The organism is Leucobacter sp. GX24907, assembly GCF_053567335.1.
Genome location: NZ_JBSGPD010000001.1, coordinates 569,098 through 626,768, shown reverse-complemented (window position 1 = coordinate 626,768; position 57,671 = coordinate 569,098). Strand labels below are relative to the sequence as shown.

Below are 57,671 nucleotides of genomic sequence, written 5' to 3'. Positions count from 1 at the left end.
AATTGTCACGCTGAGGTAACAATCGCCGGAAATCGTTTAGATGACGCCCTGCGCGAGCATTGCCTGAGCCACCTTTACGAAGGCCGCGGAGTTCGCGCCGAGCACGTAATCTCCGGGCCGACCGTACCGTTCTGCTGCCTCGAACGCGGAGTCGTGCACGTCGCGCATGATCGACTGGAGCGCCTGTTCGCTGCGGTCACGATCCCAGCGGGAGCGAGCCGCGTTCTGGCTCATCTCAAGCGCAGACGTCGCCACACCGCCCGCGTTGGCTGCCTTGCCGGGACCGAAAAGCACTCCCGCCTCAGTGAAGACGGCGACCGCGTCAGGTGTGGTGGGCATGTTCGCACCCTCAGCAATCGCGCGCACCCCGTTCTTCACGAGTTCGCGAGCCGCTTCCGCCGAAAGCTCGTTCTGAGTGGCGCAAGGCATGGCGATATCGCAGGGAACGTCCCACACCGAGCCGCCGCTGATGAAGCGGGCTCCGGGCTTGCTCTCGGCGTAAACCGAGATGCGGGCGCGCTCAACTTCCTTGACCTGCTTGAGCAGAGCAACATCCACGCCCTCCTCATCGACGATGTAGCCGCTCGAATCCGAGGCCGTGATCGCCTTCGCGCCGAGCTGCGCGAGCTTCTCGATCGCGTACGTGGCGACGTTGCCCGATCCCGACACCACTGCGACGCGCCCTTCCAGGTTCTCGCCGACCCGCTGCAGCATCTCCTGTGCAAAGAACACAGCCCCGTAGCCGGTGGCTTCGGTGCGCACCTCGGCGCCGCCCCAGCCGGTGCCCTTACCGGTGAGCACGCCGGCCTCATACTTGCCGGTGAGTCGGCGATACTGGCCAAAGAGGTAGCCGATCTCGCGACCGCCGACACCGATATCGCCCGCGGGCACGTCGACGTCGCCGCCGATGTGCCCGGCGAGTTCGGTCATGAAGCTCTGGCAGAAACGCATGACCTCCGCGTCGCTGCGTCCGCGCGGATCGAAGTCTGATCCGCCTTTGCCGCCACCGATCCGCTGGTTCGTGAGGGCGTTCTTGAAGATCTGCTCGAAGCCGAGGAACTTCACGACCGAAAGCGTCACGCTCGGATGGAAGCGGAGGCCACCCTTGTAGGGTCCGAGCGCCGAGTTGAACTGCACACGGAACCCGCGGTTGACCTGCACGTCGCCCTGATCGTCGACCCACGGCACGCGGAAGATGATCTGACGCTCGGGCTCGATCATGCGCTCAAGGATGCTGGCCTCGATGAACTCGGGGTGCTCGGCGAGCACGGGCTCGAGCGTCTCGATCACCTCGTGGGCAGCCTGCATGAACTCCGGCTCGTCGCGGTTGCGGTGCTCCATGGTCTCGACTACGGCACGGATATGCGCATTCGGGCTCGGCAGCGTCATCGGAGGCTCCTATCTCGGGTGGGGTATCGCCGGTTTGCAATGCCCAGGTCAGCGCACGAGCGATTCCGCACGCGCATGATTATTTTAGAGAGTACACTGTGACATTACACAGATGTGACGAGTGGTCACACGGCCACAAAAATGTATCCCACAGCTTCGAGCGACACCTCGAGTGCCGTATCGCTGCCTTCGACCTGCACCCGCACATAGTCATCGCGATGCTCGAAAGTCGCAGTACGGCCCGGGCGAATATCGGCCGACTCGAGCTGCTTCAAGAACTCGGGATCGACCTGCGCCGGCTCAGCCAACCGGCTGATGCGCGCGGTCACCGACGGCTCACCGTCAGCGAGCAGCTGCGCGACACTCTCGACTCCGAGCTGGAATGAGCCTGCGGTTGCGGTGCCCAACTCGTCGAGACCCGGGATCGGATTGCCGTACGGGGACTCCGTGGGATTGCCCAGCACATCGAGCAGCTTCAGCTCAACACGCTCGCTCATGACGTGCTCCCAGCGGCAGGCTTCGTCGTGGACGTACGACCACTCGAGCCCGATCACGTCCGAGAGCAGCCTCTCCGCGAGACGATGCTTGCGCATGACGCGCACCGCCTTGGCTCGCCCCTCTTCGGTGAGCTCAAGATGACGATCCCCCGTCACCACGACGAGGCCATCACGCTCCATGCGCCCAACGGTTTGCGAGACCGTGGGACCCGAGTGCCCCAGACGCTCCGAGATGCGTGCGCGAAGCGGCACGATCCCCTCTTCCTCGAGCTCCAGAATGGTGCGGAGGTACATCTCTGTCGTGTCGATCAGGTCCGTCATCAGCCGCTCTCCTCAATTGCCTGCATTCATTGATCAAGCCTAGAGCATGCATCGAAGCCGATATCAGTGGTCGCCGGTAGAATCGCAGCATGGCAGAGATCCAGATTCCCTCGAACCTCCTCCCCTCCGACGGGCGCTTCGGCTGCGGCCCATCGAAGATCCGCACCGAACAGATCGACTTCCTCGCCTCGCTCCAGCCGCGAGTGCTCGGCACCTCGCACCGTCAGGCGCCGGTCAAGGACCTGGTCGGCAGCGTGCGCGACGGGCTCGCGCAACTGTTCCGGGCGCCTGAGGGCTACGAGATCCTGCTCGCGAACGGTGGCGCGACTTCGTTCTGGGACTCCTCGGCCCACTCCCTGATCGAGCGACGCAGCCAGCACCTCGCGTTCGGCGAGTTCGGCGCGAAGTTCGGCAAGGCGGTCGCGGCCGCTCCGTTCCTCGAGTCCCCCGACATCCGCCAGGCAGATCCGGGATCGCGATCCTCAGCTGAATCTACCGAGGGCATCGACGTCTACGCCTTCCCGCACAACGAGACCTCGACCGGCGTCATGGCTCCGGTGCAGCGGGTCACGGGTGATGCCGGCGCGCTGACCGTCGTCGACGCGACGAGCGGTGCCGGCGGCATCGACTTCGACGCGAATGAGGCCGACGTCTACTACTTCTCGCCGCAGAAGAACTTCGCGTCAGACGGCGGCCTGTGGTTCGCCCTGGTCTCACCGGCTGCGATCGAGCGCATCGAGCGCATCGCGGCGTCGGATCGCTACATCCCCGAGACGCTCGCCCTCGGCGGGGCGCTCGAGAACTCTCGCAAGAATCAGACGCTCAACACCCCGGCGCTCTCGACGCTTGCGCTCATGGATGAGCAGGTGCGGTGGATCAACGCCCACGGCGGTCTCTCGTGGGCGTCTGATCGCACTGCCGAATCGTCGTCCGTCCTGTACGACTGGGCCGAACGGTCGGAGGTCGCGACGCCGTTCGTGTCGAATCCGGATCACCGCTCGCAGGTCGTCGTCACGATCGACTTCGATGACGCGATCGATGCTTCCGTGATCTCGAAGACTCTGCGCGCCCACGGCGTTGTCGACACGGAACCGTACCGCAAGCTCGGACGCAACCAGCTGCGTATCGCGACGTTCACGGCGATCGATCCGGACGACGTTCGCGCGCTCACCGGCTGCATCGACTACGTGCTCGAGCGCCTCGCCTGATTCCGGTCAGGGAGCGAAGAAAGAGTCCGGCGCGGCTCCTCGTCGAGGGGCCGCGCCGGACTCTTGTGTTCTGTGTCGGCTGTTCTGTGTCAGCGCTGATTCAGTGCCGAATCGTCTTCGTCGGACTCGTCGTCCGAGTCGTCATCATCTGAGTCTTCGTCATCATCTGATTCGTCGTCCTCGTCAGAATCCTCGTCATCGGCGTCCTCATCAGCATCGGCCGAGTCATCATCGTCGGACTCGTCGTCCGCGTCGGCATCTTCCGCATCGTCAGAGTCTTCATCGTCAGAACCCTCGTCGAGGTCGATTCCATCGATCTCGTCGTCGAAGTCGCTGAAGTCGTTGTCGAGGAGATCGTCTTCCGCGTCATCCTCTTCCGACAACTCCTCAGCCGCAGCGGTCGCTGCCGCGGCCTCCTCCGCTGCTTGACGCGCTTGCGACTCGCGGTACTGCTGAAGCCGCACTGACCAGGGCACCCACTCGGGTGCGACGACCGCGCCCTCGCCGGGAAGCAGGTCCACCTCGAGCACGGTCACCGGAGCATCGTCGTCGACCCGCGTCACCATTGCGGCCCAGCGCCACCCGGGGTAGCCCGGCAGACGGCACTCGAAGAACAGCGTGACCACACGATCCTCGGGCACGTCGTACCCGGCTTCTCCACCGATGCTGGCCGCGTCGGTGATCTCCTCGAGTGCGGCCCTGGCCTGGTCACGCGCGTCGAGCAGCACCGAATCGACGGTCACCTCAGCGGCAACCTCGGCCGACTCGGTCGCGGTCTCGCTCGACTCCGACGCGGTCGACTCAGCCACGACGTCGCTCGGCTTGTCCGCAGCGTCGCTGCTAGACATCGAAATCGTCCGCCACGCGCCGCAGGATCGTCGCGACCTGACGCGACTGAGCCCGCTCCGGGTAGTGACCGTGCTTCAGCCGCTCACCGAGTCCGTCGAGCATCTTCACGAGATCCTCGATCATCACAGCCATCTCGTCGGCCGGCTTGCGCGAGCGCTTCGCCAGCCGCGGCGCCTCGAGCGGGCGCACCGAAAGCGCTTGCGGACCCTTTCGTCCGTCGGCGACGCTGTACTCGAGCCGCATGCCGGAATGCACCTCGACATCATCCGGGAGCACTGACGCGTGCAGGTACACCTGCTGCCCGTCATCGCCCTGAATAAAGCCGAAACCCTTGTCTTCGTCGTAGAACCTGACCTTGCCGTTTGGCATGACCCTCTCCATCTCGGTGACGCGGCACCGCCGAACCTCAGCCGACCCGTCGACTGAGACCTCCTTGCCGCGACCCCAGTGGCCTCGGCGCATACTTCCTATCAGTCTAGCCGTCTCGACCGTGCGCACTTCGGGCAGTACAGGTATTCTGGGTTGGATGCCCGCAGACCAGAACCCCGACTCGACGCCGTCGCTCCTTGAACGCGTCCTCGCGATCGCGACCCTGACGATCATCGTCGTCGCGGTGACCTCCTACATCGTGACGCTCATCGTCGGGATGAACGATCACGAAGTGCTCGCCGACGGCCTGTGGCCCCTGGTGACCGGCATCGCGTTCGTCGGCCTGCCCCTCGGGTTCGTCACGCTCATCCTGCTGCTCTTCTTGAGCATGCGCCGTCGCGGCCGCGAGGCCGATGCTTCGCACGGCGGCCACAAGCGAAAGCGCGGCGGCACTCGCTGACCGCTGATCGTGCCATGACGAACGGAGCCCTGCCCCTCGCGACGTCGATCGCGGCGCTCGATCGGCCTGGGCTGGCATCGCTGGTGCGGGCCCGACTGCTCCGCGCGGTCGAAGGGGTGCAGGATCCTCTGACCCTCGCACTCGAACTGCTGCGGGGAGATTCGATCTCGCGGGTACTCTCCGTCCGCGAGGTCTCCGAGCTGGCCGCTCTGATCCGCCTCGACGGCGACGCGAACGCTTCAGCAGATCAGTCTTCTTCGCCGGCAACCTGCGCTACCGCGGAGGATCCGACGATCCTCACCCTCATCGAGCTCGGCTTGGTAGGCAGGGACGACTCCGGGAATCCTACCCCGCTTCCCGAGGTGACGGCGGCGCTCGAAGCAGCGCTTGCATCGGTCGGCCTGTCCCGCGACGCCCTCACCCACGCTCCGCTGCCCCGTCGGTCATCAGAGCCCGGGGGCGCCTCGGCAGCGACCGCATGCACGGAGAACCCGACCTCTCCTGACTCGCCGGGCGCTCCGGCAGCTCCCTGGTACGGGGCCGCACTCACGACAGTTGCTCGGGCGGCCGCGATCCTACGCGCATTGTCTCAGCGACCCGGAAAGGTGAATCGCCGCGGCACCATTGCGGTCGCATTCGTGCGCGGAATTGCCGAGCAGTACGGCATCGATCCGGCCGCTGTGCAACGCTGCCTCCGCACCCTCGAGTGCGCGAAGCTCACCACCACGGTGCCGACCGATGCGTCCGGTGGCGGCTCGCTCGTCATCACCAGCTCGGGTACGGCCTGGCTGGATCTCCCGCACCCCGACCGCTGGGCCATCCTCGCGGAGGCCCGCATCTCGGCCCTCGGAGCGCAGTTCTTCCAAAGCCTCAGTGAGATGCCTGACGACGCGACCGCTGCGGCTGAGCAACTGTTGCCGAGCCGCTACCCGCTCCTTCCGCAAGGGGCGCGGGAGGCGGCGATCGAGGCTGCGGAAGCGTGCGAAGATCTGGGTCTCACGGTCAATCACTCGCTCACGGCGGCAGCGCGGGTCGGGCTCTGTGAGATGCAGGATCCAGGGGCCCGACGCGACACGCTTGCGGCGAGCGCCGCAGAGCACATGCCCGCGGCCGTCGATTCGGTCTACCTGCAGCCGGACCTCTCGGTGATCGAGCCGGGCCCGCTGCGACCGGGCGACGAGCACTTACTCACCAGCGTCTCAGAGCCTGAGCAGCTCGGCGTCGCCTCAACCCTGCGGATCACACCCGAGGCACTCGCGCGCACCGTCGACGCCGGCACGTCGCCCGAAGACCTGCGACGTGAACTCGAACGCCTCTCGGTCACAGGGGTGCCGCAGCCGCTGGCGTTTCTGATCGATGAGCTTTCGCGACGCGACAGCATCCTGGTCAGCCCGCACACGGGCGATGAGGGGCGCACGCTCGTCGAAACCACCCGCGCCGAGACCGCTGAGATGCTGCGCGTCGACCGTGCGCTGCAACACCTCCAGTTGCAGCCCGCCGTGGATGCTGTGGAGTCCACTCTCGGAGAAGGTCAACCCTATCGCCTGTTCTCGCGCCTGAGCACCGAGCATGTGTTGACCGCGCTGGTCGACGCCCGCTACCCCGCGACACGACGCCCCGAGGCGACCGGCACTCAACAGGTCTCTGACTCGGCGCTGATCTCTGGTTCGGCCCCGTCCACTGCTGCGGCGAATCCCGGGAACAACTTTTCCGCCGCGGTGGCGCCCGCTGGCGCCGGCCGGCCGGAGATCACCGAGCAAGTAGAGCGCACAAGGCAAGCCGCGCAAGCCGCGCGGGCGGGACAAGCTGCGCAGACGGGGAAAACTGGGCAACTCGAGCGAGCCGGGCACCATGATACCCCGAGCTCAGATGCCGTGGATGCCACCGCGACTGCGTCTTCCTCCCACAACGAGTCCGACGATTTCGATGTCTTGATTGACCGGGTATTTGAGGCGGCGCGCTCGGAGCCGGGCGAGGCTGACATGACCCGCCGATTGGATCTCGCTATCCGGGATCGAGCCCGAGTACGCATCATCGCTGAAGCCCGCGGCCGGGAGTACGAGTTCCTGATGCTCCCGGTCTCCATGTCGGGTGGACGCCTGCGCGCTTCAGACGAAGCTGCAGGAGTCGAGCGGACCCTCCCCCTGTCTGCCATTGTCGCGGTCTCGCCGGCGTAAGCGCCCCGGCCCGCGCCCCGCACCAGGACCTGCCCGCACCCGCGTCTGCCAACACCTCCGCGCCCCCACCTCCATCCACGCTCGCCTGCTCCAATTCCTCATCGAGATAAGACTTGTTGTCCCTTCCCGAGCCTGAAGCAACAACAGGGCTCATCTCGGTGCAAGATCACCTCTCCCACCCCGAACCGCGCGCCCCGGTCCCGACACCTACCCCCTCACACCGCGGCAAAGTATCGGTCAAGCTCAACGGGTACAGGCCGTTGTGCCGCACCGAGAAAGTCGCACAGCAGGCGTCGTGTTGCCGACAGCCTTGCAAGGACGAAGTCTTCCTTGTGTAGTCGCAGGATCCGATAGCCCGCCGCCTGCGCGCGCTCAATCCGTTTCACGTCTTTGAGGTACTGGGCCCGATCAGTGCGATGTTGCTCTCCGTCGTACTCGATAATGAGCTTCCGTCTGCGGCAAACGAGGTCGAATCGCCCAATCCATCTGCCTGCTTGATCGTGCAGGTTCGCTTGCATTTCGAGGTCATCCAGGCCGAGTCGGGCAAGTTCGAAGTGCACCAGGCTCTCCATACGAGATTCTGCGCCGGGTCTGGCGATCCTCATGGCTGCGCGCAGAAGCCGCGCTCCCCGAGCCCGGCTGTTCAACAGTGCCCGCTCCAGTTCTTCTCGACCCACCAACGCCTGAAGCGTCGAGCCTCGAGGGCAGATGAGGTGGTCGATCGCGACGACGAGCTCACGGATGTTCAGCAACGAAGCAGCCTGAATCAAGGCATCAATCCATGGCGTGCAGGGCAACGAGTCCCGGTTCAGCATGGGTGCGACTGCTCTGCTGCAATTGTGGCCGCGCACTCCCTGCCGTTTCGCGGGCGCCGAGGGCGTAGGGATCGTCACATGCAGCACGCTATCTGTATGCACAGGCACCCCGAGCAATACGAGCGCGGTCGTGTGACTGAAGGTCTCCCGCGGTCGGAGGAGAGGGCGGTACGAGACGGCATGATCCTGCATCTGTGTCTCGGTACCTTGACCGTGTCCGCCGCTTCGCGCATGTGTTCTCGCTGCTTCGGAGTGGTCTGATCGCCGCCGCACTCCTCGAAAGGGTCGATCGAAGCGGGTGTGTCTTAGGACCTGATGACTGATACCGACGGCGCGTGCCTCGGCGGGAGTGAACACGGCTGGCAAAAGGTGATCTGAAGCTCGGGGGAACGGCATGCCCCCTACTCTGGGTGCAAGGTGCGCGAGAACGATCTCCATCCACAGTCCTCCGTGGCCAAGGTTCACTTCTGCCGCGTGTGAGGCGTGACCAGACGACGGTCGCAGGATGCCATAGCCCTTGCACCCGCGGCCTCGCCCCCCCCGACCCCCGACCCCCGACCGTCGAGATGAGCCCTGTGGTTGCTTCGGATGCGGCAATCAACAACGGGGCTCATCTCGATAAGGATCACCAGCCCAGCGCCACACACCAAGCACTAAAGCGAAGTAACCGGCGCCTGCGTCGTGCCGGTAGACTGGTGCGCTATGACTCTCGGCCCCCTCATTGTTCAGAGCGACCAGACCGTCCTGCTCGAGGTTGCCCACCCCGACGCCGAAGACGCTCGACACGCCCTCGCCGTCTTCGCGGAGCTTGAACGGGCCCCGGAGCACATCCATACCTACCGGATCACGCAGCTCGGACTCTGGAACGCCCGTGCAGCCGGGCACACGGCCGACGAGATACTCGAGACGCTGAACCGATACGCGAAGTTCCCGGTGCCAAGCTCCATCGCCGCCGAGATCGGCGAGACGATGCATCGGTACGGGCGGCTCACGATCGAACGCATCCCCACTCCCGATGGGTTCGTCTTCCCGATCGACCCATCCGCCTCGGATGCCCCGACGACCAGGGGTGAATCGCAGCCCGCTGACGATCAGGCCTCTGACGAAACACCCACGAATAACGCTTCCACAGCCAACGAAGGCGGGATCCCGAATCTCGAGCGCCCCGAGACGATTCTGGTGCTGCGCTCGGACGAGCCGACGATCCTGCGCGAAGTGACGAGCGCAAAGCGAATCGCACCGCTGCTGGGCAATCGAATTGACGAGAACACGTTCCCCATCGCCCCGTGGGCACGTGGTCAGGTGAAGCAGGAGCTGGTGGCGCGCGGTTGGCCGGCAGAGGATCTCGCGGGCTACACGCCCGGCGAGCCCTACGAGATCGAGCTCGACTTCCAGTCGGCAGGAGCATCCGCGGCGGCAGGAGCACCGGCAGAAGAAGCATCAGAATCACCGGAGGCACCGACGAGACCCCAGACCACCGCCTCGACTCCAACATGGGAGTTGCGCGATTACCAAGCGAAGGCCGTTGAGGCGTTCCAGAACGGCGGGTCCGGGGTGGTTGTGCTGCCCTGTGGCGCGGGCAAGACGATTGTCGGCGCCGCGGCGATGGCGGCCGTTGGAGCGAAGACGCTGATCCTGGTCACGAACGCGGTGTCGGCGAGGCAGTGGCGCGATGAGTTGCTGCGTCGTACGACGCTCACCGAAGATGAGATCGGCGAGTATTCGGGACAGGTCAAAGAGGTCAAGCCAGTCACGATCGCCACCTACCAAATCCTGACGAGTCGCCGGAAGGGCGAGTACCGGCACCTCTCGCTGCTCGACGCGCAGGATTGGGGCATCATCGTCTACGACGAGGTGCACCTGCTCCCGGCACCGGTGTTCAAGCTCACGGCAGACCTGCAGGCGCGCCGTCGCTTGGGTCTGACCGCGACTCTGGTGCGCGAGGATGGCCGCGAGGGCGACGTGTTCAGCCTCATCGGCCCGAAGCGGTATGACGCAGCGTGGAAAGACATTGAGGCGCAGGGCTTCATCGCTCCCGCGGCGTGCTTCGAGGTGCGGGTCGAGCTGCCGGAGTCGGAGCGTCTCGAGTACGCGGTGGCAGAGGATCAGGATCGTTACCGCATCGCGTCGAGCGCAATGATCAAGCAGCCGGTGGCGCGCAGGATCATCGACCGTCACCCTGACGAGAGCGTGCTCGTGATCGGCCAGTACATCGACCAGTTGGAGTCGATGTCTGAGGCGCTGGGGGCGCCTCTGATCACGGGACAGACTCCGGTCGATGAGCGCGAGCGTCTGTTCCAGGCGTTCCGCGCGGGTGAGGAGCGGATCCTCGTCGTATCGAAGGTGGCGAACTTCTCGGTGGATCTGCCCGACGCCTCGGTGGCGATCCAGATCTCGGGGTCGTTCGGTTCACGCCAGGAAGAGGCCCAGCGCCTGGGTCGCCTGCTGCGGCCGAAGGGCGATGGGGTGACGGCATCGTTCTACACGCTCGTCACACGAGACACGGTGGATCAGGACTTCGCACAGAATCGGCAGCGATTCCTCGCCGAGCAGGGGTACAGCTACACCCTGATGAACGCCGACGAGCTCGACTGAGGCTGGATTCCGCCGCTCCCAACTCCAGAACCTTTCAGCAGACTCATAGCAAACGATCAGATACTGAACTCATGACTCCGCAGAACACGCAGAACAAGGGCCCCAGAATCCTGATCGTCGACGACGAGCCCAGCATCCGCGAGCTGCTCAGCACGAGCCTCCGCTTCGCCGGGTTCGGCGTGCGCACCGTCGCGAATGGCGCCCAGACGATCTCCGCAGTGCTTGAGGAAGAACCTGACCTGATCATCCTCGACGTGATGCTGCCCGACATGAACGGTTTCAGTGTCACGAAGCGCCTCCGCACCGCCGGCTACACGGCGCCGATCATCTTCCTCACCGCAAAGGATGACACGGAAGACAAAGTCGAGGGCCTCACGGTCGGTGGCGACGACTACGTCACCAAGCCGTTCAGCCTCGACGAGATCATTGCGCGGATCAAGGCGATTCTGCGCCGCACCATCCAGGAAGATGAGGATGCGCTGCTCGAGGTGGGCCCGATCTCGATGGATCAAGACACCCACGAGGTGTCGGTCGCGAATACCCCGGTCGAGCTCTCCCCCACCGAGTTCAAGCTGCTGCGCTACCTCATGCAGAACGCGAACCGCGTACTGTCGAAGACGCAGATTCTCGACCATGTCTGGGAGTACGACTTCAACGGCGATGCCGGCATCGTGGAGTCGTACATCTCGTACCTGCGCCGCAAGATCGATCCGTTGACCGAGGAGTCGCTGATCCAGACGAAGCGCGGCTTCGGCTACATGCTCAAGACCGAAACGAAGTAGGCGTTGAAACTCGGGCACCGGCTTGCGGCCCGGTGGGCCGACGTTTCTCTGCGTACGAAGATCACGGGTGTCACAGTCTTCATCCTGTTTCTCGGGCTCTTCGTCGCGGGTGTCGGCACGATGTCGCTGCTGCAACCGCAGCTGATCCGCGGCCAAGACACGACGCTCAGCCAGCTCCGCAGCGACCCGACTCCGGCGCTCGCTCCCGGCGCGAATCCGAGCGCGCTCTCCCGCGATGACGTCCGCTATGCGGGCAGCCAGTACTACATTGCCGTGCTCGACTCCGACGGATTCGTGCAGTACGACAATGCGCGCAGTCGCACGCGAACCAGCATTCCAGAGGTGCAACCGCTGCCGATCGATTGGGTGCAGCGCAACGGCGATCAAGTGAATTCGCTCGAGGGCCCCGATGCGATTCAGTGGCGGTTTGTCACGGCCCCGATCCTCGACGATACCGGCGAACCGCGTGGCACACTGCTGATCGCCATCTCTACGGCGAGCGTCAATCAGGTGATGGCGCAGTACCTCATCATCTTTACGGGGTTCGGGATCGGTGTCATTCTGCTCGGAGCCGCACTGACCCGGATCCTCGTCACCACAACCTTCCTGCCGCTCGCTCAGGTCGAGCAGACGGCCCTCGAGATTTCTCGGGGCGACTATTCGAAGCGCATCATGGTGTCGAGCCCGCATACGGAGGTCGGCCACCTCGGTGAATCTCTGAACCTCATGCTGGATCGCCTCGACGGGTCGCTCGCCGACCGGGCACGTACGATCGAGCAAATGCGTCGCTTCGTGGGTGATGCAGGTCACGAGCTGCGGACGCCCCTGGTCTCGGTGCGCGGCTATGCCGAGCTGTACCGCATGGGCGCGCTGCAGAGCGGCGAGCAGGTGGGGCAGGCGATGGAGCGCATCGAGAAAGAGGCGATCCGCATGACCTCGCTGGTCGAGGATCTGCTTTCGCTCGCACGACTCGACGAGCGCCGACCGCTCGAGCTCACCGACCTGTCGCTCAACGACCTCGCCCGCGACGCCGCGCTCGATGCGAGTGCGCAGGATGCCGATCGCGAGATTACCGCGGTTGAGGATCCGTCGGCGCCTGTCGTGGTGGGCGACGAGCACAAGGTGCGTCAGGTGATGACGAACCTCATCGGCAATGCCATGCGGCACACCCCGGAAGGCAGTCCGATCGAGATCGTCGTGTCTGCGGCGCCCCCGAACCCTGAGGCTCCGGATCAGCGCATCGCGCGCTTCGACATCGTCGATCACGGCGAAGGCATCCCTCAGCAACTGCGCGACAAGATCTTCGGCCGCTTCTGGCGCGCCGACACTTCGCGCAACCGCGAGACCGGCGGGTCCGGGCTCGGCTTAGCTATCGTGAAGTCGATTGTCGATGCGCACAACGGCAAGATCGAGGTGCTCGATACGCCGGGCGGCGGTGCGACGTTCCGCGTTCAACTGCCCGGGCATCCCGGGTAGGCACTCCGCCCCGGGATTGCGGAGTGCAGGATCCCGGCACTGGCGCACCCCTCCAGGACAGCAATCCCTGCAGACCTGCTCTGGCGTGCGTCGCGCAACATGCCCACACAAAAGCGGGGCCGCACCCGAAGGTGCGACCCCGCTCTCAGTCAGGACTTAGAAGTCCATGCCGCCCGTCGGGTCGACCGGTGCCGCACCTGCGGGCTCCGGCTTCTCAGCGACGACAGCCTCGGTGGTGAGGAAGAGGCCTGCGATCGAAGCTGCGTTCTGCAGCGCCGAGCGGGTGACCTTCGCCGGGTCGAGGATGCCCTGGACGACGAGGTCGCCGTACTCACCGGTCGCGGCGTTGAGGCCGTGACCGAGGGGCAGGTTCGCGACGCGATCAGCGACGACGCCCGGCTCGAGGCCGGCGTTCTGAGCGATCTGACGCAGCGGAGCCTCGATGGCGGCGCGGACGATCTTGGCGCCCACTGCCTCGTCACCGGCCAGGTCGAGCTTCTCGAAGACGGCGTTGCCGGCCTGGATCAGCGCGACACCACCACCGGGCAGCACGCCCTCCTCGACAGCAGCCTTCGCGTTGCGAACGGCGTCTTCGATGCGGTGCTTGCGCTCCTTGAGCTCGACCTCGGTCGCCGCGCCGGCCTTGATGACCGCCACGCCGCCGGCGAGCTTCGCGAGGCGCTCCTGCAGCTTCTCACGGTCGTAGTCGCTGTCGGTGGTCTCGAGCTCGCGACGGATCTGGGTCACACGACCGTCGATCGCGTCGCTCTCGCCGCCGCCCTGCACGATGGTGGTCTCATCCTTGGTGATGATGACCTTGCGCGCGGTGCCGAGCATGTCGATGGTGGCGTTCTCGAGCTTGAGGCCAACCTCTTCGGAAATGACCTGGGCGCCGGTGAGGATCGCGATGTCCTGCAGCATTGCCTTGCGGCGATCGCCGAAGCCGGGAGCCTTGACGGCGGCCGACTTGAAGATGCCGCGGATCTTGTTGAGCACGAGGGTAGCGAGCGCCTCGCCCTCGACGTCCTCGGCGATGATGAGCAGCTGCTTGCCCGACTGGATCACGGGATCGACGACCGTCACGAGATCCTTGACGTTCGAGATCTTGCTGTTGACGACGAGGATGTAGGGATCCTCGAACACGACTTCCTGGCGGTCTGCGTCGGTCACGAAGTATGCCGAGAGGTAGCCCTTGTCGAAGCGCATGCCCTCGGTGAGCTCGAGCTCGGTGCCGAAGGTGTTCGACTCCTCGACGGTGACGACGCCTTCCTTGCCGACCTTGTCGATCGCCTCGGCGATGAGCTTGCCGATCTGCTCGTCGGCGGCCGAGATCGAAGCGGTTGCAGCGATCTGGTCAGTGGTCTCGATCTCGTTGGCATTGTCGAGCAGCTGAGCCGAGACGGCCTCGACCGCCTTCTCGATGCCCTTGCGGATCGCGATGGGGTCGGAGCCGGCTGCGACGTTGCGCAGACCCTCGCTCACGAGCGCCTGCGCGAGCACGGTCGCGGTGGTGGTGCCGTCACCTGCGACATCGTCGGTCTTCTTCGCGACCTCCTTGACCAGCTCGGCGCCGATCTTCTCGTAGGGGTCGTCGAGCTCGATCTCCTTGGCGATGGACACACCATCGTTGGTGATCGTGGGAGCGCCCCACTTCTTCTCGAGGACGACGTTGCGGCCGCGCGGGCCGAGCGTCACCTTCACGGCGTCGGCGAGGATGTTCAGACCCCGCTCGAGACCGCGACGTGCCTCTTCGTCAAACGCAATCATCTTTGCCATGTACTCGTCCCTCCCGGACGCTCGTGGTGGTGTTCACGGCTCTCGCACCCGAAATCGCGGCGCATGAGCCGAAGCATTCTTAGCACTCGCTCATTCGGAGTGCTAAGCCAATTTTGGCACTCTGTTCCTGTGAGTGCAAGCGAGCCTGCACGCGCTGAGCGAACGCAAAGGATGCGGCTTCAGACAGCAGGTAGCGCAGCGGGCAGAGCACCGCGCAAGTGCACAGGCACGCGGCATCGATATCGGGTGAGGATCGCCGAGCACGACGGCAGCCCGGGCTCTACTCCGCAGAGTCTCCGTCAGTACCCGAACCTCCGTCGGCGTTGGGCGTTTCGGTCTGAGCCGTCAGTTCCGCGGCCTCATCCAAGCCAGGGCCCTGGTAGTCGTCACCGAGCAGCACGATCAGTCGAGCCCCGTAGTCCGCATAGTCGTCGGTCTTGTACGGAGTCATGCCGCCGAGCTTCGCGGCGAGCCCCTGGGCGGCGGCGAGATCGTCTTCTTCGCGGTAGAACACCGCGGAGGTCGTGACGTCGTGCGAGGCGGCGTCACCCGAGAAGATGATGGTGCCCCACTGCTCCTCGGTGATGATGCTGTCGACTGCCGAGGCCAAGTTCAGCGTCTCAGTGCCGTTGAGCACCGCGACCTCAGCCTCCGGGTCGATCTCGGGCTCAGGAGCCTGCGTGGGTTCAGCGGTCTCCTCGGTGCCGAGCCGGTCGCTGAACGGGTTGCTGCCGTCGAGCCCCTGCACCCAGAAAATGCCGGCGGCCGTCAACACGACAAATGCAGCAATGCCCGCGATGAGGAACTGCCAGAAGTAGCGCGGGCGGGCCTGTACTCGGTGAGCGCCGATCCGACCAGTTCGCTTGATCTCGTCGTACCGGTCGGCGGGAAGACCTCCGGGCGCTTGGCGGGATGGCTCGCTGCCCGTGTTCTCCCCGTGACTCGCCACGCAACTCTCCTCGCCCTGTGTCACCGCCGTGTGCGGCTCCCTCGTGTGCCCACCAGATTACCGCGCCGAGGTAGCTGCCGCTTGCGGATCAGCTGAGACCGCGGTGCCGGCGCGCTAGTCTTCCTGGAACTCCGCAAGCGAGTCGGGAGCGTAGATCGCGCGGGCGAGTCCATCGATCACGTCTGGGAAGCGGGTCCCTCCGGCGAAGAGCGCGGAGTCGTCGACGTCGATGATCCGGCGGTGCTGTCCGGCGGTCGTGAGCGCGACGCTGGGTTGCGCTTCGAGTAGACCGTCCACTCCGCCGGCGCTCTCCAGTCCCTTGGTCATGACGAGGATGATGTCGGGGTCCATCGCGATGAGCGCTTCCTCGGTCATCGGTTTTTCCCCCTTCCATCCGATCTCTTCGGCGGCATCGATCGCGCCGACGGACCGGATGAGCGAGTCGACCCCGCTGCCCTCGCCGAAGAGGTAGAAGATGCCTGCGGTGCCGCGCACATAGAGAAACGCCACACGCGGCAGCTTCGATTCGTCCTCGGGCAGCAGATCCTCAACCTCTGCTTCTTTCTCGGTCACGGCGGTGCGCATCTGCTCGATCAGGTCAGGAGCAGCATCGCCGATGCCCATGGCGTCGGCGACCTGCTGGGCCGTCTCGTAGCTCGTCTCGGCATCGACGGCGCGGTCGACGGTCACGACAGGAATACCCGCGTCGCGCATCTGCAAGATCACATCGGTCGGCCCGATGCTGCCATCGGTGATGATCAGCGACGGATTCACTGCGAGCAGCCCCTCGGCGTCGATCGAGTGTCCTCCCTCGGTGACGAGCGGGATATCTTCGGCCCCCGGGAAGTTGGTGGAGATGTCACGCCCGACGACGTTGTCGCCCATGTCGAAGGCGTAGACGAGTTCGCCGACCGAGCCGCTCAACGACAGCGGGACGATACGGGAGTTGTCATCGACCGTGATCTCGGCGTCGCCCGTGTTGTCGTGAGATGTGACCGTGGCGGGCAAGCTCTCCTCGGGCTTCTCGTCGAGCGGCGGAATGCTCGGGCCACCGACGACCGCGGTGGTCGGTCCTTCATAGGAGATCGGGTCGTCCAGCGGAGTGATCTCACTCAGCGGCGGCAGCTCGAGCCCCTTGTGCTCGTCGAGGTCGCCGTGCCCCGCAGCGTCTGTGCAGCCGGTCGCGCTGATCCCGAGCAGTGCCACGAGTGCGAGTGCTGCGAGTCCGCGCTTCGATCCGATCCTCATGTCGCCGACGGGTCCCTTCGTCCGATGATTACCGCAACTCAGCTTAGCCCAGCCTAGGTATGATGAATAGCGGAGATCGATGCTCCGCCCCGCTTCGCCGTCGGGCGCTTCCCGCGGCCTCATTCAAAAGGTGTCCCGAAACCGTATGACAGCACCCACGCCCGCCAAGGCGTCGCGTCGCGCGGCGAGAAAGTCGCTTCTCTTCATCGCACTGGGAATCGCGCTCCTCCTGGCAGTCATATTCTCGGCGAGCACGGGTCAGCTCGGCATCCCTCCGCAAGAAGTACTCGGATCGCTGCTGCATCGCATCGGAATCGACTGGCTGCCCCTGCCGAGTCATCCGATGGGCGATCAGACGCTCTGGACGGTTCGCTTTCCCCGCGTCGCGATCGCTGCGCTGATCGGGGCCGGGCTCTCGGTCGCGGGTCTGCTGATGCAGGCGATCTTCGGCAACCCGCTCGCTGAGCCCGGAGTCATCGGCATCTCGGCGGGCGCCGCAGTGGGCGCCGGGCTTGCCATCGTCTTCGGCGTGACTGTGTTCGGGGAGTGGACGACGGCGGTCTTCGCCTTCGGAGCCGGCCTTGCCGCGACGCTGGTCGTCTACGCCATGAGTCGCGCCGAGGGGCGCACCGAGGTCGTCACGCTCGTGCTGACCGGTATCGCGGTGAACGCGATCGCCGGCGCCGCAATCGCCCTCCTCACCTTCCTCGGCGATACCCAGTCGCGCGAGCAGATCGTCTTCTGGCAGCTCGGCAGCCTCGCCGGCAGCCGCTGGTCGCAAGTCTTCATCATCGCCCCGGTGATCGCCGTCGGCCTCCTCGCCGCCTACTTCGCCGCACGCAAGCTTGATCTGCTGTCGCTCGGCGAGCGCAACGCCCGACACCTCGGCGTGAACGTCGAGGTGCTGCGCATCACCATGATCTTCGTGGTCGCACTGCTCACCGGCGCTGCGGTCGCATTCGCGGGCATTATCTCGTTCGTCGGCCTCGTGATCCCGCATCTCATGCGCATGATCTTGGGGCCCGCGCACCTGCCGCTCGTCACCGCCTCAGCACTCGGCGGCGCGCTGCTGCTCACGCTCGCCGATCTCGGCTCGCGCACGATCGTACCGAACGCCGACATGCCGATCGGCATGCTGACGGCGCTCGTCGGGGGTCCGTTCTTCTTCTGGCTGCTGCGGCGTACGCGCAAGCGCAGCGGGGGGTGGGGCTGATGGCTCGCCGTATCGCGCTCCCGGAACGGGCTGCGACGGGCCAGGTCGTGTGCTCGGCGTCGTCGGTGCATCTCTCTCGCGGCGGCAAGGTGCTGCTCGACGAGGTGTCGCTCGAGCTGCGCGCCGGCGAGGTACTCGCCCTGCTCGGGCCGAACGGTGCCGGGAAGTCGACGCTGTTGAGTGTGATGTCGGGTGATGTGGCTCCGGATCGCGGCGAGGTGCACTTCGGCGGCCGCCCGATCTCCGAGTGGTCGCTCTCTGACCTGTCGCGGCGACGCGGCGTGCTGCTGCAAGACAACCAGCTGCTGTTCCCGTTTACGGTGCACCAGGTGGTCGAGATGGGGCGTGCGCCGTGGCGTCGCACCCGATTCGAAGACGAGGACAATGAGGCCATCGCCGATGCGATCGACGCGGCCGACATCGCGCACCTGGGCAACCGTCGAGTGCCGTCGCTCTCGGGAGGCGAGCGGGCTCGTTCCGGTTTCGCCAGAGTGATGGCCGGCCGCACGGGTGTGCTCATGCTCGACGAGCCGACGGCGGCGCTCGACCTGAAGCACCAGGAGGCGGTACTCACGATTGCTCGTGAGCGGGCGCAGGCCGGGGATGCCGTGCTCGTGGTGCTGCACGACCTCAATCTCGCGGGTGCCTACGCTGATCGCATCGCGCTGCTGCGCGATGGGCGGATCGCCGTCTGCGATGCGCCGGAGCACGTGTTGACGGCGGAGATCGTGAGCGACGTGTACCAGACGCCCGTCGAGGTGATTCCGCACCCCGTTACCGGTGCCGGCATCGTGCTGCCGATGCGCAGCTCCTGAGGCTGGCGAGGCGCCGCGTCTCAGCAGCGCCCCGCTGCCCGGGAGCTACTGCTGCGGGCCGTTGAACAGCTGATCGGAGCCCTGAGTCGGCGTGCCCGAGTCGCCAGCAGGCTGCTGCGGCTGGGCGGTCTTGGGCTTGCGTCCACCGATGAGCAGGCCGACGGTGAGTCCGATGACGAAGAGCGCGGCGCCTCCGATGCCGATGGGCAGCCAAGGGATGTTCTGTTGCTCCTGCGCGGCGGCGACGGGCTCCTCGGTCGGCGCCGGAGTGTCTTCCTCGACCGGCGCGGCCGTGCTCTCGCACCCCGCGACCTCGAGATTCAGGGTGATGGGATCAAGGTCTGCGCCGGCCTCGTAAAAGCCGGCGAAGGAGCTCGCGCCCGAGTTCGTGAGAGTGATCGGCAACTCGGTCAGTTCGATGGCGTCATCGCTGGGCTGAATAGCCCCGTCGACGGTGATGTCTCCGAACCACTCCTGCTCCACGTTGGTCGCTTCGTCACCCTCCATGTCGGTGCTGCGGGCATCGAGGAGCAGGGCGGCTTCGCCCTCATCGAATTCGATGGTCGGGTTGGCGATGGTGAGGTCGAGCACCCCATCGTGGCCTGTGAAATGTACGGTGCCCGTGAAGGAGACCTCGCCGGAGCCTGTCTCGGGATCAATGGTGCCGGTGGCGTCGCTCCAGACGAAGTTCGGGATCTCGTAGTCGGCCCCATCGGAGGCCTCCCAGGATCCGTTCGCGATCGAACCGCTGATGTACGAACGGAAGCTCTCTTTGAAGCCCCAGGTGAGCGTGCCTCCGGTCACTTCGCATCCGGTGCCCGTGTCCTCTGCGGCTGCGGGCGTCGCGACCACCGCTGCGGGTGCGGTGAGCAGAGCGGCCGCGAGCGTCGCCCCGCCGATGAACGCGCCTGCGCGGCGAACGGATCGGGCTTTCACCAGGGGTCCTCCTTGGAGTTGTTGTGCGTGTTGTTGTGGCCTGCGAGTGGGTCAGCCACGCCGCTGGCGCATGGCGAGCAGTGAGGTTGAGGCCGCGATGGCGACGAGTCCGCCGGCGGCGAGCCACCACTCCCACAATGCCATGCCGGTGCCGGGGATGATGCCCGCGGCAACGGCTTCGTCTTCGGCTACCGCTTGGACACCACGCTTGGCTTCGGCGGTCTTTGCGGAGGTCTTATCCCTCTTCTTGAGGATATCGAGTTCTGCCCCGGTATCGATACTGCCCTGCATGGTGATGACGTAGTCACCGGTCACATCCTTCGGCAGCGTGCCCGACCACTCGACACGGCCGCTCTCGTCGGCCGTGGCTTCTTCGTCGAGCACTATAGGTTCAGTCTCGTCGACGTCTTCGTACAATACGACGAGAACTCCTTCGTCTTCGGGATCGAATCCTGCCGACTCGAGCTGGATTCGCCCGCCTGCCGTGATCTTCTCCGCATCGGTCAGCACCGTGATGCCGTCGCGAGCGGGCGGAGTGGCTGCGGCCGTGCGCTGGGGCTTTTCAGGAGCACCGTCGGCGGTCGATCCATAGCTCACCTTGCTCGCAGAGCCCACGGTGAAGCTCAGCGGATCGACCGGAATCGATCCGCCGCCGCCGGTGCCACCACCACTGATGCTCCCAGCAACGGGAACGTTGCTCCAGGTGACCTCGCCGTTCGCCCCGACCGACTTGTTCGCCGACGCGAGGTCGAGCCTGAAACTCCGGCCACCAGACGAAATGGTGCCGCTCGATGAGTTACTGACGGTGATGACGGGGTTCGAGAAGCTCTCGTTCATGAGCCCCTTGTGCGCGGTGAAAATCACCACACCGGAGTACCTGACGGTGCCCGTCTGCGACGACTTGTTCCAGCTGCCGCCGGAAGCCTGCGGGAAGACCCAACCGCCGCGTCCACCGCCGACGCCGCTCGTCAGGATCTTGCCACCGGACTTGCCGCCTGCCCGCTTCTTGTTCGTCGTGTAGTCGGCGAACCCCGAAGAGATGCCCCAGGTCAGCGACCCGGCCTGCGCGGATCCGCCACGGCTCACCGGCTTCGGCTTGTTTTCCTTCTTCTTCGCAGGCGTAGTGTTCGCCAGCGCATCCCACTGACGCTCACTGATGTTGATGTCTGCACGCCCATAAATTGTGCTGGCGTCCGGGTTCGAGTGAGACTTCCAGATCAGCACTTCATAGACCTTGTTACGGTTCAGGTCGTTCTTGGAGAGTGTGAATTTGAACGTGCCCTTGCCGTTCTTCACGGGTGGCTGGTACAAGAAGCCTGACTCCATGTATCCGCCGTCCTGGCTGAGTTCGGACTCTTTGCCGCGTTCGAGGACTGCAACATAGAGATTGCTCCCTGGCAGGTCCTTCGCACTGACCGTCACATTGAGTCCAGTTTTACCCACCGAAACCTTGTCGACTGTGACGGTGGCAGGAAGGGCCTTGCCGAAGAGCTTCGTCCAATCCGCGGCGGTGATCGTCAGTCTGCTTGAGGCGATCTGCGATGCGAAGCCCGTGTTGGGGTAGATCACCACGTCGTAGTTCTCGTACCGGTCAAGACGAGACTTCGGCGCTTGAAGCGTGGTCACGAACTCGCCATCAGATATCTCGCCCATACTGATGTTCTTGACTCTCACTGCATCGGTCGAGTCCGAGACCTTCGTCCCGCGCTGAACCATCGCGACGGTCACTCCCGAGACCTTCTCGTCCGCCGGGAAGGTGATGTTCTCTGCGGCGACCCGTACGGTCAGTCCAGTCTTGGAGTCGGCTCCGGCCACCTTCGCTTCGGTGATTCGCGGGGCATCTTCGGGGAACAGCTTGTGCCAGTCGATCTCGATATCTGCACGTGTGTAGAGCGTCACCTCAGTCGGGTTCGAACGCGACGGCCACGAGATGATTTCATAGTCCACTGCCCGATCCAGGTCACTCGCCGCGACCTCCCACGCCGCAGACAAATCAGAAGTCGTGAAGGTTCCATCAGGTCGGATGGAGGCTGACACTTCGCCGAGCATGTCACCCTGCTCAAGCCCGTCGATATCAGTGTCCTTTGGAACCACCGCAAGGTAGGCGTGCGGCTCGGACTGACCCGGCAACGCCTGTACATCCTCGTAACCGCTGCCAATCACCTCAATGGTGATCTTGTCATTAGGCACCTCGGTGACAGTCGCACAGACCACCGGGCTCTCTCCGTTAGCAACGCACGGGTACAGTACGTCCCAGTCGATCTCGATATCAGCACGCGTGTACAACGTCGCTGCAGTCGGGTTCGAACGCGACGGCCACGAGATCGCCTCGTACTCCTTCGTCCGATCCAGATCACTCGCTACGATCTCCCACGCCGAAGACAGATCGGCCGTTGTGAACGTTCCATCAGGCTGGATCGACACCGAAACCTCGCCCAGCATGTCACCCTGCTCAAGCCCATCAACATTCGTGCCCCGCGGCACCACCGCGAGATACGCATGCGGCTCAGACTGACCCGGCAACGCCTGCACATCGTCATAACCGGAGCCAGTCACACCAAGAGTGACCTTCTCGTCCGCAACCTCAGTCGCGTCGACCGAAATGCTCGGTCCTGCCGCCTGAGCAGCACGCGCCTGCTGCTTCGCTGTCGCCGCGCGCTGCGGAGCCTGAGCATCAGCAGCGTCGCCTTCCCCGGCGGAATCGTCATTGGGCTCGGTCGGCTCCGCGGCAGGTTCCTCATCATTGCCCGTACCGTCACTGGCATCCTCGGTCTGCGGAACGAGCAGATTCCAGTCGATATCGGCGGCTGCACGCGCATAGGTGTTCTGTGCGATCGGCTCGGCATCGGAAGCCCAGGAAACGACCTCGTACTGCACATTCTCGTCGAGCTCGGAGACGGCTCTCTCGAGAGGCTCAGCTGGAGCCCGGAGTCGACCATCCGCATCCACTGAGGCCAGCACTGCGTTCTCCGTCGAGGGAGCACCGCCCTGTTCGACGATGCCCAGGCGCACTTCGCCAGTCGCAGCCAAGGCCTCGGTGTAGCCAGCGCCGTCCGTCTCAATGACGATCCGCTCACCGGGAAATTCAGTGACCTCGGCGGTCAGTGTCGGAGTCGCGTCGGGTTCCTCGGCATGGGCAACCGGTGCGGTCAACAGCAGCCCTGATGCTGCCAATGCTGTCGCAATGAGTGCGGAGACTCCTGCGCGGATGCCTGTAGTGTGCGCTGCCATGTGGTTGTTACTCCCTGCGCTTTTCGTGTGCCTCGCATCTGCGAGGCGGGTTTGAGGCCGGTTTCTCTATCGCGGTAAACGCGATAGAGAAACCGGCCTCGTACGTGCACTGTCAGGAACTAGTCCTGCAGTGCCTGCTTACGGCGAGCCGCCAGCAGCAGACCCGTGCCGACGAGCAGCACGAGCAGGCTCGCAGCCGCCATTCCGGCAAGGCTGTCAGCACCGGTCGCAGCGAGTGCGGACTTGTTGCCCTGATCGCCGTTGCCCGTGTTCGAGACGGTCGTCGCGTCATCGCCCTGGTTATCATCGCCGTTGTTGCTCGGGGCACCAGCCACCACGGTGAAGTCAGCACTTACTTCGGTGCCGCCATCGGTGGTGAAGACGATCTGGTGGTCACCGCGGAAGTCGGCGGGGACGCTCCAGGCGAAGCTCACCGAACCGTTGGCGTCGACCGTCTTGGTGCCGAGTTCGATCGGATCGCTGTGCACCGTTGCCGACACCTTGGTGCCTTCTGCGAACGGACCTGCCTGCAGTACTACTCGAGTACCCGCAGTCACCTCGCCCGGCTTCTCGCCATCGATGGTGATCTGCGCAGCGGAGTGATCAAGCGTCTGCACGCTCTGCTCCGCATCGGACCCCTCATAGTTGTCACCATCAGCAGGCGTGAACACGGCAGAGAATGCGTACTCCTCGTTCTCGAGCTCACCGGTCTCGATCGACGCGACGCCGTTCTCAACCTCAACCGGTTCACCGATCTGCTCGTCATCCGAGAAGAACGCAACCGTTCCGGGAACAGCCGGGGCTACCGACGCGGTCAACTGAGTCGTCGTACCGCGCTCAACGGTGGCAGGAGCGTTGAGCTCCACCGAAGTCTGCGCCTTGGCGACGGTGACCGTCACTGCCTCCGAGGTCGATCCCTCGTAGTTGTCGTCAGACGAGCTGAAGACCGCGGTGATCTCGTGGTCGCCGGCGTCGAGGTCGCTGAGAGAAATCTCGGCGACGCCTGCCTCAACCGTTGCGGTATCGATGGAATCCGTGCCGTTGAAGAACTCGACGCTGCCCGCAGCAGCAGGTGCCACGGTCGCAGTCAGTGTGAGCTCGTCACCGTAGGCAGGTGCCGTCGGAGCAACTTCCACAGAAGTAGAAGTGGACGCCTTCGCGACATCGACGGTCAGTGCCGAGGACGTCGACTCCTCGAAGGAGTTCGCGTTCGCCGGAGTGAAGACCGCGGTGACCTGGTTCTCACCTGCAGGCAGGTCACTCGTGCGCAGAGTCACATCGCCGGTGATGCGCGTTTGCGATTCACCAAGCTGCTCGCCATCAGCGAAGAACGTCACTGTGCCGGTCGCGTTCGCCGGAGTCACCGAGGCAACCAGCTCAACCTCATCACCGTATGCGGCGTTTACCGTCGGGCTCACGACAGTGGTCGTCGTCTCGTGCGCCGGAGCGAAGCCCAGAGCAGCCTTGGCATCCTGACCACGGTCGTTCTGAGCCGTGTGGTTGGCGATCGTGTATAGAGCGGTGACATCCGCGTTTGCACGCGGTGTGACCGTCATTGTGGCCTCGAATGAACCGTTCTCATCGAACTCGACGCCACGATTTGCACCGTGGTTCCAGACGAGGATCGCACCCGAGGTGCAGCCGCTGTTGATGAACTGGAAGTCCACATCCTCGAGCGGAATATCGGCGCAGGGAGTGACGTAAATCGCCTGATTCGGGTTGTACCCCTCACCCGACACAGTGACAGTCGCGCCGGCCGGATCCAGGTCCGTGTTCGGTGTAACAGTCAGCTCAGGGTTGTACACAGGCGCCGGCTCGGCGAACTCAAGAACTGTCTTGGCATCCTGCTCACGGTTCTGCATACCCGTGTGGTTCGCGGCAGTGAACACTGCGGTCGCACCCTCATTCAGCTGCTTCACATCGAACTCGACCTCGAAAGAACCATCTTCGGAGAACTGGTTAGCTCGGGGGTTGTCGTTGTTATCGACTGCGCCGTTCTCATAGACGACCACCGCACCGTCACGGCAACCCAGGGCATGGGTCCACAGGTCCGTGGGCAGTTCGATGTCCCCGCAGAGGAAGACGTAGATCGCCTGGTTCGGGTTGTAACCCTCACCGGTCACAGTGACGGTCTGGCCCGCAGGGTCGACATCCGTCGAGGGCGTCACAGTCAGCTGCGGGTCGACAACGGGCTGCTCCTCGGGGAAGAGCGCGTCCCAGTCGATCTCAACATCCGCAGTCGCGTACAGGTTCTCCGGAGTCGGGTTCGAACGAGCCGGCCACGAGATCACCTGATAGTTCTTCGTCCGATCCAGCTTGTCCGCGTCAATCGAGAACACATTGTTCTCCCACAACTGCTCCGGACCAAACGTGCCATCCTCCAGCACATCAACCGCAACAGAAAGCATGTCGGTAGTCTGCTCGATCTCCGACAGATCAGCGCCCTCCTCGATCAGCCCCAGATACACGTGAACACTCGGGCCCACCTGCGGAATGTCATGGAAGCCACGACCCTCAAAGGTGAAATCCACACGCTCGTTCGCAACCTCAGTCGCACCAATCGTCAACGACGGAGCAACCTCCTCAGCCGGAACAAGGATGTCCCAGTCCGCCTCGGAAAGCACGAGATCTGCGCTCGCGTACAGGTTCGCCTCAGACGGGAACGACATGTGCGGCCACGCGATGACCTCATAGTCCTTGCTGGGATCAAGATCAGCCGCGGGAACCGTCAGCGTCTCGGAACCAGTCTGATCCACAAACTCAGCCTTGCGGATGAGCTTCGCGTACGGGTTACTCTCAGCCACGCTAGCCAGGTCGCCCTTCTCGATCAACGTCACGTAGACACCGGGGCTCTCCTCCGGAATATCCGCAACATCAGCCGTGATCGACAAGCTACCCTCCGACGGCGTCGCCGTCAGAGCAAGCGTCGTCGGGGCAGGCGCGGGGGCCGGAACGAGGATGTCCCAGTCCGCCTCGGTCAGCACGAGATCTGCGCTCGCGTAGAGGTTCGCCTCAGACGGGAACGACATGTGCGGCCACGCGATGACCTCATAGTCCTTGCTGGGATCAAGATCAGCCGCGGGAACCGTCAGCGTCGCGGAACCAGCCTGATCCACAAACTCAGCCTTGCGGATGAGCTTCGCGTACGGGTTCACGTCGCTCACCTCGGCAAGCGTGCCCTTCTCGATCAACGTCACGTAGACGCCAGGGCTCTCCTCCGGAATATCCGCAACATCAGCCGTGATCGACAAGCTACCCTCCGACGGCGTCGCCGTCAGAGCAAGCGTCGTATTCGGCGCGGCATTGGCGGTGGCTGGCGCGAGCGCCACACCGCCGACTGCGAGGAGCCCAACGGTTGCAGCCGCGAGAATCGACTTCACCCGCCCCCGCCAAGTTTTCTTCGCATTCATTACGAAAGCAGTCCTTTTCTCCTCAGACAGAACGACCGACCCGGCAGGGTCGAGCCAAGGTCAGACCGAAGTTAGGCATGCCTCGCCTCAGTCACCGCAATCAAGTCTGACGAATTTGGTCAGATGTTGCAAGTAGAGAAATTCTGACGGCGTTTCCAGAACCGTTCTGACAGCAAAAACCTCCTCCGTTCCACTCTCTACGAGGGAACGGAGGAGGTAAATTGGGCAGACTACCGCTACTTAACGACTTTCAGAGTCTTCGTCGAGCTGGTCTTGGAGTTGGCGTTTTTACTCGCCGCCACTTTGACCTTGATCTTGTGCGATCCCGCCTTCATCTTCTTCAGCTTCACGGTTGCCGTGCCGTTGGTGCTCAGCTTCTGCGTCTTGATCTTCTTCTTCCCGTCGTAGACCGCGACGGTGTACTTCGACGCCTTGGCCTTCAACGAACCGGGGATCGAGACCGCGACCTTGACCTGCGGATACTGGGTCGTCTTGACCTTCGACTTGACGAGCTTCGTCGCAACCTTGGGAGTGGTCTTGGTCACCTTGAATGTGGTCGACTTCGAGGACTTCAGGAAGCCCTTGCTCTCCGGGAATGACGCAGTCGCGGTGTGCGTCCCGACATTGACAGCCTTCGTCAGCTTGAACGTCGCCTTACCCGCAGTCAAGGTGCCGGTGAGGGTCTGGCCGGGTACCCTCAGCTGGACCTTACCCGACGGAGTACGGTTACCCTCAGTCGCGCGAACGGTCACTGTCGCGGTGTTCGCAGTGTTGTACTTCGTTGACGACTTCGAAAACTTCACCGAAGTAGCTGTCGCTACTGGGAAGAGTGCGTCCCAGTCGAAATTGGCATCAGCACTCGCATACAGATTCGTCTCAGTCGGGAAGGTCATATGCGGCCAAGCAATGACTTCGTATGACTTCGAACGGTCCACGTCGGCTACTGGAATTGTCAGCGTCGCGGATCCTGCCTGATTGACGAACTCAGCTTTGCGGATGAGCTTCGCATACGGGTTTACTTCGCCAACGTCTGCAAGCGTCCCCTTCTCAATCAGGGTGACGTAGACGCCGGGACTATCCAATGGGATATTCGCCACATCTGATGTGATCGAGAGATTGTTTTCCGCCTGAGTCACCGTCAGCTTGAGTGTGGCCTTCGCCGGCACCGCCTGCGCCGCCACCGGCGCCACGGCCAGTCCGGTCGCAACGAGCAGCGCGGTGGTCGCCGCCGCGATCAGCGATCGCAACCGCACAGCGCGCTTCCGCATGGTTCCTTGAGACATGACACCGCTCCTCGTGCAAGTGAAATCAGACGGCCGCTCAATTCGAGAAGCAGCTTCATGAAAATATCCGACATCCGACGAATGAACAAGTCAGGTCCGAGCTCAGATCCAAGCGAAGCATCGGAGGGGCACAGCACAGGCGACGCTCCCTGCACAAAGAAGGGCCCAGGAGGTAAGAATTACGTCCGTGACGGCGACCTCAACGCCGCGACGATCACTGCGACGAGAGCGATCCCGACCCCGAGCAACAGTCCCCCCGTCACGCCACCCGCGAGCGGGAGCCAGCGTTCGAGCAACACAGACCCGACGAGCTGCCCCGCGACGTTCGACATGCTCAGCAGGAGCACCCCTGCGGTGCGCACGAGGATCGTCGCGATCGCAATGAACACGACGCCCATCAGACCGCCCAGATAGAACCACGGCTGCGTCGGCCACTGCTCGGGCCAGCCGTTCACGACGAGCGATCCTGCAGCCAAGATTGCGAGCGCAGCCGACCCGACCACGAAGTTCACGAACGTCGCAGCGATGGCACTCTGTGACGCGGCCCGCACCAAGCCGTTCACCGCCGACTGCCAAGCCATGCCGGCCCCCGCCAGCAGCGGCACGACCACCAGCCAGATCCGCCCGCCCCCAGCGAGATCCGACGAAACCGACACCGCGACAGCGACTACCGCGAGCACGGTACCGGCGATGCGGGTCGGGGTCGGGTCGACTCGCCCACCCGGTCCGAGACCCACGCGATCCATCACGAGCCCGCCGACCACCTGACCGGCGACGATGCCGACAGTGAACATCGCGACGCCGAGCAGCGTCGCAACGAGCCCCTGGCTCAGCACGAAGAATGCGCCGCACAACCCGCCCAGCAGCCCCCAGACGGGGTACCGCCCGGCCCGCACCTCGACGGCGAGCGTCTTGATCCCGTTTCTCGCCCGGCGCACGGTGAACACGAGCACCGTCAACACCACGAGCCCCGAACCGAACGACACGATGGCTGCGAGATAGCCGTTATCGATGGCCTGGCTCAGGCCGCCGTTGACGCGCGACTGCAAGGCGACCATGGCGCCGGCGAGTCCGGAACCGAGCAGGGCGAGCCAGACCGGGAATCTCGATTTCGTGACAGGCACCCGGCTACCCTACTCCCCTCGCAGGCCCGGCGCGCACCCGCGCGGGCGGGATCTCTGAAGGATCGCTATCCACCCAGCAATCTCCCGTCATCGAGGCAGGCATCCGCACCGGATGCGGCGTAGAGTAGCCTCATCCGAATGCGATCGAAGGAGGCCCCCATGAGTGATCAGACCTCAGGCCACTACGATGTCCAGCTCAGCGACGCGGAGTGGCGCGAGCGGCTGAACCCCGAAGAGTACGCGATCCTGCGCCAAGCAGCCACGGAGCGGGCCGGCACCGGAGAATTGCTCGATGAGGATCGCGACGGCCTCTACCGCTGCCGCGGCTGCGGCAACGAGCTCTTCGTCGCCGGCACGAAGTTCGACTCCGGCTGCGGGTGGCCGAGCTTCTACGAGAGCGTGCGCCCCGGCGCGACCGAGTACATCGAAGACACGAGCCTCGGCATGACCCGAACCGAGGTACGCTGCGCGGCTTGCGGATCGCATCTCGGTCATGTCTTCCCCGACGGCTTCGGCACCCCCACCGGCAACCGGTACTGCATGAACTCGCTCGCGCTCACCTTCGAGGCGGGCGCCGAACCGCAAGAAGCATGAGCACCCCTGTAAGCATGATCACCCCTGAAAGCACAGACGCCGCAGGCACCCAAAGCACCCCAGAACCTCCAGGAGACCGATGACCGACAGCGACTCCCCCCGCTACCCCGTTCGCGACGCCATTCGCGCTCGGCGGTCGCACTCCAAGGTCACCGACGTGGCGCCGACGACTGAGGAGCTGGGAGAGATCCTCACCGTCCTCTCAAGCGTCGCCGATCATTCGAGTCTGCGACCCTGGCGCATCATTGAATTGCGTGGGGATCGCCGAGACCTGCTCGGCCGAGCTCTGGCACAGGCGCACGCCGACGACTACCCCGAAGACGCCGACAGGGATGACGACGGCTACCCGGTGCCGACCGAGAAGAGCCTCGAACGCTACATCGGGAAGGCGCGCCGATCGCCACTGCTGCTCGCGATAGTCGCCCGCGTTCAGCCCAGCAAGAAGGTTCCCGACTGGGAGCAAGAAGCCGTCGCCGCCGGAGTCGCGCACTACCTCGGGCTACTGCTGCAGGAGGCCGGCTGGGGGTCCATGTGGCGCACCGGCCTGCAGACGCGCGGCGAGGCTGTTCGTCGCGCCCACCGGCTCACTCGCGACGAGCGGCTGCTCGGCTGGCTCTACGTCGGTGGGATTCCGGATCGCGACCGTAAATCGAAGCCCCGCAAACCGCTCGAATCCGCCAAATACCTCAGCGCGCTCTAAGCCGCGGCCGTAGCCGCACAGGCTCTGCGCAGAAACGCTTCGCGTTTCTCCTTTGAGCCTCCTATCGGACTCGAACCGATCACCTGCAGTTTACAAGGCTGCTGCTCTACCAGATGAGCTAAGGAGGCGAGGGGCGGCCCGAAGGCCGCCCGAGATATTCTACTCAGACTCCTCCGAAGAATCAGACTCGTCGGCTGATCCGGCGTCGCCCGAATCACCGGACTTCTCATCCGCAGCGCCCTTGTCGTCACCCGACAGCTGGCTGAGCAGCTTGAGCAGGTGCGGCTCGAGGTCACCATCGCGGGTCGAGACCCACTGCTGGCCGTTCACAATCACGAGCGGGGTGGAGCTCAGACGCTGAGGCTGATCCTCAGGGATCAACTGCCCGGTCGAAGGATCCGTAAGCTGCGCCCCCTCTTCGAGGCCGAGCACGTTGACTTCGAGCACCTGCTTCGTGTTCGCCGTGACGAACGGCCCGAAGCGGCGATCCTTCACGCACTGCTTCAGCTCATCCGTGCCTTCGGCTCCCGCGGCCACAGCCTGCTCGATGAGTTCGTCATCGGTGTAGCCAGACGTCCCCTCGGTGGGCTGCACCTCGGCCGACAGCAGATGCTTGTGCAGATTGAAGGCCGACTCCGGCTGCTCCTCGACCACGCAGCTGAACAGGTTCGCAGCGCGCGACGAGTACTTCGTGCCATTTGAACGAGGATCCAGGAAGTTCAGCGGGTACACCTGCAACGTGATGTCTCCACTGCCGACATAGTTCTCAAGCATGTTCCCGTAGGTCTGCTCAAACGAACCACACGCCGGGCACATGTAGTCAACGTAGATCGTGACGTCGAGCGGCGGCTTCGTGCGGTCGACCGCGGGGGCTTCACGCTCTTCATCGGCCTGCAGGGCCGGAGTCTTCACGACCTCGAGATCCTGCCCGAACACGACGCCACCAGAGACCATGTTCTCGGGGCCAGGGCCGGCCGGCTTCAGCGTCTGCATGAGCACGAGGCCGACAACCGCGAGGATCGCCAACACTCCGAGCACCACACCGCCCTGCAGCAGCAGACGCCCGCGCTTCTCGCGACGCTGCTCGGCCTCGCGAGCCAGTCGGGCCTGCTCGCGAGCAGCATCCCGACGCTGACTCTTGGTCGGACGCTTATTGCTCTCCTGTGACATAGTCATCTCCACTGGTGCCGCGCGCAGGCGGCACGTATCGTTTGGCTACTTCTTCGCTCGCCGCTGGGCACGGTTCTGCGGGGCGGGCGCCTCGCCCTCGACCTGCTGGCCGAACGCACCGCGCTGCGCGGGCTTCTTCTGCTTCTGCTGTTTTGCGCCGGCCCCGCTCAGCTGCGCCTCACCATCCTCGCTGGGAGCGCTGTAGCTGAGCTTCGTCTGATCCGGGCCCTGCTGGTCGTCGAGCCCGCCACCTTCGAGATGCACGTGCTCGTCGCCGTTCTTGACCGGACGCACCTGAACCTCAAGGTTGTAGAGCAGCCCGAGGGCCTCCTCCTTGATCTGTCCCATGGTCGACTGGAAGAGCACGTAGCCCTCGCGCTGGTACTCGACGAGCGGATCACGCTGCGCCATGGCGCGCAGGCCGATGCCCTCCTTGAGGTACTCCATCTCGTACAGGTGATCGCGCCAGCGACGGTCGATCGTGGTGAGCACGACCCTGCGCTCGAGTTCGCGCATGGCCTCAGATCCGAGGGTCTCCTCACGGGTGCCGTAGGCGACCTTCGCGTCAGAGAGGATCTCGCTGCGCAGCGCGTCACGGCTGATGCGATCGCCGCCGAACTCTGCGAGCACCTCTTCGATCGTGAGACCGACGGGATAGATCTGCCCCAGGTCCTTCCAGAGCGCGTCGAAGTCCCAGCCGGTGTCGGTGCCATGGGAGTCGAGGATCGCGTCGATGACCTGCTCGCGGAACGTATCGATGCGGCTCTCGATCTCTTCACCGTCGAGGATCTGGCCTCGGTCGTTGTAGATCGCCTTGCGCTGACGATCGAGCACGTCGTCGTACTTCAGAACGTTCTTACGGGTCTCAGCGTTGCGCGCCTCGACCTGCGACTGGGCGCTCTGGATCGCGCGCGTCACCACCTTCGACTCGATCGCGAGATCGTCGGGAAAGTCGCTGCGGTTCATGAGCGCCGCAGCCGCACCCGAGTTGAACAGGCGCATGAGATCATCGGTCAGCGACAGGTAGAAACGGCTCTCGCCCGGGTCGCCCTGACGACCGGCACGACCGCGCAACTGATTGTCGATACGGCGAGACTCGTGGCGCTCGGTTCCGAGAACGTAGAGGCCGCCGACCTCGATGACCTTTTCGGCCTCCTTCGCAACGGCCTCTTTGACCGACGCGAAGACATCATCCCAGGCGGCCTCGTAGGCCTCGGGATCCTCATCGAGCGACAGGCCGCGAGCCGACATCTCCTGCACCGCGAGGAACTCCGCGTTACCACCGAGCATGATGTCCGTACCGCGACCGGCCATGTTCGTGGCGACCGTCACGGCTTTGAATCGACCCGCCTGAGCGATGATCGCAGCCTCACGAGCGTGGTTCTTCGCGTTCAACACCTCGTGACGCACGCCGGCCTTCGCGAGGAGGCGCGAGAGGTACTCGCTCTTCTCCACACTGGTCGTACCGACGAGCACCGGCTGGCCCTTCTCGTACCGCTCAGCGATGTCCTTGGTGACCTGCATGAACTTCGACTCTTCGTTCTTGTAGACGAAGTCGGACTGGTCTTTGCGCTGCATGGGCTTGTTCGTCGGAATCGGAACGACACCCAGCTTGTAAGTCGACATGAACTCGCCGGCCTCGGTCTCGGCCGTACCGGTCATGCCCGAAAGCTTCTCGTAGAGGCGGAAGTAGTTCTGCAGCGTGACGGTCGCGAGCATCTGGTTCTCGGCCTTGACCGGAACGCTCTCTTTCGCCTCGATCGCCTGGTGCATGCCCTCGTTGTAGCGACGACCGGCAAGAATACGTCCCGTGTGCTCGTCAACGATGAGCACTTCGCCGTTGAGCACGACATAGTCCTTATCGCGCGTGAACAGGGCGCGGGCCTTGATCGAGTTGTTCAGGAACGAGATCAGCGGAGTGTTCACCGACTCGTACAGGTTGGAGATGCCGAGGTAGTCTTCGACCTTCTCGATGCCGGGCTCGAGCACACCGATCGTGCGCTTCTTCTCATCGACCTCGTAATCGACGCCGGGCTCGAGGCGTCGCGCGATACGGGCGAACTCCGTGAACCAACGGTTCGCCTCCCCCGACGAGGGGCCGGAGATGATGAGCGGCGTACGGGCCTCATCGATGAGGATCGAGTCGACCTCATCGATGATGGCGAAGAAGTGGCCACGCTGCACGCGATCCTCGGCCGTCGTGGCCATGTTGTCGCGCAAGTAGTCGAAACCGAACTCATTGTTCGTGCCGTAGGTGATGTCGGCGTTGTACTGCTCGCGACGCTCGGCCGGAGTCTGACCGGCGACGATGCAGCCGGTGGTCATGCCGAGCGCACGGAACACGCGACCCATGAGCTCGCTCTGGTAACTGGCCAGGTAGTCGTTGACCGTGACGATGTGGACGCCCTTGCCCGCCAGCGCGTTCAAATAGGCCGGAAGCGTTGCGACCAGCGTCTTACCCTCACCGGTCTTCATCTCGGAGATGTTGCCGAGGTGCAGGTTCGCGCCACCCATGACCTGCACATCAAACGGTCTCAGTCCGATCGTGCGCTTCGCCGCCTCGCGAACCGCTGCGAAGGCCTCAGGCAGCAGGTCGTCGAGGGTTTCGCCCTTCTCGAGACGGGCACGAAACTCTTCGGTCTCCTCCCGCAGCTCCTCATCGCTGAGATCAGAGAACGACCCCTCGAGATCTGCGACGAGCTTCGCCTGCCGCTGAAGCTTCTTCAGGGTGCGTCCTTCGCCTACGCGAAGAAGCTTTTCGAGAACTGTGGCCACGTTGTCTCTCCAGTGCCGTACGGTTGCCGCCCGAAACCCGGGTGGCCTTTCATTGCCGAAATGTGACAACAACGGTTCAGCTTAGCAAGGCGCGGTCGCTCCAGGCTGGGGAAGTTCGGGATACCCATTCGGCCTCCACGCAGATTATTCCCACCTGCGGTGATCCCGTCGCACTCACAGCCCGTGTCCCCGAAGATGGAAGGATGACGGGACGAACCTCGGATGGTGCAGCTTGCAAAGCCCTGGTGATCCTGCCCACCTACAACGAGGTCGCTTCACTCTCCGGCATCGTCGAACGCATACTCGTGCATGCGCCCGACGTCGACGTGCTCATCGTCGACGACGCGAGCCCCGACGGAACCGGCGAGCTCGCCGATCGTCTGGCCGAGACGCACACGCAAGTCGATGTGCTGCACCGCACCGGCAAACTCGGCCTCGGGTCGGCGTACGTGCAGGGATTCCGAGAAGCGATCCACCGCGGATACGCGCGCGCCGTGGAAATGGACGCCGACGGCTCGCACCTCCCCGAGCAACTGCCGACGCTGCTCGCCGCGGCCGATCGCACCCCCGGCCTCGTGATCGGCACACGCTGGATCTCAGGCGGCCGCATCGAGAACTGGCCCTGGTACCGGCGTGCGATCTCACGCACCGGCACCTGGGTCGCTCGCCGCGCGCTGCGCTCTCGCCTGCACGACATCACCAGCGGCTTCCGCGTCTTCGACGCTTCGTGGCTCCGCCGCATCGACCTCGACCTGGTCGACTCGCACGGCTACGGCTTTCAGGTCGAACTCGCCTGGGCGCTCGAACGAGCCGGCTGCCCAGTCTCGGAGACGCCGATCACATTCGTGGAACGCACCGGTGGACGGTCGAAGATGAGCTTCGGGATCGTGCTCGAAGCTCTGACGAACGTGATTCGGTGGGGTGTCGATCTGCGCCTGCGCCCGCACCGCCTGCCGCCCCTGCTTCGCTGAGGCTGGTGGCGCTGGTGGCGCTGGTGGCGCTGGTGGCGCTGGTGGTGCTGGCGGTGCTTTTGCCGGTCTCCCACATCCTTGCCTTGCCAGGTCCTTACCTTGCCCTGCCCAGTCCTTACCTTGCCCAGCCCCTATCCGGCACCCGGCAACCCGTTCCCATTCCCACCCTCCCCACCCAATCCCGCTTATCCGCTTCCCGGCATCTGCCCACTCGAAACGAATCTCGACTTTGGTGAACTTTGGTGTCGCATCGCGCGGGATGCGACACCAAAGTTCACCAAAGTCGTCGAGTTCCAGTCACGCAGATCGCGTGCGTCGACAGCGTTCAGTCGCCCCTGGACCAACCGTGACGTTCCAAGGCGTCCAGCACTAGGTCACGGAGACGAGTGGTGTGTCGATAGAGCATGTCTGCGGTCACCCTCAGCACCTCCCAACCCGCATGGTTGTATCGGCGGTACTTCTCAATGTCGCGGTACCACTGCGAGGCATCGTTCTTGTGATGGGCACCCTCGTATTCGATGACGAGTCGGTACTCGGGAAAGACAAACTCGCTAGTTCCCAGCCACCGGCCGTCGGCGTCGCACACGTCGTGGTCAAGCTCAGGGAGCGGGATCCCCCAAGACAGAAGTAGCAACCGCAAGTGGCTCTCCGGTGCAGAGGCGCTGTGTGGGGACAGGTGTGGCAGCAGACGGCGCAGAACATCGTTGCCGTGCCTGCGTCCCGCTCGAATCGCGAGGCCGAGTTCTTCGAGTTCGGCGTGCGGAGGCCGGCTCAACCTGTCCCTTCTTCCGATACGCGGACGCCGAATGACCGCGTCGCCCAGCGCCACCCCGTCGGCAAAACTGAGCTTCGGAGCGAGCATCGCCCAGGTCGTTACCGGGCAGGTCGCGAGAGTCCCGGCACTCCGGCGCACGCGGACGAGGTGAGACGAGATTCGAGAAGACCGGTATCCGGATTTCTTGGTAGGCGAGCGGTCGTGAGTGCAGCTGACTTCGACGTCATCGTCTTGGCGCACAGGAACGGGAAGCTTCCACAGCACCGCAGCAGTGTGCATCGAGTAGAAGTGACCGGTCGGCAGAAAAGGAGCGAGTACGAGCGCGCGCTCCCTCTGTCGGATGCGCCATTGCTCCGCGCGATGTTCCGACGGATCAGCGCGGAGAATCGAGGCGCGCGCGTACACTCCACTCGCCACACGCAAGACATCGGGAGCTCTTAGTCGCCTCCGTGAGACACCGGCCGCGCGCGCCTGAGCCGCTGAGAAGACGGATCCGAGCGAAACAGGCAGAGGTTGGAACACGCTGGGCATGTGGTCAGGATGTCAACAACAGTGAGCATGGAAATGAGCATCGTGCCGAACCTGGATAACTCGCCCGGGAGACACCATAGGAACCGCCTGTGAGGCGCGACCGATGATTGGCGGGCGCGACCGATGATTGGCGGGCGTGACCGAATGATTGAGAGGCGGAACAGATGAGGGGCGGGCAGGAGGGAAGCTGTTCGGAGTACAACAGACGGGAGAACGGCGGGTAGGAGAGCCGCTGGGAGATAAGCGCTCCGACCGCGTGCGACCTTCTTCCCGGATATGACAGTCTCCCAACGGCATCGCAACAGAACGGCGCGGCCCCGAATACTCGGGACCGCGCCGGGTCACATCAGCTCCAAGCCACATCGGCTCGGGAGGGAGACTTCTATTACTCGTCCTCTCCGAGGCTGATCACACCGTAGTTCCAGCCTTTTCGCCGGTAGACGACGCTGGGCTTGCCGCTCTCGTCCTCGATGAAGAGGAAGAAGTCGTGGCCCACGAGCTCCATCCGGTCGACTGCCGCTTCGATTCCGAGACGCTCGGCCGGGAACTCTTTGGAGCGGATGACAACCGGCGAGTAGTCCCGCTCGGTGTCGCCCTCGTTCTGCACTGGGACGCTGCCGGTCGCGACGGCGGAGAGCACTTCGGCCGATGCGGGCGTAATGTCCACGCCACCGAAATCTCCGGCAGCCGCCTCGCTGAGCGAGGTGAGCCCGCGCCCCTTGTGCACCTTGCGGCGATCTTTGAGGCGACGCACGCGCTCCAGCACTCGTCCGTACGCGATGTCGAAGGCACTGTACTTGTCTCCGCCCGCAGACTCCGCTCGAATGACAGGGCCGGGGCCGACGACTGTGATCTCTACCCGATCGCCGTTCTGGGGGCTGCGATCACTGACCCGCGAAACCCGCACCTCGAACGTTTGCGCCTTGGGGAGAAGCCCGGCAACCTTCTCGCTCTTTGAATCCACATAGTTCTCGAACCTGTCGGTGATGCCGACGTTGCGGCCGCGGATGTTCACTTCCATGGTGACCTCCAGTGGGACTCAGGCGGGTGGCCTCGGTCGGGCGCACCGTTACGCCTTTCTGGAACTCTAGCGCTATCCCGGTGACGCTTTCCACCTGCTTGTCATCATCCGCCTTGTCCGCGCGTGTCGCGACGCACGACTCGGCAGAGCACAACTGCGGCGACGACATGCGCTCCGGCGGCTTGGAGACATTCGCAGGCACCGCGCAGCGTGGCCCCGGTGGTGAGAATGTCATCGATGAGGATCACTTCGCGTCCACGCACAAGCGCTGCACATCGTCGCTTCACGCGAACTTTCCGGGCATTCACCTCCCGGTCGGCGGCGCGAAGCCCGACTTGGCCGACTCGACCTCGACGAGCGCACAGGGCCGAGAGCAGCCACGGACGGTACGCATCCTGGTCCGCCATTCCCGGGGCACGACCGGTACGCAGAGCGCGGCGGACTATGAGCTCAACATGGTGGTAACCGCGTTCGCGGCGGCGAGCACTTCGCGAGGGTGCGCAGATCAAGATCGGCGGAGCCCGTCCCGTCGCACGTTGGCGCGCGGCGGCGAGCGGTGCCGCAAGACGATCACCCAGCGGACGAGCGAATCCGGTACGTCCCTCGTGCTTGCAAGCAACGAGCAGCGACCGCAGCGGCCCCTCGTAACGTCCGGCTGCGAAAACCGGCACTGCAGGTCCGCCATCGGGCGCTCCTACGACCGCATCGCCCTCAGTACTCTCGCCAGAGCGCACCTCAGCCAGGCAGACGTCGCAGCAATCGCGGTCTGCCGCCCCGCAGTGCACGCACTCGGTCGGCCAGACGAGAGCGAGCAGATCAAGCGCGAAGGTACGCAGGCGGGGTGAGCATCGCATAGGTCGATCATCGTCGGCCAATGGTGGCCAAATGTCCCGCACACCCGATATGTGGAGGGATCAGGGCGGTTCTGCACGAAAGACGCTTGTGAGGCGTGACCAGCATTCTGAGCTTCCCGGACTTCTGAGCTTCTCGGACTTCTGAGCTTCTCGGACTTCTGAGCTTCTCGGACTTCTGAGCTTCTCAGACTTCTCGGAGTCAGACGCCGAAGCGCACACAACCGCACACCTACCCGAACCCAGGTGACAACCGCACAGCACCTTCAGGCGTTTCGCTAGCGCTTACAGGCGCTTCGCAAGCACCTACCCGCGCTTCGCAAGCACCTACCCGCGCTTCGCAAGCACCTACCCGCGCTTCGCAAGCACCTACCCGCGCTTCGCAAGCACCTTCACGTCGCTGGCCTGGCGCTGCCAACCGCTGCCCTGCGGCGCGAAGACGTCTCCGTTATCGTCGAGCACTCGCAGCATCGACCGACTGCCGCCGCTCGAGATCTGGGCACCACCGGGCACGCTGCCGGCTTCGCTCGGGAACGACCCCTTCCACCCGACCGTGACCTTCGCGGTGCTGCCCGATTCGGTGAGCACGGCGTAGCGCAGTTCGTCGACCCAGTCGAGGTCGACCGGTTCACCCGCAACCCAGAGCTGCGGCGACGCCATCTCGGTGAGGCCGGTGGGCACGCCGTTGCGGTCGCGAATCACCCCGGCTACGAGCACCTCGCTGCGTCCGCCTCCCGCCGAGACGAGGGCGGCGATCCGACTGCCCTGGGGCGATACTCGGATCGCGATGGGCGTGCGCTCTTCGAGCCACGGCGCATCGAACTGGGCGACTCCGATGCCCGGAGTCGTCACCGTGATCTGCTCGGGATTGCTCTTCGAGTATGTCCAGACGCGGCCGAACACGTCGACACTGGGCCCGAGCGTGCCGTCTGACGCACCGATCACGATGGTGTCGTCGGCAGTCACCCAGGCGACTTCGTTTCCGTTCACGGTCGCCGCCCCGCTCAGGTCGTACGCGAGCGAGATCGCTCGCGGATCCTGCGCACTCACCCGCTCCGACAGATCTTCGAGCGGCTCGACTTCACCACCGACGAGCAGACCGAGCTCACCATCCTGCAGGGCGGCAGCACCCTGCTCCTCAGCCCCTATTGGTCCTTCGTCATCGATGCCGACGTTGCCCTCGGCGATGAGCGCGCCATCGGCGAAGAGCTCGAAGCTGGTGAGCCCCTGCACACTCTGCAGGCTGGCTGCGACCTGCCGCTCGATCTCGTCTTGCTCTCCGGCTTCGATATCGAGCACCTCGCTCGAGAGGTCGATGCGCGCGGTGCCATCGATAACTGGCACGGAGCTCGTCGTCAGCGACGTGCCCGCAGGGAACCCGGTGTGCACGACGCCCTGCCGGTCTTCGCCGGGGCCTGCAAGCAGTTCGGCGAGGATCTGCGTGGCAGTACTGGCACTGTTCACGAACCAGCGTGTTTCAGGGACGAGCCGATCCGGCCCGCTGATGAAGTAGACGGAGTGCGCCGTCCAAGCCACCTGGAACGTCGAACGATCCAAGATGATGCCGTTGGGCGCCGACGAGATGCGCCACTCGTCATTGATCTTCTCGAACTCGAAACGCACCTCGGTCTCGGGGCCGGGCGGCACCGGCGAGAGCACCCCGTTCTGGGTGACGGAGGCGACGGCGGGCAGCTCGAGCACACCCACGTCGTCGCCCACTGTGTGGTACTGGCGCTGCCCTTCATCGACGAGCACTTCGCTGTACGGATCCCACTGACGCGCGTAGTCGGGAGAGAGGAACTCGCGGGCGGTCGCGTAGTCGTCGGCGCTGGACGATGCCGCGATGACGAAGCCGCGAACGATGTCCTCCTGCGATGAGCCGGCCACAGGGCCGCTCGGCGCGAAGAGCACCTGCTGCTCCGACTGCAGCAGGTCTGACAGGCCGCCCTGCACCGGCCCGGAGTCAGGGATCGCCTGGCAGGCGGTGAGCCCGAACGCGGCGATCGCGATGGCCGCGATCGCTCGAGAGAGTTTCCGGATCCTCATCGCGAACCTTCCTTTCGCACTCGCCGCTTGGGCCGCCACAGCCAGCCCCCGCTCATTTCATCGGGGTCGTCGGAGTCGACGTCCTCGGGCACGAGCGGGATCGGCGAGACGAAGCTCGCCGAACTTTCGCCGCGGGGCAGGGTGAGGCGGAAGCTGCTGCCCTCACCGGGTCGCGACCACACCTCGAGGTGCCCGCCGTGCACAGCGGCGTCTTCTCGTGCGATGGCGAGCCCGAGCCCGGTACCGCCCAGGGTGCGTTTCCGCGAGGGATCCGCGCGCCAGAATCGGTCGAAGACACGGGTCGCGGATTCTGCGGTCATGCCCACGCCCCAGTCGCGTACCGCGATCGCGATCGCGGCGGAGTTCGAGTCGACGGTGACGAGGATCGGCCCGCCCTCGCCGTGCTCGATGGCGTTGCCCACCAGGTTGGAGATGATGCGACGGATACGGCGCGCGTCGACCTCGAGCGGCGCGTAGCCGCCGAGCGTGCGCACCTCGATCGGGCTCTCGGAGACCGGCCGCAGCCCGTCGACGACCTCTTGCGTGAGCGTCACGAGGTTGGTGGGTTCGGTCTCGAGCGTGACGCGACCGGCGTCGTAGCGAGAGATCTCGAGGAGGTCGGTGAGCAGGGTTTCGAAGCGCTCGATCTGGGCGCCGAGCACTTCGACGGCGCGCGCCTGGGCGGGCTGCAGCTGCTCTTGCGACCCGCGCAGCACCTCGCTCGCCAGCCGGATCGTCGTGAGCGGCGTGCGCAGCTCGTGCGAGACGTCTGAGACGAAATGCTGCTGCATCTCCGAGAGCTCGTCGAGCTCCTCGATGCGCGACTGCAGCGTTTCGGCCATGAGGTTGAAGTTCTCGGAGAGCAGGTCGAAGTGCTCATCATTCTGCAGCGGCATGCGCGCGTCGCTCTCGCCGGCTGCGAGCCGACGACTCGCGGCGGCGGCGGCCCGGATCGGCCGGAACACGAGCCGCACCATCGTGAGCACCAGGATCACGACGAATGAGAGCAGTACGACCGCCGTGACCCCGAGGGTGCGTTGGATGCTGCCGAGCGACTCCTGGGTGTCAGAGAGGCTGTAACCGATGAAGAGGTCGTAGTTGCCGGCGCCCGATGGGAACGTCAGCTGTGAGGCGACGACGATACCCGGGCCGGGTTCGCCGGTGTCCTCGCCGAATGCGACGGCCTGCCAGTACTGCGGCAGCTCGGCGTCGACCGCTGATGACGCGAGCTCTGGGGAGAGGGCCTCGACGAGCCCGGGAGCGGTGGTGTAGCTGAGCGGGGCCTCAGACATCGCGAGTTGGCCGGGCTGCCGCCGCACGTAGATCATCTGGCTGGCCGACGTGTCTTGCACCGTGCGCCGCACCGAGGCGAAGAGGGTCGACAGATTGCCGCGATCCGAGGTGTCTGCAGCATCGATCTGCCGCTGCGCCGCGACGGTCGCGCGCGCCGAGTCGTCGAGCGCCTGGTCACGACGGGCGTCGTAGAGGTCGCTGCCGATGGTGGTCAGGATCGCCACTCCCGAGATCAGCACCATCGCCGTCGTGATGAGACCGGTCAGCACCATGGTGCGCACCATGAGCGAGCGCTGCCAGAGTTCGCGGAAGGGTCCGAATACCGGTTGGGTCAGGAGGCTCCAGCGCAGGGCCACCCGGCGCCATCCGCGCTTGAATGCGGATGGTTCACCTTCGTGTTTCGAGTCAGTCGGACGGGCCACCGGCTCGATATCCCACTCCGCGCACGGTCGTCACGATGGTCGGGTGATCGGGATCGCGCTCGATCTTCGCGCGAAGACGCTGCACATGCACGTTCACCAGACGAGTGTCGGCCTTGTACTGGTATCCCCACACCTTGTCGAGAAGCACCTCGCGGCTGAATACCTGCTGCGGCTTGCGGGCGAGGATCACGAGCAGGTCGAACTCGAGCGGGGTGAGCGGAATCACCTGGTCTTCCCGGCGCACTTCGTGCCCGGCGACATCGATATCGAGATCGCCGATGCGCAGCGTTTCGGGGGTTTCGTCCTGCGGCTCGCGCAGCCGGGCGCGGATGCGCGCGATCAACTCGGCCGGGTTGAACGGCTTGACGACGTAGTCGTCGGCACCGGCTTCGAGTCCGCGCACCACATCGGTGGTGTCGGTCCGGGCGGTGAGCATGATGATCGGCGTGCCCGAATCGGCGCGGATCGCCTTGCACACTTCGATCCCGTCGAGTCCGGGCAGCATCACATCGAGCAGAACGAGGTCGGGACGATATTCACGGAACGCGACAATCGCTTGCTCGCCGTCAGCGGAGGACTCCGTTTCGAATCCTTCGCTTTCGAGCACCATGCCGAGCATCTCCGCCAGGGCCCTGTCGTCGTCGACCACCAGAATCCGTGCACTCATACTGCTCAGTCTATGGCTCACAGGGCGGATCAGCCGGATCACGCGGAATATGCCAAGAGTTGCACGGGATACCCGCAGGTCGTCGGCAATACCTACAGAACGCTGGCAGGCGGTGCAAGATTCTGCAGGCATGTGCAAGACGCAGGCGGTGGCTGCGAATGAAATTCGAGGATCACTCTCCCCTTGCGACCGCCCGTGCAGTAATGTCGGCCCTAGCCGCCCACGCCGAAGACAGCTGTGGACCGTTGCTCGGAGTCGGTGCGCACTACGACGCCATCTGATGAAAGGGCCCGCAATGTCTTCAACCACTCTCGCCCCTCCGTCCACAGGCTCTCGTCTGGCCGCCGAGGCGATCGGCACGTTCGTGCTGGTCTTCGGCGGTGTCGGCACCGCACTGTTCGCAGCCGGGTTCGCCGGCGATCCGGGAGCCCCCGTCAACGTCGGGTTCCTGGGCGTCGCTCTCGCCTTCGGCCTCACCGTGCTGGTGTCGGCCTACGCATTCGGCCCGGTCTCGGGCGGCCATTTCAATCCGGCCGTCACTCTGGGACTCGCCGCGTCGGGGCGCTTCGCCTGGAAGGACGTCGCCGGATACATCATCGCCCAGCTCGTCGGCGGGGTTCTGGCCTCGACCGCACTCTTCGGCATCCTCGACGGACGCGACGCAGGCTCCTTCGCATCCAACGGATACGGGGAGGAGGGGTCCCCCGGAGGCTACAGTCTGCTCTCGGTCGCCCTGATCGAGGTGATCCTCACGGCTGTGTTTGTGCTCGTGATCCTCGGTGTCACTTCCGAGAGCGGCGCCCCCGGCTTCGCACCGCTTGCGATCGGCCTCTCGCTGACACTGATCCACCTGATCTCGATCCCGATCTCGAACACGTCGGTGAACCCTGCTCGCTCGATCGCGGCGGCCATCTACGGTGGCACGCTGCCGCTCAGTCAGCTGTGGGCGTTCATCGTCTTTCCGATCGTCGGCGGCGTGCTCGCCGGGCTCATCTTCCACCCGCTGCTCGGTCGCGTCGCACGGGTCACCCGCCTCGCCGGGGAATAATTGACCGGGAGATGACCACCGGGGAGCGATCTCCGGAGAGAGATCGTGTCGCGAGGCGCGAGTCTCACCGGGGAGTGATCGCCCTCAGTAGTGCTCGAAGCGTCCGGGGAGCAGTTCCCAGGGTTCGCGCCCCAGGTACTCGCAGACCGCGAGGTACACGCAGTGTTCGATGAACAGGCGTCGGTGCTCCGCGTCGTCGACGTGGAGCACATTCGCGCGTTGGATCGGCACGCGGAACAGCATGATCGTCGATGAGGCTCGGTCGATCGAATAGTACTGGGGCAGGCTGCTCGTGCCCTGCCCGGTCGGCACTGTTTGAAACCCGACGCGTACTCCGTGCAACTCGTCGGGGAACTGGTGCTGCAGGTATTCGACGGTGCTGCGTGCGTACAGCTCGAACGTGGCGAAGCGGCTCTGGGGGTTCGGCAGCGTGGGGCCGGTCAGCGACGACCGGATGGGTCGTCGGCCGTGCCTGCGGGCCTGAATCGGCTGCGCCTCCCTGGGCGCGGTCCTCTGGCTCGAGCGCGATCGGCGGAACATGCGCTCAGTCTAATCACTCTGCCCGGGCGCGGGCTCAGCGCGGGAAGACCGTCAGGTCGACCTCGCGGTCAGCGAGGGGCAGGATCGGGTAGCCGGCGACTGTGTCAGCGGTTGCGACCCGCACACCCGCATGAACCGGGCGGTCTGAGGTGATGAGTGCTCCTGCGGGGGCTTTCACTCCGCGGGCAGCGCCCGGCTCGACCGTGACTTCGGCGGGCTTGCCTTTTCCGTCGGCGCGCTCGACCGTCACGGTCGCGGTCTCTTCGCCGGGGTTCATGACCACGAGGGTTCCTCCGTCGACCACGGGCGCGGCCGTCGAAGCGTCCGCTTCGATGACCGGCGCGGGCGCAAACCAGGCGTTGTCGTGCTTGTCGTCTGCGTTTGCTGATCCGAATGCACCACCGACGACGGGAACGTTCGAGTCCACGACCAGTGCCGTGGCGCGCTCGGGCCAGTGCTCGACACGGAGGTCGGAGACGACGCCCGGCTCGAGGTCGACCGTGCCGAGCTCGGTGCTCTTGCCGTCGGCGCCGATTGCGCGCACCACCGCGGTGCCGGCCTGATCGCCGGGGGCGAGGAGGCGCGCGCGTACCGGGAACTCGTCGACATCGCCGACGTCAGAGGCGGTCTGATCGTCATGGTCGTTGCGGTTCGTGAGCCCGGCGAAGACGAGGGTCTGTTCAGGATCGAGCTGACGACTCACCGTGTCAGCCCCGACCGGGGTGATGTCTTTCACCTGGCCGACGCCGAGGGACGCGGTGACCGTGGCGCCGGTCGTGACGACGCGCACCGCGAGACGCTCCCGGTTCGGCGCGTAGCCGTTGAGCGATACCGTGCGCTCAATGCCGGGCGGCACCAGCACGCCGGCCGTCTGCGACGATTCGACCTGGCCGTTCTCGTCGTACAGCGTGATCTGCGCGGTCGCGGGCAGCTGCCCGGGGTTCCCGAGACTCAACGTGGTCGAGACGCCGGTGGTGGTGTCGCCGCCGACGAGCCACTGCTCGTTGACCGGCTCCGCGCAGATACTCGCGGTGACGCCTCGGGCCTCTTCCGTCGACACGGTCTGTCGCTGCGCTGCAGCCGAAGGTTCACCGGGCGATGCGACCTGCACCGTCGGCAGGCTCCCCGATCCGGCGTTCTCGCGCGCTAGCTCCTCGGTGTCATCGGATGCCCCCGCGCGGGTGACCTCGGCCGAACCCGTCGGCACGGCGAGACTCGGGTCATCCGGGTCGGCACCGAGCTCTGCAAATGATCCTGCACAGACGAGCACACGGCGCGCGTCTTGCTCCGTCGTCACCGTGATCGAAGGGGCCTCAGCCTGCACCGTCGGCAACGGCAGTACGGCGACCATCACTGCGGCGGTCGCAGCCGTCGCGGTGATCAGCAGTCCGGTCACGGCTCGGGCTCCGCCGCGCAGCAATCGCTTCCGATCGGTCATCGCGCACCCCCCTCGTCCGTGCGGTTCGTCGGCGCATTGCTGTCCGGAGCACTGCTCTCCGGCGCGTCGGTCTCAAGCGCGCCGGCATCGACGTCGGAAGCCTCGGTGCCGGCAGCATCGGTGCCAACCGTTGCAGGATCGACAGTTTCGGGATCAGCGTCCGCGGTGTCTTCGACGACGTCCACTGGTCCACCGTCCGCCGACGCACCAGCCGCCACCCGCGCACCGCGGCGCTTGGAGGCGCGCTTGCGGCGCGGGGGTCGCTCAACGACCTCTCCGGTCGGCAGCGCCAACAGCACCAGGCCGAGCAGCACGACCAGCTGCACCCACCACAGGGTCTTGTGCCAGAGCGACTCGATGCCGCCGGCGAAGAATCCGCGGTGATCGATCAGGGCGACCTCATCGGAGCTCTGCTCGTCGCTCGGCACGGCGCGCCAGAGCAGGCCATGATCGGTCTGCCCGGCACTCGCGAGAGCAGCATGCTGATCGAAAGTCGACTGAAGCTGAGCGCGTTCCCCGCCGTCACCCCCATCGGCGAGCAGCACGAAGCCGATGCGTTCGCCTGCGAGCTGCTGACCGAGCGTGGAGCCTCCGGTGCTCGCGAGGTCGCCGACGAGTTCGGCGAGCCGCTGGTCCGACGGCGTGGTGTCGGGGTTGCGCTCGGCTGTGCGGATGCTGTCGAGCGTCGTGCCCGCGCCGCGCACGATTTCGGCACGCACCTCGTGGGAGCCTTCGGCGGTGAGCACGAGGGTGCGCACTTCGGGGTCTGCGAGTCCTGCGGCCTGCACGATCGCAGGCATCTGCTGTTCGCCCGGCTGCATCCCGGTGTTCGCGGTGATGAGCTTCACCCCGAGCGGGGCGACAGCGATCACGGCGGTGACAAGCGCGACGGCGGTGATCGGGCCCGCGGCGCCCAGCAGCACCCGGGTGCCGATCGCGGCGAGAGTGAGCACGGCGAGCCAGTAGACGGCCAGGCCCGAACCGGTCCAGAGCGGCGCGGTCTGGGATCCCACAACCGCGAGATTCAGCGAGAGCGCGGCGAAGGCGGTGAGCAGTCCGAGCCCGCCGAGCAGCGAGTTCAGCAGCGTCGCCGAGATGCGGCCGGTGAAGATCCCGAGCAGCGCGAGCAGGGCGATGAGCAGCATGAGCACGCCGACGAGCAGCGTGGCAGGCGGGCCGCCGAGCCCGATGGCGTCGAAGATGCCGCCCCAACCCTCGAGTCCGAACTCGGGGAAGCCGAGCATGAGGTGCCAGACCGTACCGGCTTCGTAGAGCGGACTGATACCCGGGTCGAGCAGCGCGTCGAGCGGGCGACCGGCCCGCACACTGTGCAGCACGAGCGGCAGGAACAGCACGGCCGGAGCGATCGCGACGCCGATGACACGGGCGGCGCCACGCGGCGAGATCACCGCACCGACGATGAGCAGCACGGCGGCTGCGGGCAGCAAGATCGGTGCGCAGGCGAGCACGATCGCGGCGAGCAGCGAAGCGGTGCCCGCCCAGCTCCACGATTCGCGGCACCGGGTCGCTGCGAGCAGCAGCCACGGCAGCACCACAGCAAGCACGAGGGTCGGAAGTCGACCCGAGTCGAGCGAGCCGAGCAGCACGGGGCTCACGGCCCAGCCGAGGCCGAGAAGTGCACGGCCGGCTCGGGATTCCGTGAGCTGAGCCGCCCAGACCCAACCACCCATCGCCGCCAGGGGAATCGCGGCGACATAGAGCAGCACGATCGACAGCGACGGGTCCCAGAATGTCAGGGTGCCCAGCACGGCGAGCACCCAGGTGAAGGGGTCGGCAGGCATGCCGGTCGACGACGAGCGCGTGTTCGCCCACAGTTCGCGGAAATCGCTGAGCGGGGCGAGTGCACCGCCCGTAAGACTCGTGTTCGCGAGCACCCACCAGGTGAGCACGAGCGAGACCAGCACGGCGGCGATGAGCACCGCGAGCCCGCCTGTGGAGATGAAGTGGATCTCTTCGCGCCGTCGCCCCTGCGCTGCGAGGATCGCCTCGCGATCGATCATGCGCGCGGTGCGCACGGTCTTGCCGTCGACGCGCAACGGTTTCACCGCCGGCCATCCGGCTGTGGTCGTCCGTTTGATGCTGCGTCTGGAGGCGAGGATGCGCAACGGATGGAAGAAGACGCGCATGGCGGCGCGGATCTCGCCGATCATCTGCCCGGGCTGCTCGCGGATCAGAGCCCAGAGCACCCTACCAAGCCCGTAGAGCGGGAGCCCGAGCCACATGAAGAAGGCGACGACCGCGGGGGCGTACGAAATGCGCCGATGAGTCTGCGCGGCACGATCCTCACGGTGCGCAGCCCGCAGCACCGCACGGCGACGCTCGATACGCGGGCCGGCGACACCGAGCTGCCCGAAGCGCACCTTGGCGAGCGGGGCGACGACGACGCGGTGGCCGGCGAGACGGGCGCGCACGCACAGGTCGAGGCCGTCATCGACGACGGGCAGCGCAGGATCAAAGCCGCCGAGTTGCTCCCAGACGTCTCGCCGCACGAGCATGCCTGCCGAGCTCACACCCAGCACGTCCTGGAAGTGGTCGTACTGCTGCTGATCGAGTTCCTGTCGACGCAGCTTCCACCGGCTGCCGAAGCGGGTGAGGCTCTGCCCGAGTTCGATGATGTGATCGGGGCGATCCCAGTCGACGAGCTTCGGGCCGACGACGGCGACCGACGGCGCGCTCTCGACGGTGCGCAGCAGCCGAGCCAGTGCTTTCGGCTCGGGGCGGGTGTCTTCTGCGAGCAACCAGATCCACTCGGGGCCGCGCCGCTCGCTCGACGCGTCGGCGTTCTCAGATGGCTCAAGATTGGGGATGGCTTCGAGCCCCTGCGCGACCGCCGCCCCGAAGGGCAGGCGCCCACCAGTCGACACGACGTGCGTGGCGCCGCCCTCGGCGAGCTGCGCACGGACGCGCTCACTGCTGCCGATGCCGATGCCGATGACGCGGTCGGGGGTGCGCGTCTGATCGCCGAGTCCCTCGAGGGTCTGCTCGAGCCACTCTCCGCCCTGCTGGGCGACCACAACCACGGTCACTGATGCGCGCATATCGCGTCAAGCATAGGGGCGCGATCTGGCAGGCGGCTGGCGCCATGCCGTAGAGACCCGCAAGGAGGGTGTGTTACATCGCTTCGCGGCGCAGCTTGCGGCGCTCGCGCTCGGAAAGGCCACCCCAGATTCCGAAACGCTCGTCGTTCTCGAGCGCGTACTCGAGGCACTCTGAGCGAACTTCACAGCCTTCGCAGATGCGCTTGGCTTCGCGGGTAGACCCGCCCTTCTCAGGAAAGAAGGCTTCGGGGTCGGTTTGGGCGCACAGTGCGTCCGCCTGCCAGGAGAGCGCTGCGTCGTCATCGTCGCGTCGTACTCCAGGAACTCCGAGGAATACCGGATCAACGAACCAATCGCCCGGAACTCGGGACTCGGCGCTGTCGTGATGCACTCTGCGCTCCCCGTTTCTCCGTTTGTCGTCCACGTCGCGGCTGCGACGTCTCCGACAATTACACCGTTGTGATTCGTTCAAGTCAAGCCGGGAAGTCTAAACCCTCAAGCATTACTTGAGGGTGATCTCCTCGCGGCGTGTCTGGAAGCCCTCACCCACAGTGGCGAGAAACATCTCGCCGGTTCCCCTCACACGAATGTCTCCTCCGGCCGATACGTAGAGCGACTGCCCCCGGCCCACAATCGCGACTTCCGCCAGCTCCGCATCGACCCGTTCGACCCGCATTCGACCCGATGTCGCGATGAGCACCGTCGGGCATGACACCGAGACACGCACCTGCTCAGCACTGCCGGCGTGGGGGAATACTTCGTCGTCGGGCTCGTGCAGCCGCGCACGCATCAGCCGGAAATCGGGCACCCCCGGCTGCCAGGCGAGGAGCCCCGGCGCGAGTTGCTCGGCCGGGAAGCGAGGATCCTCCAGTTCGGTGGTGTCGACGATGCGCAGCAGTTCCGCACGGTCGACGTGCTTCTGGGTGAGCCCGGCGCGCAGCACGTTGTCGGAGGCCGCCATCACCTCGACGGCGATGCCGCCGAGGTAGGCGTGCAATTGACGGGCGCCGAGATACACGGCCTCTCCCGGCGCGAGCCGCACGAGATGCAAGAGCAGGGAGATCAGGATGCCGGGGTCATCGGGATGGGCTGCCGAAAGGCTCCGCAGCGCCCAGAGACGCAGCGCTTCCACTTCCTCCCCTTCGGACGACGTGGTCTCGAGCGCCCCAACGGCCGCCACCACGGCGCGCACCGTCGCCGTCACCGAGGGATCCTCTCCGAGTGCCCATTCCAGGAATTCCCGTCGCAACTGTTCGGGATCCCCACCCTTCAACCGCTTGCGCGCGGCGGCGAGCGCGTCGCGCGAGGCTCCTTCGGGCAGGGCCTTCGAGAGTCGTTTGAAGTCGCGCCGGGTGTCGTCGAGCGATCGGAAACCGCACAGCGCGGTCACGTCGCCGAGTGCGACGAGCAGTTCGGGCTTGTGGCACGAGTCGCCGTAGTTGCGCTCCGGGGCATCGCGCGCGATGCCGGCTGCCTCCTCCGCCGCGAATCCGGCGGCAGCCTGCTCGGCGTCGGGATGCACCTGCAGCGACAGCGGCGCACCGATGGCGAGCACCTTGAGCAGGAAGGGAAGTCGCCCGCCGTCGACACCGTAGCGTTCGGGATCGCTCTCGATGAGGTCGATGAGGGTGCGCCGCCCCGACCCGGAGTGCGCGAGGTGCGCCGGCGATTCGGGGTGCGCGCCGAGCCAGAGCTCTGCCTGAGGTTCACCGGTTTCGGCGGTGCCGAGCATGTGCGGCAGCGCATCGCGCGATCCCCACACATAGCTGCGCGGGGTGTTCTCGATGAAGATCAGCACCTGGCTCCAGACCGGCGCGATCTCCGCCTCTCTCGGCTGGGCGGAAGGGCGCCATGCCCTACCATACCGACTATGGCAGAGAGCAGAACCAGGCTCGGTGTGAGCGCGTACGCGATCGTCGTATTCGTCTACGCGCTGGGAGCCAACGGGGTGCGCAACCTGCTGCATCTGTGGGGCTTCTTCGCCGGCGTGATCGTGCTCCTCGTGATCGGCGCAGTGATCTTCGCGCACCTGAAGCCGGAGCGCTTCCGCTGGTATCGGCTGCCGTCGCCGCTGTACTGGTTCCTCGCCCTCGCCGCGCTGTCGATCGCGTGGTCGCAGTACACGGCGTGGAGCGCGATCGGAGTCACCGCGCAGCTGGTCACGACCGCCATCGCGGTAGTGCTCGCCTTCGTGCTGACCTGGCATGAACTGCTGCGCACGCTCGCGAGTGCGCTGCGATACCTGCTCGCGATCTCGTTGCTGTTCGAACTCTGGGTGTCGACGTTCGTCGGGCACCCGGTGCTGCCGTGGTGGTACGAGCAGCCGGCACCGGGTGAGGAGGCCGCTTCGAAGCTGCTCTACTGGAGCCGCGACCTGCTGTTCGAGGGCGGCATGATCCAGGGCATCGTCGGCAGTTCGGTGATTCTCGGATTCCTCGCCCTGATCGCGCTCATCGTGTTCGCGGTGCAGCTGCGTGCGGGGCTCGTGCGGCCGTTCACCGGCTGGTTCTGGGTCGCGATCGCTGCGGTGACGCTCGTGCTCACGCGCAGCGCCACGGTCTGGGTGTCACTGCTCGCCGTCGCTCTGGCTTTGGGGCTGGCGCTGTGGGCCAGGCGTCTGGGCCCGGAGCGCCGCGTTCCGCTCTACGTCGTCGCAACAGCGATCGTGGTCGCCGGTGTCGCGACGGTGCTCTTCGCCCGCAGCTTCGTCTTCGGCCTGCTCGGCAAGAGCGGCACGATGACCGGACGCACCGAGACCTGGGAGGCCGTCATCTCGCTCGCCGAGCAGCGCCCGTGGTTCGGGTGGGGCTGGGTGAGCTACTGGCCGACGTGGATTCCGCCGTTCGACAGCATCGACACCAAGGCCGGGCTCCCGGTGCCGAGCGCGCACAACGCATGGCTCGATGTGTGGTTCCAGCTGGGCATTGTCGGTGTGCTCGTCTTCGCGCCGCTCGTCGTGCTGACGTTGTGGCGCGTGTGGTTCCGCGCGGTCGATCCGCCGCGCCGCGGCCCCGGGCCCGCGCTGCCCTACGCGACCAGTGCGCTGTGGCCGCTGCTCGTGATGGTCGCGCTCGTGCTCCAGTCGCTCACCGAGAGCCGGCTGCTCATCGAGTGGGGCTGGCTGCTGCTCGTGATCTTCGCCGTGAAATCACGCTTCGATTTCGCATTGCCATCGAACGATGCCGAGCCGCGCAAGCAGCCCTGGCGTCGGGTACCGATTCCCCGCACCTGATCTGCCGCACACCCGCGCCTGACCCGCTGCGCAGGACCTGATCCTCTGTCGCTGCTGCTACCGTGTCCCGGTGACCACCATGACGACAGAGCGCCTGATTCGGCTGCGCGCCGAGGCTCGTATCGAGCGCGACGCGCTGCTCGAGCATCGTGGTCGACTGGGTGAGGATCCTGCCGCATCGATCACCGAGCTTCCGTCGGTCGATGAGCTCGTCGTGCTGTCGCTGCGCGATGAGATCATGGAGGATCGCGGCCGTCTCGCCGAGTTCGCGTTGACCCGCATGGCTGCGCGCTCATCGGGCCCAGAGGCGGAAACCCATCGTCTCAACGCCGACCGGTACGAGTTCGAGGTCTTGCGCGAGATCGCCGCCGCCGTACCGCAGCTCACCGTAGCGATCTGGCAGATCGCGGACCGGCTGCGCGTCTCGTGAGCGAGCCCGCACGGCGCCCCCGCACAACACGTCGCGATGTGCAGGCTCTGCGCGCGATCGCGGTCGGGTTGGTGCTGCTGAATCACTTCTGGCCGACGCACCTGCCGGGCGGCTACATCGGCGTCGACGTGTTCTTCATCATCTCCGGGTTTCTCATCACCGCGCACCTGCTCTCGGAGGTCGCTCGCACCGGCCGTGTGTCGCTCCCCCGCTTCACCGCGCGCAGGGCCCGACGGCTGTTGCCGGCCGCGCTGCTCGTGTCACTCGTCTCGCTCGTCGGCGCGATCATCTGGCTGCCCGCGAACCAGTGGGAGCGCATCGCCCGCGAGATCTTCGCGGCCTCCGCCTATTTCGAGAACTGGCTGCTGACGGCGAGCGCGGTCGACTACTCGGCGCGCGGCGATGCCGCGACCCCGGTGCAGCACTACTGGTCGCTGTCGGTCGAGGAGCAGTTCTATCTGCTGTGGCCGATCACCCTGATCGCGCTGATCTGGGTGCTCAGCCGCACGGTCGGGCGGCGGCGCACGCTGCCGCGAGCTGTCGGCCAGACGCAGCACACCGGTGGTACGCGGCAGGCGACGGGATCCTCGCACCCGCACACCGGCCACCTGCACCTGGGCGCCGTCGGCAATCGTCCGCTGGCACTGGGCATGCTCGCGATCGGTCTGGCATCGTTCCTCTTCGCGTGCTGGATGACCGAGGTCGCCCGCAGCGCCGCGTACTTCAACACGTTCGGACGCGTGTGGGAGTTCATGGCCGGGGCCGCGCTCGCCGTGCTCGCCGGAGGGATCGCCCGCCGCATCGAGGCCATGCCCGGCGGAGCCACCCTGGCAGGCATCGGTCAGCTGCTCGGCTACGCGCTGATCGCCGCATCTGCCCTGCGATTCACCGAGAGCACCGCGTTCCCCGGGCCCTGGGCGATCGTGCCCGTCGTCGGAACGGTGCTCGTGATCGCGTGCGGCCCGAAGACGCCGAAGTGGTCGCCGGCCCGGCTGCTGCACTGGCGACCGGTGCAGTACACGGGCGACATCTCGTACTCGCTCTATCTCTGGCACTGGCCGCTCATCGTCATCGTCCCGTTCGTCTTGGGGCGTGAGACGACGACCCCCGACCGGGTCGTGCTGATTCTCGTGTCGTTCGCGCTGGCGGCGCTCACGAAGCATGTGGTGGAGGATCCGGGCCGCACCCGACTCTTCGTACACGCGCGCCCGCGCCGCACACTGCTCGCCGCAGGCGCCTCGATCGTCGTGGTCGGCCTGTTGGCGGGCGCGGCGATCGTCACCTCCCACGGGGCGATCGCGCGGGAGACGGCCAGGCTCGAGGCTCTGCAGAACTCGGGATGCTACGGCGCCGCGGCGCTGATCAGCGCGGCAGCCGCCGACTGCGGGAATCCGTTCGGCCCGGCAGAGGTGCCACCGCGCGGGCCCGACGACACCCCCTGGTTCGCACCCGAGGAGTGCGCCCTGCTGCCGCACGGCGAGCAGGTTCTCGTCGATGAGCGACCGACGCTCACCAGCTGCGACTTCTCGGCGCCGAACACCTCGGAGCCGGGCACCGCGGCGGGTGACGGCGCAGGCGCGGGCAGCACTGACGACGGCACCGATGCAGACGGTGAAGCCGATTCGGGTGAAGCAGCCACCGACCCGCTCGATGTCTGGCTGGTCGGCGACTCGCACGCAGAGCACTGGAAGGCCGCCGTCTACGAGCTGGGCCGTGAGCGCGGATGGCGGGTGATGAGCGGCATGCACGGCGGCTGCCCCACCGTGAACGTGCCGCTCGCGCAGTCCTTCGGCGAAGACACCCCTCAGGCGAAGCGCGAAGCCTGCCTCGACTGGAGTGAGCAGATCTCGGCGCGCATTCTGCAGGATGCCCCAGACCTCGTGCTGGTCTCGAACTTCGCGTCGACGGAGGTCGTCGACGATGGCAGCGGTGATTCCCAGCCGGAGCAGCTCGCCCGCGCCTTCCCCGACTCGCTCGGCGCATGGGCGGCGCACGGTGCAGAGGTCGTCGTCATCCGTGACGCCCCGACGGCGGGGCAAGCGATCGGAGCTGCCTGCGTCGAACGCCAGGGCGGAGAAACCGCAGGGTGCACGGCGCCGGCCTCAGAGGTGCTGCGGGCGGATCCGATGGTCGAAGCCGCCGAACTCTTCGACAACGCTGCGGTGAGCAGCGTCGACCTCTCAGATGGCTTCTGCCTCGACGGCACCTGTTCGGGCGTCGTCGGCGGGCTGCCCGTCTTCTACGATGACGACCACGTGTCACGTCGCTACTCGGCGACCCTCGCGCCCTTGCTCGAGGAGCGCCTCGACGAGACGCTCAGGCGACTCGATCGATCCGCGGGTTGAAGCGGAACCCCTGCCACAGCTTCCGGTACATGCGCCGACGCAGCTTCCGCGGCACCCCGCCGCGTCGCATGCCCACGATCACCTGGGCGGCAAACACCATGAAATGCGGCAGCGAGCGGTGGTGTCGCTGGTACGAGGCCTGGTTGCGCACGCCGTACTCGAACTTCCAGGCGTTCTGCTCGTCGATGTGGCCGTAGTTGACGCCCTTGTTCTCACCCATGTCGTGCACGGTGATGCTGTCGAGAATCTGCACGCCTGGCGTTTCTTTCGCGATGCGCAGGGTGTATTCGGCGTCGTCGAACCAGATGAAGTACTCCTTGAACGGCAGGCCGTGCGCTTCGAGCACCCACCGCGGAATCAGCACCGACACGAACGAGCACTGGGTCACGAGCACCGCGTCGAAGCCCTTGACGAGCAGGCGCCCCCAGTCCCAGGTGGGGGTGGGATTATTCATCTCGCAGATCTCACCGTCGGTGAAGAGCACGACCGAGCAGGCGAAGGGCACTCGGGCGTCGAGCGCGGCGCTCGTCGCGTCGATCCCGGAGACGAGCCGTTCGAGCGCGGGGGGCGCCGGGTAGCCGTCGTCGTCCATGATCCACACGTGGTCGGCGCCGATCTCGTACGCGCGGCGCATGCCCGCGGAGAAGCCGCCGGCACCACCGGTGTTCGTGGGCAACGCGACGATCTCGAGCGGAATCTCACTCGTCAGCTCGGCGAGGAACTCGCGGGTGCCATCGGTCGACGCGTTGTCGACGATCACCATGCTGCTCGGCTGCAGCGTCTGCGACTCGACGGAGGCGATGACCCGCTTCAGCTTCTCGAGCCGATTGAAGGTCACGATGACCGCGGCTACTCCTGCCATTGTTCGAAGAGCTCCTTCACGAATTGGTCGGCACCCGGAATCCGGGAGAACTCGGCGATGCGCGACCGCTGCGTCTCCCACGCCTGCTCGCGCACGCGCTCAGAACTCAGAAGCTTCTGGATCCGCTCCTCCGCTTCGCGTACGAATTCGCGGGTCGGGCGCGACAGCAGCATATCGCTCTGCACGATGGTGCGCTGCGATCCGACATTTGCTGAGAGCACCGGAATGCCCGCCGCCACCGCTTCGAAGGTGGTGAGTGAGAGCCCCTCGACCATCGACGTGATGACGAGCAGATCGGCCTCCGCGAAGGTCTCTGAGACCGGCACGTCTTCGCCTCGACGCTCGATGGCGTCGCCGAGCGCGTAGCGCGCGATGAGACCGTCGACGACATCGTGCATCTCGCCGTCGCCCTGCATGATCGCCCGCACGGGCAAGCCACTGCGTCGCAGGCGATGCACGAGGGCGAGAAACACGTCCGGTCGTTTCTCGCGAGAGAGTCGCCCGACGTAGGCGATCACGAAGGGCTGCGCGGTGTCGCGCAGCTTGAAGGGGCGCTGCACATCGACGGTGAGCCCCGCGAGCGGAGCCATGACGAGCTTCTCGGAGTCGACGCCCTGCTCGTGACTCAACCATTCGATGACGCGCGGGGCGATCGCGTGGTGCATGTCGATGAAGTCGTCGAAGCGCGCCGCATAGCCGGGGTAGCCTCCGCCGAGGTACATGACGGTGTGCAGCGAATCGATGACGGGCAGTTCCGGGCGCTGCTCCTTGATCCAGGGCAGCGAGCGATAGAGCCAGGAGCAGTGGTGGATCACGATGCCGCGGAACGCGAAGTTCTCGAGCAGGGCCCGCGCGAGGGGCGGATCGAGCTCGGTCGTCGTGATGACCACGACGCAGCCGTCGAGCTCCGGCCGTGTCAGCCAGGGGTGCACCGACTGCTGATCGGCCACGACGACCGGCAGAAAGCCCAGACGCTTCGCAATCGCAATCGTCTCGACCGCCCACCGCTCGGCTCCACCCGACTGCAACCAGTGCATGCCGAAGAGAATCGCCGGGCGAGACCCGGCGGGAGGCTGTGCCGCGGTGCCGTCGTCGACGAAGGCACCTGCGGATACCCGAGTGATCTCGGCGCTGCCCGGCGCCTCCGGGTAGCGCGGCATCCGCACCGAGATCGCGCGCTCCCGGCGCCTGGTCACCGCCTCACGGGCCACATCGAGCCCCGTCAGACTGCGACGCTCGATCCCGCGGTAGATGCGGCGGGGCAGTGATTCGGAAACGGGCGCCGTGGTGGCCGGGGTCGCCTCGGCGTGTGCGATCCTGACCGAACGCACGATCTCGGGGCTGTACGCGCTCGCCACCCCCGTGCCCACGGCAGTGCTGCGCACCTGCAGCGTGAACAGCGGTTCGCGCTGTGTCGCCTCGGCGCCGCTCTCGCAGCGGGCATCGGCGAGAATTGGCATCTGCGAGATCGACCCGACGAACACGCGGAAGGTGATCGCCGCACCGGGGTGGATCAGCGAGTGGTAGACCGCAGCAGCCTCGAGTTCGGCCCGTTGCAGCTCGGTCAAGCTCGCGAGGGCGTCGCCTCCGTCGAGGACTTCGAAGCAGGCCGGCATGCCGAAGCGCCTAGAGCATCTCTGCGAGCTTGTTGTTGTACATCGTCAGCGCAGAGCCGATGGCCATGTGCATGTCGAGGTACTGGTAGGTGCCGAGGCGGCCGCCGAACAGCACCCGGTCTTCACTCGCCGTGAGCTCGCGGTACTTGAGGAGGCGCGCGCGATCCTCAGGCGTGTTCACCGGGTAGTACGGCTCGTCGTCGCGGCTCGCGAAGCGCGAGAACTCGCGCATGATGACGGTCTTGTCGGCCGGGTACTCGCGCTCGGGGTGGAAGTGGCGGAACTCGTGGATGCGCGTATACGGCACGTCGGCCCCCGCGTAGTTCATCACGCTGGTGCCCTGGAAGTCACCGGTCGGCAGC

The 57,671-nt window shown here is 65.5% G+C and carries 44 protein-coding genes and 1 tRNA gene (1 of these 45 running past the window's edge); 15 read left to right on the top strand and 30 right to left on the bottom strand.

Translation table 11 applies throughout. The annotated features are described in order from the left end of the window. Positions 1-36 precede the first annotated feature (36 nt). Together gdhA and ACUYV6_RS02850 are read right to left on the bottom strand one after the other, a co-directional pair. Complete coding sequence (gene gdhA, locus ACUYV6_RS02855) at positions 37-1,389, bottom strand: NADP-specific glutamate dehydrogenase (protein ID WP_449277130.1); 1,353 nt, start codon at positions 1,387-1,389, stop codon at positions 37-39. A gap of 125 nt (positions 1,390-1,514) precedes the next feature. Further along, positions 1,515-2,207, bottom strand: coding sequence for an iron dependent repressor, metal binding and dimerization domain protein (locus tag ACUYV6_RS02850; RefSeq protein ID WP_449277129.1), 693 nt, complete (start codon positions 2,205-2,207; stop codon positions 1,515-1,517). An 89-nt stretch (positions 2,208-2,296) separates the two neighbouring features. On the opposite strand from ACUYV6_RS02850, the gene serC reads away from it, so the two are divergent. After that, on the top strand, positions 2,297-3,415 hold the full coding sequence (gene serC / locus ACUYV6_RS02845; protein ID WP_449277128.1) for a phosphoserine transaminase: 1,119 nt from the start codon (positions 2,297-2,299) through the stop codon (positions 3,413-3,415). Positions 3,416-3,504: 89 nt separating this feature from the next. Here serC and ACUYV6_RS02840 read toward each other — a convergent pair whose 3' ends face one another. Together ACUYV6_RS02840 and ACUYV6_RS02835 are read right to left on the bottom strand one after the other, a co-directional pair. Further along, positions 3,505-4,263, bottom strand: a complete 759-nt coding sequence (locus tag ACUYV6_RS02840) for a DUF3027 domain-containing protein (RefSeq protein ID WP_449277127.1) — start codon at positions 4,261-4,263, stop codon at positions 3,505-3,507. Beyond that, a complete protein-coding gene (locus ACUYV6_RS02835) occupies positions 4,256-4,633 on the bottom strand; it encodes a cold-shock protein (RefSeq protein WP_449277126.1) in 378 nt (125 codons plus the stop codon). Before ACUYV6_RS02835 ends, ACUYV6_RS02840 begins: the two co-directional genes overlap by 8 nt. A gap of 157 nt (positions 4,634-4,790) precedes the next feature. On the opposite strand from ACUYV6_RS02835, the gene ACUYV6_RS02830 reads away from it, so the two are divergent. Further along, positions 4,791-5,093: a hypothetical protein gene (locus ACUYV6_RS02830; RefSeq protein ID WP_449277125.1), complete on the top strand. Its 303-nt coding sequence runs from the start codon at positions 4,791-4,793 to the stop codon at positions 5,091-5,093. A gap of 14 nt (positions 5,094-5,107) precedes the next feature. Continuing rightward, on the top strand, positions 5,108-7,270 hold the full coding sequence (locus ACUYV6_RS02825; RefSeq protein ID WP_449277124.1) for a helicase-associated domain-containing protein: 2,163 nt from the start codon (positions 5,108-5,110) through the stop codon (positions 7,268-7,270). A 215-nt stretch (positions 7,271-7,485) separates the two neighbouring features. On the opposite strand, the gene ACUYV6_RS02820 is transcribed toward ACUYV6_RS02825, so the two are convergent. Further along, positions 7,486-8,040: a DUF559 domain-containing protein gene (locus ACUYV6_RS02820; RefSeq protein WP_449277123.1), complete on the bottom strand. Its 555-nt coding sequence runs from the start codon at positions 8,038-8,040 to the stop codon at positions 7,486-7,488. A 747-nt stretch (positions 8,041-8,787) separates the two neighbouring features. Here ACUYV6_RS02820 and ACUYV6_RS02815 point away from each other — a divergent pair. From ACUYV6_RS02815 to ACUYV6_RS02805, 3 genes are all read left to right on the top strand, one after another. Then, positions 8,788-10,680 (top strand): DNA repair helicase XPB, encoded by a 1,893-nt coding sequence (locus ACUYV6_RS02815; RefSeq protein WP_449277122.1) that lies wholly within the window; start codon positions 8,788-8,790, stop codon positions 10,678-10,680. A 71-nt stretch (positions 10,681-10,751) separates the two neighbouring features. Continuing rightward, entirely contained in the window at positions 10,752-11,462 is a 711-nt protein-coding gene (locus ACUYV6_RS02810; protein ID WP_449277121.1) for a response regulator transcription factor, read from the top strand. A 3-nt stretch (positions 11,463-11,465) separates the two neighbouring features. Continuing rightward, positions 11,466-12,938 carry an ATP-binding protein gene (locus ACUYV6_RS02805; protein ID WP_449277120.1) on the top strand — a complete coding sequence of 491 codons (1,473 nt, stop codon included), beginning with the start codon at positions 11,466-11,468 and terminating at the stop codon, positions 12,936-12,938. Positions 12,939-13,094: 156 nt separating this feature from the next. Here the strand turns inward: ACUYV6_RS02805 and groL are convergent, their stop codons facing one another. From groL to ACUYV6_RS02790, 3 genes are all read right to left on the bottom strand, one after another. Beyond that, complete coding sequence (gene groL / locus ACUYV6_RS02800; protein ID WP_449277119.1) at positions 13,095-14,714, bottom strand: chaperonin GroEL; 1,620 nt, start codon at positions 14,712-14,714, stop codon at positions 13,095-13,097. 280 nt (positions 14,715-14,994) lie between these two features. Then, positions 14,995-15,663 (bottom strand): LytR C-terminal domain-containing protein, encoded by a 669-nt coding sequence (locus tag ACUYV6_RS02795; RefSeq protein ID WP_449277118.1) that lies wholly within the window; start codon positions 15,661-15,663, stop codon positions 14,995-14,997. Positions 15,664-15,777: 114 nt separating this feature from the next. Next, complete coding sequence (locus ACUYV6_RS02790; protein WP_449277117.1) at positions 15,778-16,911, bottom strand: heme/hemin ABC transporter substrate-binding protein; 1,134 nt, start codon at positions 16,909-16,911, stop codon at positions 15,778-15,780. A gap of 145 nt (positions 16,912-17,056) precedes the next feature. Between ACUYV6_RS02790 and ACUYV6_RS02785 the strand changes: the two genes are divergently transcribed. Beyond that, complete coding sequence (locus ACUYV6_RS02785) at positions 17,057-18,124, top strand: FecCD family ABC transporter permease (protein WP_449277116.1); 1,068 nt, start codon at positions 17,057-17,059, stop codon at positions 18,122-18,124. Beyond that, complete coding sequence (locus ACUYV6_RS02780) at positions 18,124-18,939, top strand: heme ABC transporter ATP-binding protein (RefSeq protein ID WP_449277115.1); 816 nt, start codon at positions 18,124-18,126, stop codon at positions 18,937-18,939. Before ACUYV6_RS02785 ends, ACUYV6_RS02780 begins: the two co-directional genes overlap by 1 nt. A gap of 45 nt (positions 18,940-18,984) precedes the next feature. Here ACUYV6_RS02780 and ACUYV6_RS02775 read toward each other — a convergent pair whose 3' ends face one another. From ACUYV6_RS02775 to ACUYV6_RS02755, 5 genes are all read right to left on the bottom strand, one after another. Further along, on the bottom strand, positions 18,985-19,875 hold the full coding sequence (locus tag ACUYV6_RS02775; protein ID WP_449277114.1) for an HtaA domain-containing protein: 891 nt from the start codon (positions 19,873-19,875) through the stop codon (positions 18,985-18,987). A gap of 51 nt (positions 19,876-19,926) precedes the next feature. Then, positions 19,927-23,106, bottom strand: coding sequence for an HtaA domain-containing protein (locus ACUYV6_RS02770; RefSeq protein ID WP_449277113.1), 3,180 nt, complete (start codon positions 23,104-23,106; stop codon positions 19,927-19,929). A 119-nt stretch (positions 23,107-23,225) separates the two neighbouring features. After that, positions 23,226-26,516: an Ig-like domain repeat protein gene (locus ACUYV6_RS02765; RefSeq protein WP_449277112.1), complete on the bottom strand. Its 3,291-nt coding sequence runs from the start codon at positions 26,514-26,516 to the stop codon at positions 23,226-23,228. A 236-nt stretch (positions 26,517-26,752) separates the two neighbouring features. After that, a complete protein-coding gene (locus tag ACUYV6_RS02760; RefSeq protein ID WP_449277111.1) occupies positions 26,753-27,799 on the bottom strand; it encodes an Ig-like domain-containing protein in 1,047 nt (348 codons plus the stop codon). 179 nt (positions 27,800-27,978) lie between these two features. Next, positions 27,979-28,923, bottom strand: coding sequence for a DMT family transporter (locus ACUYV6_RS02755; RefSeq protein WP_449277110.1), 945 nt, complete (start codon positions 28,921-28,923; stop codon positions 27,979-27,981). 159 nt (positions 28,924-29,082) lie between these two features. Here ACUYV6_RS02755 and msrB point away from each other — a divergent pair, with 159 nt between their 5' ends. Both msrB and ACUYV6_RS02745 read left to right on the top strand, forming a co-directional pair. Next, entirely contained in the window at positions 29,083-29,517 is a 435-nt protein-coding gene (msrB, locus tag ACUYV6_RS02750) for a peptide-methionine (R)-S-oxide reductase MsrB (RefSeq protein ID WP_449277109.1), read from the top strand. 79 nt (positions 29,518-29,596) lie between these two features. Further along, on the top strand, positions 29,597-30,217 hold the full coding sequence (locus ACUYV6_RS02745; RefSeq protein ID WP_449277108.1) for a nitroreductase family protein: 621 nt from the start codon (positions 29,597-29,599) through the stop codon (positions 30,215-30,217). A 55-nt stretch (positions 30,218-30,272) separates the two neighbouring features. On the opposite strand, the gene ACUYV6_RS02740 is transcribed toward ACUYV6_RS02745, so the two are convergent. The 3 genes from ACUYV6_RS02740 to secA form a co-directional block, all read right to left on the bottom strand. Then, positions 30,273-30,345, bottom strand: a tRNA-Thr gene (locus tag ACUYV6_RS02740). 31 nt (positions 30,346-30,376) lie between these two features. Continuing rightward, a complete protein-coding gene (locus ACUYV6_RS02735) occupies positions 30,377-31,387 on the bottom strand; it encodes a DsbA family protein (protein WP_449277107.1) in 1,011 nt (336 codons plus the stop codon). A 45-nt stretch (positions 31,388-31,432) separates the two neighbouring features. Then, a complete protein-coding gene (secA, locus tag ACUYV6_RS02730; RefSeq protein ID WP_449277106.1) occupies positions 31,433-34,162 on the bottom strand; it encodes a preprotein translocase subunit SecA in 2,730 nt (909 codons plus the stop codon). 203 nt (positions 34,163-34,365) lie between these two features. Between secA and ACUYV6_RS02725 the strand changes: the two genes are divergently transcribed. Then, entirely contained in the window at positions 34,366-35,133 is a 768-nt protein-coding gene (locus tag ACUYV6_RS02725; RefSeq protein WP_449277105.1) for a polyprenol monophosphomannose synthase, read from the top strand. 325 nt (positions 35,134-35,458) lie between these two features. Here ACUYV6_RS02725 and ACUYV6_RS02720 read toward each other — a convergent pair whose 3' ends face one another. The 6 genes from ACUYV6_RS02720 to mtrA form a co-directional block, all read right to left on the bottom strand. Further along, a complete protein-coding gene (locus ACUYV6_RS02720; protein ID WP_449277104.1) occupies positions 35,459-35,908 on the bottom strand; it encodes a DUF559 domain-containing protein in 450 nt (149 codons plus the stop codon). Between the two features lie 916 nt (positions 35,909-36,824). After that, positions 36,825-37,460, bottom strand: a complete 636-nt coding sequence (gene hpf, locus ACUYV6_RS02715; protein ID WP_449277103.1) for a ribosome hibernation-promoting factor, HPF/YfiA family — start codon at positions 37,458-37,460, stop codon at positions 36,825-36,827. 104 nt (positions 37,461-37,564) lie between these two features. Continuing rightward, a complete protein-coding gene (locus tag ACUYV6_RS02710; protein ID WP_449277148.1) occupies positions 37,565-37,867 on the bottom strand; it encodes a phosphoribosyltransferase family protein in 303 nt (100 codons plus the stop codon). 813 nt (positions 37,868-38,680) lie between these two features. Next, positions 38,681-40,357 (bottom strand): LpqB family beta-propeller domain-containing protein, encoded by a 1,677-nt coding sequence (locus ACUYV6_RS02705; RefSeq protein WP_449277102.1) that lies wholly within the window; start codon positions 40,355-40,357, stop codon positions 38,681-38,683. Further along, positions 40,354-42,006: an MtrAB system histidine kinase MtrB gene (mtrB, locus tag ACUYV6_RS02700; protein ID WP_449277101.1), complete on the bottom strand. Its 1,653-nt coding sequence runs from the start codon at positions 42,004-42,006 to the stop codon at positions 40,354-40,356. Before mtrB ends, ACUYV6_RS02705 begins: the two co-directional genes overlap by 4 nt. A gap of 49 nt (positions 42,007-42,055) precedes the next feature. Next, a complete protein-coding gene (mtrA, locus tag ACUYV6_RS02695) occupies positions 42,056-42,739 on the bottom strand; it encodes an MtrAB system response regulator MtrA (RefSeq protein WP_449277100.1) in 684 nt (227 codons plus the stop codon). A 295-nt stretch (positions 42,740-43,034) separates the two neighbouring features. On the opposite strand from mtrA, the gene aqpZ reads away from it, so the two are divergent. Beyond that, positions 43,035-43,787: an aquaporin Z gene (aqpZ, locus tag ACUYV6_RS02690; protein ID WP_449277099.1), complete on the top strand. Its 753-nt coding sequence runs from the start codon at positions 43,035-43,037 to the stop codon at positions 43,785-43,787. Positions 43,788-43,871: 84 nt separating this feature from the next. Here aqpZ and ACUYV6_RS02685 read toward each other — a convergent pair whose 3' ends face one another. From ACUYV6_RS02685 to manA, 5 genes are all read right to left on the bottom strand, one after another. Next, a complete protein-coding gene (locus tag ACUYV6_RS02685; RefSeq protein WP_449277098.1) occupies positions 43,872-44,327 on the bottom strand; it encodes a metallopeptidase family protein in 456 nt (151 codons plus the stop codon). Between the two features lie 34 nt (positions 44,328-44,361). Next, entirely contained in the window at positions 44,362-45,765 is a 1,404-nt protein-coding gene (locus ACUYV6_RS02680; RefSeq protein ID WP_449277097.1) for a DUF5719 family protein, read from the bottom strand. Continuing rightward, on the bottom strand, positions 45,762-48,824 hold the full coding sequence (locus tag ACUYV6_RS02675; protein ID WP_449277096.1) for a glycosyltransferase: 3,063 nt from the start codon (positions 48,822-48,824) through the stop codon (positions 45,762-45,764). The genes ACUYV6_RS02680 and ACUYV6_RS02675 overlap by 4 nt, the downstream gene beginning before the upstream one ends. Positions 48,825-48,897: 73 nt before the next feature. Then, complete coding sequence (locus ACUYV6_RS02670; protein ID WP_449277095.1) at positions 48,898-49,215, bottom strand: WhiB family transcriptional regulator; 318 nt, start codon at positions 49,213-49,215, stop codon at positions 48,898-48,900. 111 nt (positions 49,216-49,326) lie between these two features. Further along, complete coding sequence (gene manA / locus ACUYV6_RS02665) at positions 49,327-50,622, bottom strand: mannose-6-phosphate isomerase, class I (protein WP_449277094.1); 1,296 nt, start codon at positions 50,620-50,622, stop codon at positions 49,327-49,329. Positions 50,623-50,694: 72 nt separating this feature from the next. Between manA and ACUYV6_RS02660 the strand changes: the two genes are divergently transcribed. The 3 genes from ACUYV6_RS02660 to ACUYV6_RS02650 all read left to right on the top strand — a co-directional run bounded on the left by ACUYV6_RS02660 (position 50,695) and on the right by ACUYV6_RS02650 (position 54,831). Beyond that, positions 50,695-52,056, top strand: coding sequence for an O-antigen ligase family protein (locus tag ACUYV6_RS02660; protein WP_449277093.1), 1,362 nt, complete (start codon positions 50,695-50,697; stop codon positions 52,054-52,056). 79 nt (positions 52,057-52,135) lie between these two features. Next, positions 52,136-52,486: a hypothetical protein gene (locus ACUYV6_RS02655; RefSeq protein ID WP_449277147.1), complete on the top strand. Its 351-nt coding sequence runs from the start codon at positions 52,136-52,138 to the stop codon at positions 52,484-52,486. Beyond that, the gene (locus tag ACUYV6_RS02650) at positions 52,483-54,831 is read left to right on the top strand and encodes an acyltransferase family protein (protein ID WP_449277092.1); all 2,349 of its coding nucleotides are present in this window, start codon (positions 52,483-52,485) and stop codon (positions 54,829-54,831) included. Before ACUYV6_RS02655 ends, ACUYV6_RS02650 begins: the two co-directional genes overlap by 4 nt. Here ACUYV6_RS02650 and ACUYV6_RS02645 read toward each other — a convergent pair. The 3 genes in view from ACUYV6_RS02645 to glf are tightly spaced (at most 10 nt apart) and all read right to left on the bottom strand, a layout consistent with a single transcriptional unit that may run on beyond the window. After that, a complete protein-coding gene (locus ACUYV6_RS02645) occupies positions 54,803-55,693 on the bottom strand; it encodes a glycosyltransferase family 2 protein (protein ID WP_449277091.1) in 891 nt (296 codons plus the stop codon). The genes ACUYV6_RS02650 and ACUYV6_RS02645 overlap by 29 nt on opposite strands. Further along, positions 55,681-57,309, bottom strand: coding sequence for a glycosyltransferase (locus ACUYV6_RS02640; RefSeq protein WP_449277090.1), 1,629 nt, complete (start codon positions 57,307-57,309; stop codon positions 55,681-55,683). Before ACUYV6_RS02640 ends, ACUYV6_RS02645 begins: the two co-directional genes overlap by 13 nt. Before the next feature lie 10 nt (positions 57,310-57,319). Then, on the bottom strand, positions 57,320-57,671 hold the 3' end of the coding sequence (gene glf / locus ACUYV6_RS02635) for a UDP-galactopyranose mutase (RefSeq protein ID WP_449277089.1). It continues 788 nt past the right edge of the window; 352 of the gene's 1,140 nt are visible here — the last part of the coding sequence; its start codon lies beyond the right edge, outside the window — the gene reads right to left on this strand; it ends in the stop codon at positions 57,320-57,322.

Excerpts from the sequence above, each read along its gene's own strand:
- gdhA (WP_449277130.1), bottom strand. The coding sequence starts at position 1,389 with ATGACGCTGCCGAGCCCGAATGCGCATATCCGTGCCGTAGTCGAGACC.
- ACUYV6_RS02850 (WP_449277129.1), bottom strand. The coding sequence starts at position 2,207 with ATGACGGACCTGATCGACACGACAGAGATGTACCTCCGCACCATTCTG.
- serC (WP_449277128.1), top strand. The coding sequence starts at position 2,297 with ATGGCAGAGATCCAGATTCCCTCGAACCTCCTCCCCTCCGACGGGCGC.
- ACUYV6_RS02840 (WP_449277127.1), bottom strand. The coding sequence starts at position 4,263 with ATGTCTAGCAGCGACGCTGCGGACAAGCCGAGCGACGTCGTGGCTGAG.
- ACUYV6_RS02835 (WP_449277126.1), bottom strand. The coding sequence starts at position 4,633 with ATGCCAAACGGCAAGGTCAGGTTCTACGACGAAGACAAGGGTTTCGGC.
- ACUYV6_RS02830 (WP_449277125.1), top strand. The coding sequence starts at position 4,791 with ATGCCCGCAGACCAGAACCCCGACTCGACGCCGTCGCTCCTTGAACGC.
- ACUYV6_RS02825 (WP_449277124.1), top strand. The coding sequence starts at position 5,108 with ATGACGAACGGAGCCCTGCCCCTCGCGACGTCGATCGCGGCGCTCGAT.
- ACUYV6_RS02815 (WP_449277122.1), top strand. The coding sequence starts at position 8,788 with ATGACTCTCGGCCCCCTCATTGTTCAGAGCGACCAGACCGTCCTGCTC.
- ACUYV6_RS02810 (WP_449277121.1), top strand. The coding sequence starts at position 10,752 with ATGACTCCGCAGAACACGCAGAACAAGGGCCCCAGAATCCTGATCGTC.
- groL (WP_449277119.1), bottom strand. The coding sequence starts at position 14,714 with ATGGCAAAGATGATTGCGTTTGACGAAGAGGCACGTCGCGGTCTCGAG.
- ACUYV6_RS02790 (WP_449277117.1), bottom strand. The coding sequence starts at position 16,911 with ATGAGGATCGGATCGAAGCGCGGACTCGCAGCACTCGCACTCGTGGCA.
- ACUYV6_RS02785 (WP_449277116.1), top strand. The coding sequence starts at position 17,057 with ATGACAGCACCCACGCCCGCCAAGGCGTCGCGTCGCGCGGCGAGAAAG.
- ACUYV6_RS02780 (WP_449277115.1), top strand. The coding sequence starts at position 18,124 with ATGGCTCGCCGTATCGCGCTCCCGGAACGGGCTGCGACGGGCCAGGTC.
- ACUYV6_RS02770 (WP_449277113.1), bottom strand. The coding sequence starts at position 23,106 with ATGGCAGCGCACACTACAGGCATCCGCGCAGGAGTCTCCGCACTCATT.
- ACUYV6_RS02765 (WP_449277112.1), bottom strand. The coding sequence starts at position 26,516 with ATGAATGCGAAGAAAACTTGGCGGGGGCGGGTGAAGTCGATTCTCGCG.
- ACUYV6_RS02760 (WP_449277111.1), bottom strand. The coding sequence starts at position 27,799 with ATGTCTCAAGGAACCATGCGGAAGCGCGCTGTGCGGTTGCGATCGCTG.
- msrB (WP_449277109.1), top strand. The coding sequence starts at position 29,083 with ATGAGTGATCAGACCTCAGGCCACTACGATGTCCAGCTCAGCGACGCG.
- ACUYV6_RS02745 (WP_449277108.1), top strand. The coding sequence starts at position 29,597 with ATGACCGACAGCGACTCCCCCCGCTACCCCGTTCGCGACGCCATTCGC.
- ACUYV6_RS02735 (WP_449277107.1), bottom strand. The coding sequence starts at position 31,387 with ATGTCACAGGAGAGCAATAAGCGTCCGACCAAGAGTCAGCGTCGGGAT.
- ACUYV6_RS02725 (WP_449277105.1), top strand. The coding sequence starts at position 34,366 with ATGACGGGACGAACCTCGGATGGTGCAGCTTGCAAAGCCCTGGTGATC.
- hpf (WP_449277103.1), bottom strand. The coding sequence starts at position 37,460 with ATGGAAGTGAACATCCGCGGCCGCAACGTCGGCATCACCGACAGGTTC.
- ACUYV6_RS02710 (WP_449277148.1), bottom strand. The coding sequence starts at position 37,867 with ATGGCGGACCAGGATGCGTACCGTCCGTGGCTGCTCTCGGCCCTGTGC.
- ACUYV6_RS02705 (WP_449277102.1), bottom strand. The coding sequence starts at position 40,357 with ATGAGGATCCGGAAACTCTCTCGAGCGATCGCGGCCATCGCGATCGCC.
- mtrA (WP_449277100.1), bottom strand. The coding sequence starts at position 42,739 with ATGAGTGCACGGATTCTGGTGGTCGACGACGACAGGGCCCTGGCGGAG.
- aqpZ (WP_449277099.1), top strand. The coding sequence starts at position 43,035 with ATGTCTTCAACCACTCTCGCCCCTCCGTCCACAGGCTCTCGTCTGGCC.
- ACUYV6_RS02685 (WP_449277098.1), bottom strand. The coding sequence starts at position 44,327 with ATGTTCCGCCGATCGCGCTCGAGCCAGAGGACCGCGCCCAGGGAGGCG.
- ACUYV6_RS02680 (WP_449277097.1), bottom strand. The coding sequence starts at position 45,765 with ATGACCGATCGGAAGCGATTGCTGCGCGGCGGAGCCCGAGCCGTGACC.
- ACUYV6_RS02675 (WP_449277096.1), bottom strand. The coding sequence starts at position 48,824 with ATGCGCGCATCAGTGACCGTGGTTGTGGTCGCCCAGCAGGGCGGAGAG.
- ACUYV6_RS02660 (WP_449277093.1), top strand. The coding sequence starts at position 50,695 with ATGGCAGAGAGCAGAACCAGGCTCGGTGTGAGCGCGTACGCGATCGTC.
- ACUYV6_RS02655 (WP_449277147.1), top strand. The coding sequence starts at position 52,136 with ATGACGACAGAGCGCCTGATTCGGCTGCGCGCCGAGGCTCGTATCGAG.
- ACUYV6_RS02645 (WP_449277091.1), bottom strand. The coding sequence starts at position 55,693 with ATGGCAGGAGTAGCCGCGGTCATCGTGACCTTCAATCGGCTCGAGAAG.
- ACUYV6_RS02640 (WP_449277090.1), bottom strand. The coding sequence starts at position 57,309 with ATGCCGGCCTGCTTCGAAGTCCTCGACGGAGGCGACGCCCTCGCGAGC.